The organism is Colwellia sp. TT2012, assembly GCF_001440345.1.
GTDB lineage: Bacteria > Pseudomonadota > Gammaproteobacteria > Enterobacterales > Alteromonadaceae > Colwellia.
Genome location: NZ_LJYX01000022.1, coordinates 57,672 through 115,342, shown reverse-complemented (window position 1 = coordinate 115,342; position 57,671 = coordinate 57,672). Strand labels below are relative to the sequence as shown.

The 57,671-nt window shown below is 40.2% G+C and carries 44 protein-coding genes (2 of these 44 cut by a window edge); 30 read left to right on the top strand and 14 right to left on the bottom strand.

Annotated elements, in window-relative coordinates; translation table 11 throughout:
- From gmk to ASU03_RS17500, 3 genes are all read right to left on the bottom strand, one after another.
- Positions 1-228 carry the start of a guanylate kinase gene (gene gmk, locus ASU03_RS17510; protein ID WP_082627336.1) on the bottom strand. It extends 429 nt beyond the left edge of the window, so 228 of the gene's 657 nt are visible here — the first part of the coding sequence; it begins with the start codon at positions 226-228; the stop codon falls past the left edge of the window.
- 245 nt (positions 229-473) lie between these two features.
- Positions 474-1,664 carry an amino acid aminotransferase gene (locus ASU03_RS17505; RefSeq protein WP_057833076.1) on the bottom strand — a complete coding sequence of 397 codons (1,191 nt, stop codon included), beginning with the start codon at positions 1,662-1,664 and terminating at the stop codon, positions 474-476.
- Between the two features lie 240 nt (positions 1,665-1,904).
- Positions 1,905-2,615, bottom strand: coding sequence for a DUF445 family protein (locus ASU03_RS17500; RefSeq protein ID WP_057833075.1), 711 nt, complete (start codon positions 2,613-2,615; stop codon positions 1,905-1,907).
- An 89-nt stretch (positions 2,616-2,704) separates the two neighbouring features.
- Here ASU03_RS17500 and ASU03_RS17495 point away from each other — a divergent pair, with 89 nt between their 5' ends.
- Both ASU03_RS17495 and ASU03_RS17490 read left to right on the top strand, forming a co-directional pair.
- Positions 2,705-3,568, top strand: coding sequence for a peptidylprolyl isomerase (locus tag ASU03_RS17495; RefSeq protein WP_057833074.1), 864 nt, complete (start codon positions 2,705-2,707; stop codon positions 3,566-3,568).
- A 442-nt stretch (positions 3,569-4,010) separates the two neighbouring features.
- Positions 4,011-7,784: a ligand-binding sensor domain-containing diguanylate cyclase gene (locus tag ASU03_RS17490; RefSeq protein WP_082627335.1), complete on the top strand. Its 3,774-nt coding sequence runs from the start codon at positions 4,011-4,013 to the stop codon at positions 7,782-7,784.
- A gap of 51 nt (positions 7,785-7,835) precedes the next feature.
- Here ASU03_RS17490 and greB read toward each other — a convergent pair whose 3' ends face one another.
- Entirely contained in the window at positions 7,836-8,318 is a 483-nt protein-coding gene (gene greB, locus ASU03_RS17485; protein ID WP_057833073.1) for a transcription elongation factor GreB, read from the bottom strand.
- Positions 8,319-8,558: 240 nt separating this feature from the next.
- Here greB and ASU03_RS17480 point away from each other — a divergent pair, with 240 nt between their 5' ends.
- Complete coding sequence (locus ASU03_RS17480) at positions 8,559-10,937, top strand: Tex family protein (RefSeq protein WP_057833072.1); 2,379 nt, start codon at positions 8,559-8,561, stop codon at positions 10,935-10,937.
- A 1,342-nt stretch (positions 10,938-12,279) separates the two neighbouring features.
- On the opposite strand, the gene ASU03_RS17475 is transcribed toward ASU03_RS17480, so the two are convergent.
- Positions 12,280-12,801, bottom strand: a complete 522-nt coding sequence (locus ASU03_RS17475; protein WP_057833071.1) for a Crp/Fnr family transcriptional regulator — start codon at positions 12,799-12,801, stop codon at positions 12,280-12,282.
- 76 nt (positions 12,802-12,877) lie between these two features.
- On the opposite strand from ASU03_RS17475, the gene ASU03_RS17470 reads away from it, so the two are divergent.
- The 3 genes from ASU03_RS17470 to ASU03_RS17460 are packed head-to-tail and all read left to right on the top strand — an operon-like array spanning position 12,878 to position 14,749.
- Entirely contained in the window at positions 12,878-13,609 is a 732-nt protein-coding gene (locus ASU03_RS17470; protein ID WP_057833070.1) for an SDR family oxidoreductase, read from the top strand.
- 1 nt (position 13,610) lies between these two features.
- A complete protein-coding gene (locus ASU03_RS17465; RefSeq protein WP_057833069.1) occupies positions 13,611-14,060 on the top strand; it encodes a DUF2141 domain-containing protein in 450 nt (149 codons plus the stop codon).
- Between the two features lie 11 nt (positions 14,061-14,071).
- Entirely contained in the window at positions 14,072-14,749 is a 678-nt protein-coding gene (locus tag ASU03_RS17460) for a TVP38/TMEM64 family protein (protein ID WP_057833068.1), read from the top strand.
- Between the two features lie 26 nt (positions 14,750-14,775).
- Here the strand turns inward: ASU03_RS17460 and ASU03_RS17455 are convergent, their stop codons facing one another.
- From ASU03_RS17455 to ASU03_RS17445, 3 genes are all read right to left on the bottom strand, one after another.
- Complete coding sequence (locus ASU03_RS17455) at positions 14,776-15,849, bottom strand: hypothetical protein (protein ID WP_057833067.1); 1,074 nt, start codon at positions 15,847-15,849, stop codon at positions 14,776-14,778.
- 516 nt (positions 15,850-16,365) lie between these two features.
- The gene (locus tag ASU03_RS17450; RefSeq protein WP_057833066.1) at positions 16,366-18,489 is read right to left on the bottom strand and encodes a TonB-dependent siderophore receptor; all 2,124 of its coding nucleotides are present in this window, start codon (positions 18,487-18,489) and stop codon (positions 16,366-16,368) included.
- A gap of 271 nt (positions 18,490-18,760) precedes the next feature.
- Positions 18,761-20,842, bottom strand: a complete 2,082-nt coding sequence (locus ASU03_RS17445) for a S9 family peptidase (protein WP_057833065.1) — start codon at positions 20,840-20,842, stop codon at positions 18,761-18,763.
- Between the two features lie 486 nt (positions 20,843-21,328).
- Here ASU03_RS17445 and ASU03_RS17440 point away from each other — a divergent pair, with 486 nt between their 5' ends.
- On the top strand, positions 21,329-22,078 hold the full coding sequence (locus ASU03_RS17440; RefSeq protein ID WP_057833091.1) for a substrate-binding periplasmic protein: 750 nt from the start codon (positions 21,329-21,331) through the stop codon (positions 22,076-22,078).
- 652 nt (positions 22,079-22,730) lie between these two features.
- On the opposite strand, the gene ASU03_RS17435 is transcribed toward ASU03_RS17440, so the two are convergent.
- From ASU03_RS17435 to ASU03_RS17425, 3 genes are all read right to left on the bottom strand, one after another.
- Entirely contained in the window at positions 22,731-24,092 is a 1,362-nt protein-coding gene (locus ASU03_RS17435) for a leucyl aminopeptidase family protein (protein WP_057833064.1), read from the bottom strand.
- A 157-nt stretch (positions 24,093-24,249) separates the two neighbouring features.
- On the bottom strand, positions 24,250-24,966 hold the full coding sequence (locus ASU03_RS17430; protein ID WP_231731630.1) for an exonuclease domain-containing protein: 717 nt from the start codon (positions 24,964-24,966) through the stop codon (positions 24,250-24,252).
- Positions 24,966-26,840 carry a putative nucleotidyltransferase substrate binding domain-containing protein gene (locus ASU03_RS17425; protein ID WP_057833063.1) on the bottom strand — a complete coding sequence of 625 codons (1,875 nt, stop codon included), beginning with the start codon at positions 26,838-26,840 and terminating at the stop codon, positions 24,966-24,968. Before ASU03_RS17425 ends, ASU03_RS17430 begins: the two co-directional genes overlap by 1 nt.
- Positions 26,841-27,276: 436 nt before the next feature.
- On the opposite strand from ASU03_RS17425, the gene ASU03_RS17420 reads away from it, so the two are divergent.
- From ASU03_RS17420 to ASU03_RS17345, 18 genes are all read left to right on the top strand, one after another.
- Positions 27,277-27,528 carry a DUF4212 domain-containing protein gene (locus ASU03_RS17420; RefSeq protein WP_057833062.1) on the top strand — a complete coding sequence of 84 codons (252 nt, stop codon included), beginning with the start codon at positions 27,277-27,279 and terminating at the stop codon, positions 27,526-27,528.
- A gap of 2 nt (positions 27,529-27,530) precedes the next feature.
- Positions 27,531-29,309 (top strand): sodium:solute symporter family protein, encoded by a 1,779-nt coding sequence (locus tag ASU03_RS17415; RefSeq protein WP_057833061.1) that lies wholly within the window; start codon positions 27,531-27,533, stop codon positions 29,307-29,309.
- 167 nt (positions 29,310-29,476) lie between these two features.
- Entirely contained in the window at positions 29,477-29,917 is a 441-nt protein-coding gene (locus ASU03_RS17410; protein ID WP_057833060.1) for a hypothetical protein, read from the top strand.
- 663 nt (positions 29,918-30,580) lie between these two features.
- The gene (locus ASU03_RS17405) at positions 30,581-33,346 is read left to right on the top strand and encodes a bifunctional diguanylate cyclase/phosphodiesterase (RefSeq protein WP_057833059.1); all 2,766 of its coding nucleotides are present in this window, start codon (positions 30,581-30,583) and stop codon (positions 33,344-33,346) included.
- 484 nt (positions 33,347-33,830) lie between these two features.
- Positions 33,831-36,419, top strand: a complete 2,589-nt coding sequence (nirB, locus tag ASU03_RS17400) for a nitrite reductase large subunit NirB (RefSeq protein ID WP_269433039.1) — start codon at positions 33,831-33,833, stop codon at positions 36,417-36,419.
- A gap of 15 nt (positions 36,420-36,434) precedes the next feature.
- Positions 36,435-36,791: a nitrite reductase small subunit NirD gene (gene nirD / locus ASU03_RS17395; RefSeq protein WP_057833057.1), complete on the top strand. Its 357-nt coding sequence runs from the start codon at positions 36,435-36,437 to the stop codon at positions 36,789-36,791.
- A 47-nt stretch (positions 36,792-36,838) separates the two neighbouring features.
- On the top strand, positions 36,839-39,556 hold the full coding sequence (locus ASU03_RS17390; protein WP_057833056.1) for a nitrate reductase: 2,718 nt from the start codon (positions 36,839-36,841) through the stop codon (positions 39,554-39,556).
- A 118-nt stretch (positions 39,557-39,674) separates the two neighbouring features.
- A complete protein-coding gene (glmU, locus tag ASU03_RS17385) occupies positions 39,675-41,063 on the top strand; it encodes a bifunctional UDP-N-acetylglucosamine diphosphorylase/glucosamine-1-phosphate N-acetyltransferase GlmU (RefSeq protein WP_057833055.1) in 1,389 nt (462 codons plus the stop codon).
- Between the two features lie 212 nt (positions 41,064-41,275).
- Entirely contained in the window at positions 41,276-42,040 is a 765-nt protein-coding gene (locus ASU03_RS17380; RefSeq protein ID WP_057833054.1) for a DeoR/GlpR family DNA-binding transcription regulator, read from the top strand.
- A 70-nt stretch (positions 42,041-42,110) separates the two neighbouring features.
- Positions 42,111-43,943 carry a glutamine--fructose-6-phosphate transaminase (isomerizing) gene (gene glmS, locus ASU03_RS17375; protein ID WP_057833053.1) on the top strand — a complete coding sequence of 611 codons (1,833 nt, stop codon included), beginning with the start codon at positions 42,111-42,113 and terminating at the stop codon, positions 43,941-43,943.
- A gap of 376 nt (positions 43,944-44,319) precedes the next feature.
- Complete coding sequence (ggt, locus tag ASU03_RS17370; protein WP_057833052.1) at positions 44,320-46,161, top strand: gamma-glutamyltransferase; 1,842 nt, start codon at positions 44,320-44,322, stop codon at positions 46,159-46,161.
- 38 nt (positions 46,162-46,199) lie between these two features.
- Positions 46,200-46,337: a hypothetical protein gene (locus ASU03_RS20905; RefSeq protein WP_157465950.1), complete on the top strand. Its 138-nt coding sequence runs from the start codon at positions 46,200-46,202 to the stop codon at positions 46,335-46,337.
- A 135-nt stretch (positions 46,338-46,472) separates the two neighbouring features.
- A complete protein-coding gene (locus ASU03_RS17365) occupies positions 46,473-47,447 on the top strand; it encodes a transposase (protein WP_057833051.1) in 975 nt (324 codons plus the stop codon).
- Positions 47,448-47,835: 388 nt separating this feature from the next.
- Positions 47,836-48,684, top strand: coding sequence for a VOC family protein (locus tag ASU03_RS17360; protein ID WP_057833050.1), 849 nt, complete (start codon positions 47,836-47,838; stop codon positions 48,682-48,684).
- The gene (locus ASU03_RS17355; protein ID WP_057833049.1) at positions 48,684-48,908 is read left to right on the top strand and encodes a hypothetical protein; all 225 of its coding nucleotides are present in this window, start codon (positions 48,684-48,686) and stop codon (positions 48,906-48,908) included. The genes ASU03_RS17360 and ASU03_RS17355 overlap by 1 nt, the downstream gene beginning before the upstream one ends.
- A gap of 239 nt (positions 48,909-49,147) precedes the next feature.
- Positions 49,148-49,378, top strand: a complete 231-nt coding sequence (locus tag ASU03_RS20050) for a helix-turn-helix domain-containing protein (protein ID WP_442855148.1) — start codon at positions 49,148-49,150, stop codon at positions 49,376-49,378.
- A 141-nt stretch (positions 49,379-49,519) separates the two neighbouring features.
- The gene (locus ASU03_RS21850; protein ID WP_269433037.1) at positions 49,520-49,642 is read left to right on the top strand and encodes a hypothetical protein; all 123 of its coding nucleotides are present in this window, start codon (positions 49,520-49,522) and stop codon (positions 49,640-49,642) included.
- Between the two features lie 231 nt (positions 49,643-49,873).
- A complete protein-coding gene (locus ASU03_RS17345) occupies positions 49,874-50,122 on the top strand; it encodes a hypothetical protein (RefSeq protein WP_057833048.1) in 249 nt (82 codons plus the stop codon).
- Between the two features lie 131 nt (positions 50,123-50,253).
- Here the strand turns inward: ASU03_RS17345 and ASU03_RS17340 are convergent, their stop codons facing one another.
- Positions 50,254-50,745: a redoxin domain-containing protein gene (locus tag ASU03_RS17340; RefSeq protein WP_057833047.1), complete on the bottom strand. Its 492-nt coding sequence runs from the start codon at positions 50,743-50,745 to the stop codon at positions 50,254-50,256.
- A gap of 287 nt (positions 50,746-51,032) precedes the next feature.
- Here ASU03_RS17340 and ASU03_RS17335 point away from each other — a divergent pair, with 287 nt between their 5' ends.
- Complete coding sequence (locus ASU03_RS17335) at positions 51,033-51,428, top strand: VOC family protein (protein ID WP_057833046.1); 396 nt, start codon at positions 51,033-51,035, stop codon at positions 51,426-51,428.
- Positions 51,429-51,828: 400 nt separating this feature from the next.
- Entirely contained in the window at positions 51,829-52,656 is an 828-nt protein-coding gene (gene blaOXA, locus ASU03_RS17330) for a class D beta-lactamase (RefSeq protein WP_057833045.1), read from the top strand.
- 143 nt (positions 52,657-52,799) lie between these two features.
- On the opposite strand, the gene ASU03_RS17325 is transcribed toward blaOXA, so the two are convergent.
- Complete coding sequence (locus ASU03_RS17325; RefSeq protein ID WP_057833044.1) at positions 52,800-53,231, bottom strand: GlcG/HbpS family heme-binding protein; 432 nt, start codon at positions 53,229-53,231, stop codon at positions 52,800-52,802.
- Between the two features lie 111 nt (positions 53,232-53,342).
- Complete coding sequence (locus tag ASU03_RS17320; RefSeq protein WP_057833043.1) at positions 53,343-54,131, bottom strand: IclR family transcriptional regulator; 789 nt, start codon at positions 54,129-54,131, stop codon at positions 53,343-53,345.
- Positions 54,132-54,582: 451 nt separating this feature from the next.
- Between ASU03_RS17320 and bhcB the strand changes: the two genes are divergently transcribed.
- The 3 genes from bhcB to bhcD form a co-directional block, all read left to right on the top strand.
- A complete protein-coding gene (gene bhcB, locus ASU03_RS17315; RefSeq protein WP_057833042.1) occupies positions 54,583-55,560 on the top strand; it encodes a beta-hydroxyaspartate dehydratase BhcB in 978 nt (325 codons plus the stop codon).
- 136 nt (positions 55,561-55,696) lie between these two features.
- A complete protein-coding gene (gene bhcC, locus ASU03_RS17310) occupies positions 55,697-56,845 on the top strand; it encodes a 3-hydroxy-D-aspartate aldolase BhcC (protein WP_057833041.1) in 1,149 nt (382 codons plus the stop codon).
- Positions 56,846-56,918: 73 nt separating this feature from the next.
- On the top strand, positions 56,919-57,671 hold the 5' portion of the coding sequence (gene bhcD / locus ASU03_RS17305) for an iminosuccinate reductase BhcD (RefSeq protein ID WP_057833040.1). 270 nt of this gene lie beyond the right edge of the window; the window shows 753 of its 1,023 coding nt (coding positions 1-753); the start codon lies at positions 56,919-56,921; its stop codon lies beyond the right edge, outside the window.

The following is a 57,671-nucleotide window of genomic DNA, read 5'->3' as shown; positions in this document are numbered from 1 at the left end:
ATAAAAGGCATGGTTACTTATTTGTTTTTTAAACTCAGCTACGCTAACAAAATGATAATGTTCGCCATTATTTTCACCAGGACGAGCATCTCGCGTGGTATGAGAAACTGATACCTGCATAGCTCTGGCTGATGCTTGCTTATCTTGCTTTAGTAAAGCCTTAATAAGGCTTGATTTTCCGGCACCACTTGGCGCAGAAAGAATAAATAAATTACCGGGAACAATCACAGTGCTTTCCTTTAAAACAAACTTGCATCACATATTAAGTAGTAACCAGTGGCGTTGTTAATTCGTCTACTGGTTATAAATTTTTGCCAATAAAAAAGGCTGGGCATTATTTTACTCTATTAGAATAAAAAAAGCTCAGCCTGTCTGACGGTAAGTAATATTAATTTTTGACTTTGTGCGATTACTTTTCTTAAAAATAAGCCGCCTACCGTTATTGCTAGTAGGCGGGAACTTGTTCGCGCTCTTTACAATATTTTAGCAATGGATTTTGCTAAGTAATCAACATTACTATTGGCAATGCCAGCGATACTCATGCGGCTAGAACCGACCATATAAATGCTGTACTCATCTTGTAACTGTTGCACTTGCTCAGGGGTAATACCTAAGAAAGAGAACATACCACTTTGACGTTGAATAAAGCTAAAGTCGCGAGTTACGCCATTTTCTACAAGCTTATCAACGATTAATTTGCGGTTGCCATTAATGCGATCACGCATTTCTTTTAATTCGCCATACCATTCATTACGTAATTCATCTGAACTTAGGATCGTTTCTACAATAGCCGCGCCATGTGCTGGTGGCATAGAATAAATAACACGTACCACATAAAGTAAGACCGACTTAGCGATATCAACCGCTGTGCTTGATTCACCAATGATGGTACAAGCACCAATACGGTCACGGTATAGACCGAAGTTTTTAGAACATGAACTACAGACGATCATTTCTTTCACGGTTTCCGCCATTAAGCGTAAACCGTAAGCATCTTCGTCTAAACCAGCGCCAAAACCTTGGTAAGCCATATCAATTAATGGCATAAAACCAACGTTTTTAGCGACTTCAGCCACTTGTTGCCATTGTTCTTTGTTTAAATCCATACCACTTGGGTTATGGCAACAAGCGTGTAATAACACTACGTCATCACTGCTAACTTCTTTAAGCGCAGTTAACATGCCATCAAAGTCTAAGCTTTTGTTTTCATAATCGTAATAAGGATACGTTTTAACGTTTAAACCCGCAGCTTTAAATAAACCGGTGTGATTTGCCCAGGTTGGATTACTTACCCAAATGGTCGCGCCGGCTTTACAAGATTTGATAAATTCAGCAGCAACACGTAAAGCACCAGTACCACCAGGGGTAGATACGGTACGAGCACGATTTTGGTTTAATACTTTATGTTCAGCGGTAAAAATAAGCTTAGCCATTTCATCGTTGAATAACTCTGAGCCAGTAGGACCAATATAAACCTTGGTGTCTTCTGTCTTTAGGCGATGTTGTTCGGCTTTTTTTACACAATTAAGTATGGCAGTGTGACCTGCTTCATTTTTGTATACGCCAACACCTAAATCGATTTTATTTGGGTTGTTATCTTTTCTATATTTAGCTAATAATCCAAGAATTGGATCGGCAGGCAAAGCCTTTAAACTACCAAACATGACAGAAGTTTACCTTATGTTAGAGGAGAGTTACCTCAATAAGGCATCATCGCACTTATGAGTCTAAACTCTCTAATTTTTAATCACTCAAGCATAACGTAAAGTTAGGGCGCAATTAAAGAGATTTCTCTGCCATATAGTGACAAAACTAAGATTAATTTGTATGGATTTTGGCTTTATTTTATAAGTGCCATCGAGTTATTCAATAAAACCCTGAATAGCTATCAGGGTAAATAATAATTAGAAACTATTAGTAAGTGCTGCAACTAGGCCAATAACACCACCAAATATACCGCCCCAGACCACTAACCAACCTAAGTGTTTTTTGATCATTTTTTGAATGATCTCTTTGACTAACAGCGGTGTTAATTCATCGAGACGTTTTTCAATAATATCGCTGACTTTATCTCGCATGCCAGAAATGATATCAGGCTGCTCTAATTCTTCTCTAAGTAGAGTATTAAATTGCTCACTTTGCACTATGTCTTGTATGGCGAGTTTCATTTTTTCAATAAAGGGTTCTTTCATTGGTTGAATTGCTTCACTGCCGCCAACCATGGCAAGCATTGGGCCAAATGACGATTCTTCAATTACCTCCACTAAACTCTTGAACGCAGGGCTAAGGTCTACTTTATCAATAACGGGGGCTAAGTTAATAGTGCTGGCTTTACCTGAACTATCAGACAAAAAGCGATCAATGTTTTCTTCGGTGAAAAATTCTTCCATCATCAATTGACCAATAGCCACTTTGAATTCTTCAAAACGCGCGGGGATCACGCCTGAACCATAAAGTAGCGGTACTTTCTCAAAGAGCATATGTACGGCAAGCCAGTTAGTTATCGCGCCAGATAAAGCGAAAAGACCTAACGTAAAAAGAAGATGTTGTTCGCTAAAATAGCCCCCTAAAGTCAAGGTTAATGCAATAAGGTTGGTGATAAGGCTTTTGTTCACGAAATACTCCAAGGTGGATATAGTTAAATTTTACCGGTGGCTATGATAGCATTTAATTTACTTGCCTTAAAAATAGATGTAATTGTGCCATGAAAGTTACCTTAAAAACTGTGCTGACGTTAGCAACGTTATTTTTTATTAGTGTTTGCGGTGCAGATGATTCTCCGTGGCGAAAATTGTCACTGAACAATACTGTGTTATTAACCTTACCCCATGGCCAAGTGGTGATCGAATTGGCGCCACAATTCTCGCCAAAAAATGCCGCCCAATTTAGTGATTTAACGCAACAAGGTTTTTATGATGGTACCAAGTTCTATCGTGTTATCGACGGATTTGTTGCGCAAGCTGGACCAAAAGATGGTAGTAAAAAAGACAAGTCAGTACCGCTATTGGCAATGGAATCAGAATGGCACACGGATAGTAAATGGACCTATACGCCAGTACAGCAACACGATTTATTTGCCCCGCAAACTGGCTTTAAACAGGGTTTTGCTTTGGCTTATCAAGCAGGTGAAAATGATAGCCTAGGTAAAGCGTGGTTAACACATTGCCCAGGTACTATAGCAATGGCTAGAAACAATACTGCGGATTCTGCCTCGAGTCATTTTTACTTTGTTATTGGCCAAGCGCCGCGTTATTTAGACCGAATTATGACCATATTTGGTCGCGTGGTTTATGGTATGCAACATATTCAAGCAATACAGCGCACTGCAGTTATTGAAGGCGATGCTGCGGTTGAGCCGCGCCACTTTACTAAAATAGTCAGTATGCAGTTAATGAGTGATGTAGCAAAAGCTGAGCAAATACATCTTGAAGTCGAAAATACCGAATCAACGGCATTTGCCGAGCGCTTGGTGCAACGCCGTACACGCGACAGTGCCTTTTTCTATAAAAAACCACCGCCAGTACTCGATGTTTGCCAAATTCCAATTAGAAGTAGGCTAATTAAGTAAATATTAAGCCGAATTTTTCATTAAACTTATTAAAAAATAGTGACCTAGCCATCATAGCGAAGCACAATGCTCTAGCTTTTCATTTAAATTAATAAGATAAAACATTCATCTATCGCCTGTTACTTAGGCTTTTAGGTAGACTAAAATGATCACTTTGGTGCGCTATAGACGACATTAGCAGGTAGTTGCATATTCTCTACCGTCTGCTGCAAGCATCAAAGCGGCTGTTAACTTTCCATCACTTGCTGTTAAGCCTAAAACAGATCTTTTATTTCTATGGATAGGCTGACTCTGACGGGCAATTTCTTGCCTACAAGTTTTTTATTCTTATTCTTATTCTTATTTTTATCATAAAAAATCAAACTGTAGGTTGATAAATGCAACTTTCTATATCCATAAATTAAACTAGACTTAAGGAATATTCATTTTTAAGTAAAATCAATTGTCTAAAAAAATAAAAATACAATTAACCTTACCTTTTATAACGTTGCTTTTTGTAACGATATTCTTTTCTTCAATTGCTTTTTCTTTTGATGGAAAACCGTCTATTCGCTTTAAGCACATAACCATTGAAGATGGCTTACCCCAAAATTCCGTACATACAATACTGCAAGATAGCACAGGTTTTTTATGGATTGGCACAGAAGAAGGGCTGGTTCGATATGATGGCTATAGCCTAAAAGTATTTAAACATGAGCCTAATAATAGTCACTCACTGTCTGATAATGACATTCTTAGCCTTATTGAAGACAGCCGAGGGAATCTTTGGGTGGGAACTCGTGGCGGCGGTCTTAATTATTTTAATCCCAAAACACAGCAGTTTACCCAGTATCGTCATCAGGCAGGTGATTTAAATAGTTTAAGTCATGACACTGTCTATAGTCTTCTAGAAGATAGCCAAGGCAACCTTTGGGTGGGAACTCGTGGTGGCGGTCTTAATCATTTTAATCCCAAAACTCAGCAGTTTACCCATTACCGTCATCAGACAGATGATGCAAATAGTTTAAGTGATGACGATGTCTTTAGTCTTCTTGAGGATAGCCAAGGCAACCTTTGGGTGGGAACTCGTGGTGGCGGTCTTAATCATTTTAATCCCAAAACACAGCAGTTTAGCCATTACCGTCATCAGGCAGGTGATGCAAATAGTTTAAGTGATGACGATGTCTATAGTCTTGTTGAGGATAGCCAAGGCAATCTTTGGGTGGGAACTCATGGTGGCGGTCTTAATTATTTTAATCCCAAAACCCAGCAGTTTACCCAGTACCGTCATCAGGCAGGTGATGCAAATAGTTTAAGTGATGACGATGTCTTTAGTCTTCTAGAGGATAGCCAAGGCAATCTTTGGGTGGGAACTCGTGGTGGCCTCAATCATTTTAATCCCAAAACCCAGCAGTTTACCCATTACCGTCATCAGGCAGGTGATGCAAATAGTTTAAGTCATGACGATGTCTATAGTCTTGTTGAGGATAGCCAAGGCAATCTTTGGGTGGGAACTCTTGGTGGCGGTCTTAATCATTTTAATCCCAAAATCCAGCAGTTTAGCCATTACCGTCATCAGTCAGATGATGCAAACAGTTTAAGTGATGACACTGTCTATAGTCTTCTAGATGATAGCCAAGGCAACCTTTGGGTGGGAACTCTTGGTGGCGGTCTTAATTGTTTTAATCCCAAAACCCAGCAGTTTAGCCAGTACCGTCATCAGGCAGGTGATGCAAATAGTTTAAGTAATGACGATGTCTTTAGTCTTCTAGAGGATAGCCAAGGCAATCTTTGGGTGGGAACTCGTGGTGGCCTCAATCATTTTAATCCCAAAACCCAGCAGTTTACCCATTACCGTCATCAGGCAGGTGATGCAAATAGTTTAAGTCATGACGATGTCTATAGTCTTGTTGAGGATAGCCAAGGCAATCTTTGGGTGGGAACTCTTGGTGGCGGTCTTAATCATTTTAATCCCAAAATCCAGCAGTTTAGCCATTACCGTCATCAGTCAGATGATGCAAACAGTTTAAGTGATGACACTGTCTATAGTCTTCTAGATGATAGCCAAGGCAACCTTTGGGTGGGAACTCTTGGTGGCGGTCTTAATTGTTTTAATCCCAAAACCCAGCAGTTTAGCCAGTACCGTCATCAGGCAGGTGATGCAAATAGTTTAAGTAATGACGATGTCTTTAGTCTTCTAGAGGATAGCCAAGGCAATCTTTGGGTGGGAACTCGTGGTGGCCTCAATCATTTTAATCCCAAAACCCAGCAGTTTACCCATTACCGTCATCAGGCAGGTGATGCAAATAGTTTAAGTCATGACACTGTCTATAGTCTTCTAGAGGATAGCCAAGGCAACCTTTGGGTGGGAACTCTTGGTGGCGGTCTTAATCATTTTAATCCCAAAACACAGCAGTTTACCCAGTACCGTCATCAGGCAGGTGATGCAAATAGTTTAAGTGATGATTATGTCTGGAGTCTTCTAGAGGATAGCCAAGGCAACCTTTGGGTGGGAACTTATGGTGGTGGTCTCAATCATTTTAATCCCAAAACCCAGCAGTTTACCCATTACCGTCATCAGTCAGATGATGCAAACAGTTTAAGTCATGACAGTGTCTATAGTCTTCTAGAGGATAACCAAGGCAATCTTTGGGTGGGCACACCTGGTGGGCTTAACCTTTTTAATAACAAAACAGCAAAGTTTAAGCGGTTCACAACAGAAAATGGCCTAGCCAATAATGTTATTTACCGTATTGAAGAAGATAAACAAGGGAATATCTGGTTAAGTACCAATCAAGGGTTGTCACGGATGACGCTAAAAGCTAAAACGTTTAGAAATTATGATGTTGGCGATGGCCTGCAAAGTAATGAATTTAACAGTGGAGCTTCTTTTAAAAGCAAAAATGGAGAACTATTTTTTGGCGGCATTAATGGGTTTAATCGTTTTTATCCAGAAAATATTATCGATGATAAGCAAGTACCCATTGTGCTGATAACTGATATGTTTTTATTAAATGAATCTGTGCCAATAGTGCCATTAGTATTAAGCAACAGTCCAACCTTGGAGCAAAACAGTGAGACAAAATCATTAACGGTCTCTTCATCCAGCAATGCCGTTGATGAGGTGGCAGGTTTTAGTCTCAATCAGGCAATTTACCAAACTAAAGCGATAACATTAACCTATAAAGACAATATTGTTGCCTTTGAATTTGCCGCGTTACATTTCTCTAATCCGACAAAAAATAAATTTGCTTATCAATTGGTCGGTTGGGATAAAGATTGGGTAAGTACCGACTACAAAAACCGAAGAGCTACCTATACTAATCTGCCTAACGGAGATTATACCTTCAGAGTAAAAGCGAGCAATGCTGACGGTTATTGGAATGAAGATGGAGCATCATTAAATATTACTGTTTTACCTCCACCTTGGAAAACATGGTGGGCATATACTTTCTATGGCTTGTTTTTATTGAGCTTAGTTTTTGCGTTCATTGATTCTCAAAGAAAGAAAGTGATTGTTGTACAGGCAATTAATGAGCAATTGGAGCGTAAAGTTGCCGAGAGAACGGCAGAATTGGAGAAAGTTAGTCTTACAGATCAATTAACGGGTGCCCATAATCGCCGTTTTTTTCATAAATACATAGGCAAAGAGATTGCACAAATAAAAAGAGCTTATTTTAAACCCAAAGAAGGTACACCACCTAAAATAGGTTTCATCATGCTTGATATGGATCATTTTAAGCAAGTAAACGATGTTCATGGACACGATGCAGGCGATAGAGTTTTAGTACAGTTAGTTAAAGTAATCACTGATACATGTAGAGAATCTGATTGGGTTGTTCGCTGGGGCGGAGAAGAGTTTGTTGTGATTGCAAATACTGTTAATTTGCAAGAGATACAAAACTTAGCAGAAAGAATAAGAATTAATATAGAGGCATACTCATTTGATATTGGTAACGGAAAAACGTTAAATAAAACATGTTCTATTGGTATTTCTAGTTATCCATTTATTGAACAAAAACCAGAAGCTCTTAGTTGGGAGCAAACCTTGAGTTTGGCAGATATAGCCCTTTATGCTGTTAAAAATAATGGTAGAAATGCATGGATTAGTTTGTTTGAAAAAGATATCACTAATGTTGACCTGCTTATTGAAGTAACTAACTCAATGGAGACTCTAATAAAAAACGCCCACTTATCTTATGGGACCTCATTACAGAAAGAAGTAGATTGGAGCTGAAATAATTAAAAGGCTAGTTGGGTAGCACGATAGTGCTTTTATAATTTAGCTTTATAGTGCTGCTTTATAGCTAATCTTAATAATATCAAAAACACGCTCACCTTCAGGGGCTTGTACTATCACTTCATCATCCACAGCTTTGCCTAATAAAGCGCGGGCCATAGGCGAATCGATACTGATTTCTCCGCGTTTAACGTCCCATTCATCTGGGCCAACCAGACGATAAACCACTTCACTATCATCTTTAGTAACTAAGGTCACCCAAGCACCAAAAAATACTCGCCCTTCTTGTTGCGGAACAGGATAAACAATATTGAGGTCTTCAGTACGTTTCATTAAAAATCGAACACGGCGATCAATTTCACGTAAACGTTTCTTACCGTATTGATACTCAGCATTTTCACTGCGATCGCCTTGCGCTGCTGCTTCACTGACGGAACGAGTAACTTTAGGGCGTTCATCTTTCCAAAGAAACTTTAACTCTTTATCTAAACGATCCCAGCCTGCGCGGGTAATGTAATTTGATCTTTTCATGGCAATATATCTTTTATTGTTTTCGCTTCTTCTCACATAATATCAAAAATAATCGGTCCATTGGTATTAATGCCTTTTTATATGCTTTATCTCATCGCGAGCGAAAACACGTGCAGTAAGTAGCGAACAGAGTACGCTTGGCAGTGAGTAATCTCATTACCTTAGCCTAGGTAATTTTCGTCAGAATAGTTTTCTGTTATCATGTCTATCTACTCTTAATGCTGTTGGAATTTCAATTTAATGTTAACTATTGCCGAGCAAATTGCTCAAGAACTCAATGTTAACGCGGTACAAATTAATGCCGCTATTACCTTACTTGATGATGGCTCTACCGTGCCATTTATTGCCCGTTACCGTAAAGAAGTCACCCAAGGGTTAGACGATAATCATTTGCGTCATTTAGCGCAGCGTTTAAGTTATTTACGGGAACTAGAGGATCGCCGTCAGGTGATTTTAACCAGTATCAAGCAGCAAGAAAAGTTAACGCCAGCACTGGCTCAGCTGCTCCAACAAGCCGATAATAAAACTCGTTTAGAAGATTTATATTTACCCTTTAAACCTAAACGCCGCACCAAAGGTAAAATAGCCTGTGAAGCGGGTATAGAGCCGCTAGCGAATAAGCTTTTTAATAATTGGCAGTTATCACCAGAACAAGAAGCAAATGCTTTTATTAATGCAAAGGCAGGTTTTGCTGATGTTAAAGCGGTACTTGATGGCGCTAGCTATATTTTAGCGGAACGTTTTAGTGAAGATGCTAATTTATTAGCAAAATTGCGTCGTCACTTATTAAAACAAGCGCACTTAACCAGCAAGCTTGTTAAGGGCCAAGATAAAGCCGCCGCAAAATTTCGTGATTACTTTGAGCATAGTGAGAAACTGAGAACGGTACCCTCACATCGAATGTTGGCTATGTTACGCGGTAGAAATGAAGGTTTTTTACAACTTAGTATTGATGTCGATCCTGGACAAGAGAGCGGAACTTGTTCGAGCGCAGAACAAATTATTAGTGAGCACTTAACATTGCGGTTAACGAAACAAGCAGGTGCTGAATTCTTAACCAAGGTAGTGCAATTAACTTGGAAAGCTAAATTGGGAGTCAGCTTAACCACTGAACTCATTACCAGTTTACGTGAACAAGCAGAAACACAAGCAATAGAAGTATTCTCAAATAACCTTGCTGATTTGTTAATGGCTGCACCAGCTGGACCACAAGTGACTCTTGGCTTAGATCCGGGTTTAAGAACCGGTTGTAAAATTGCCATTGTTGATGGCACCGGAAAATTATTATACACCACCACTATATTCCCGCATGTGCCACAAAAGCACTGGGATAAATCCGTGCGAACTCTAGTCAATATTTGCCGCCAACATAAAGTAGAGCTAGTAGCTATTGGCAATGGCACTGGTTCACGTGAAAGTGACAAATTAGTTGCCGAGGTTATACAAACCTTTAAAGACGATGAAAGTAAATTAACACTCACTAAAATGATTGTTAGTGAGGCCGGCGCCTCTGTCTATTCAGCCTCTGAATTTGCCGCCAATGAATTTCCAGACCTAGATGTATCAATACGTGGTGCAGTTTCTATTGCCCGACGATTACAAGATCCCTTGGCTGAATTGGTGAAAATTGACCCAAAAGCAATAGGGGTTGGCCAATATCAGCATGATGTCAGTCAGAGCCAGTTGAGTAAAACCCTTGACGATGTCGTTGAAGATTGTGTCAATGCGGTTGGTGTTGACTTAAACAGTGCGTCAGCAGCGTTATTAATGCGGGTCTCTGGTTTAAATAAAACTATGGCTAATAATATTGTCGCCTTTCGCGATAAAGAAGGACGCTTTACTAATAGAAAACAATTGAAAAAAGTTGCCCGCTTAGGGCCAAAAGCTTATGAGCAAGCAGCCGGTTTTTTACGTATTACTGACGGAGATAACCCGTTAGATCAGTCGGCCTTACATCCGGAAAGTTATGCATTGGTAGAGAAAATCATTAAACAATTACAGCTTGATGTTAACCAGGTACTTAACAATGCTGAACAGTTAAAAGCGCTAGACATTAGCCAGTTAACTAACGATGAATTTGGTGAAGTTACCGTTAAAGATGTTATCAATGAATTGGCTAAGCCAAGTAGGGATCCACGGCCTGACTTTAAAACGGCTAGTTTTGCCGAAGGTGTAACTACCATGGCAGATTTATCCGTAGGCATGATACTTGAGGGGGTAGTCTCTAATGTGGCTAACTTCGGTGCTTTTGTTGATATTGGTGTACACCAAGATGGTTTAGTGCATATTTCATCAATAACCAATAAGTTTATCAGTGACCCGCGTGAAATTGTCAAAGCAGGAGATATTGTTAAGGTGAAAGTCTTAGAGATTGATGTAGCGAGAAAACGTATTAGTTTAACCATGCGATTAGATGAGCAAGCTAATACACAAGCGAACAAGCCTTATCAGCCTAAAGATAGCGGCAAGCGTGATAACAATAAAGCGAAAAATCACCAAAACAGTAGCAAGAACCAAGGAAAAACACCGGTAAAGCAAAATACATCGAAAGGTAAAAAAATTGATAACGTCGCTATGGGTAACGCTTTCGCCGATGCTTTTGCTAAGTTGAATAAATAAAAACAGCAATTTCAATTTAATTGTAAAAATAATGTTGACTATCTTAATGAGAATGATTATCATTTGTTTTGTTGCTTAGGCAGTGAATGCTCTCTCACTAAATAGGTAATAGCAAAGCACGGAACTTAGTGGTTATGCTTCAGGACACATAACCACTAAGTGACCACTTTGGGATTCTACCGAGTTCTACTCTGTTCAATTCGACTTTAAAATTTTTGATGGTTTAGCCAGTAATATTATCTTAATCGATAGGTATTACTGGCTTTTTTATGCCTGTTATACCAATGTGAGTATTATATCAATTTCATTTAATTATCACTCACTTGTGCTGGTTAAAATACTGCATGTCAGCGTTGCTCTCAATCCCAATAGCTCGCTATTGCTCAATCGAGCGTCTTGCCCTGATTTATTTTTCCTATGCACAACAAGATCACAAACTTAATAAAAGTGGTATTACTTAATAAAGTTAACAAATAGTGTTGACTAATGTAATGAGAATGATTATCATTTGTTTTGTTGCTTGGGCAGTGAATGCTCTCTCACTAAGTAAGTAACAGTAAAGCATGGAACTTAGTGGTTATGATCCAGGACACATAATCACTAAGTAACCACTTTAGAATTCTACGGAGTTCACTTCGACTTTAAAATTTTGATGGTTTAGCCAGTAATATTATCTTAATCGATAGGTATTACTGGTTTTTTTATGCCATTTTAAAATGAGCGACAACCTCTGCCATAGCATTAAATTTCGCCTCATTGGCAACTTGTGCAAATATACTTAATACCCCTGAGTTAATCATATAACAAAGCCATAGGCAGCCAATAAGCATAGCTATTAATAACCGACAGGAATAAAGTCGGCAATACTGGTGAGTGAAACGATGATCTGGTCAATAAGTTTTATGAGGTTACCAATATTAATAAATGGCAAGGTCATCGACTATTAGCTGTTGATGGCTCTGTCACGCAACTCCTAGTTTCTGACGATCTGCTTCAACGCTTCGGTAAAGCTCATTCACAGACTAAAAAGCCTTGTGTGCAGGCTTTCTCAGTTATACGATGTTAAAAAGAATATAACGCTGGATTTCGCTATAGCAATAGCCAAAGTATTCAACATAGGGCTGCCAAACTTGCCATTATAGTATTTTCCCTGTTAATATTTATGCCGCTTTTCTAGCTGTTGGCTCAGGTGGACATCAATGGGGATCGATTTACTTACTCTTTCGAGCACCTTTACAGATTACTTTAATCGCATAGCCGTATTTTCTTTGCTGCACAGCTAATATCATTGGTGCGCATAAAGCGTAAAAGGAACTATGCGGCGTTAAATTTACCCTTTTAATTATCTTGGTTTATGTTTGATCCGGCTTAATGCAACAGGGGTAATACCCAGGTATCTAGCAATATCATTTTGGGTTATTTGCTCAGATATATTTGGTGATTTAGTCAATAATTTTTTATATCTTTGTTCCGCGCTTAGACATAACAGTTCAAATTCCCGCTGCTCTTTTTTCATGGCGAAAGACATTAATAAATCAATAATAGAACTGGCGAATTCAAGGTTGGTATCTGCGGCCTGCCGAACTTGCTGGTAGGACAATTTTAATAATTTTGCTTCTTTTAAACAGCACAAGCTAAAACTACAAGAGCCACCACTTAAAGCCTGAGAACTGGCGATGCTATCACCAGAAAAAAGAAAAGATTTAATATATTCTTTACCGTCTTTATCGTAATAACAGGCTTTAAGCACCCCCTCTAGCACCAGATAAATATAACTATCTTTATCTCCTTGTGAAAATACATAAGACTTTTTTTTATAACATTGGCTGCTGCCAAACTGCTTTACCAAACTAATAAAGTTCATTTTTTTAACCTAGGTTAACGATTATACATGTCGCCTTAATTACACTAGTCGGCAACTAATCAATTTAAGGATAATCATGAAATTAATTAATAAAAAAATTCTTATTACTGGAGCCACATCAGGGATTGGATTAAAACTGGTGGAAAAGCTATACCCAAAAAATAAGCTATTTATCATTGCAAGAAATCAAAATAAAATCAACGAATTAAAAATTAACTTTCCAGGCGTTGTTGCCTTTAAAACCGATTTTAAAAATATCGCTGAATTACCAGCCGTGGTGAAACAGCTCCAGTTGGCAACACCAAGTTTGGATGTGTTAATCAATAATGCTGCGGTTCAATATACCCCTACCTTCATTGACAGTGACTTTAAGTACGAGTCCATAAACGATGAAATTACTACTAATTTCACTGCCTTATGCAGCCTATGTTATTTATTGCTGCCGATGTTAAGTCACCAGCATAACGCCGTTATTCTTAATGTGAATTCCGGTTTGGCTTTAGTACCCAAAACCTCATCCGCTATTTATTGTGCAAGTAAAGGGGCGTTAAATATTTTTTCACAAAGTCTTAGGTACCAGCTTAAAAATACTCAAGTGCAAGTATTACAGGCCTTTCTTCCTTTAGTTGATACACCGATGACCGAAGGCAGAGGTAAGTCTAAAATGACGACAGAAAAAGTAAGCACAGAAATTATTAAAGGAATAGAAAATACCATCTTGGATCATGATATTGGCAAAGTAAAACGCCTTCGTTTACTTAATCGCTTGTTGCCGAATTTGGCGCAAGCAATAATGAGGAAATCCTAACATGAAACACATTTTTAATCGGGTGGTTAAAGTCTTTTTTATCATGGCAGCGGTGAGTTTAATGAGCCAACAAGTTAATGCTAAAGATATAGTTGTATACATCGATAATATAGCAACAGAGAAGCCTGGTAATATTATGGTGATGCTTTACGGCTATGACGGATTTCCAAAAGATCATGCTAAAGCTATTAGTGTCGAAGTGAGGCTGGCAGTCATTGATAAAATGACGATCACATTTTCATCTGTGCCAGCAGAGTTTGCTATTAAGGTACTGCACGATGAAGATGAAACGGGGCAAGTCACTAAAAACTGGACAGGCATAATACCCGCAGAAGGTTTAGGTTTCTCAAATGGTGCCAAATTAAGTTTTGGTCCACCCAACTTTGATCGCGCCAAAGTAAAACTCGCTGATATTAACAGCCCAATTTCAATCAAAATAATTTACCCATAGGAGATTATATTATGCGTGCTTTAATTAAATTGATATTAGTGTTGGCGACTCTTTTTGCAACAACTTTTATACTGGTAAAATTCACTGGTGTTATCAGTGTCGAAAAAATAGAGCTTTGGTTAACAGCGGCAAAGAGTGTCGATATTTTCTATTTAGCCTTAATCATTGTCTTATTGTTGTTTGCCGACCTATTTATTGCTGTGCCTACCCTCACAGTAATGATATTGAGCGGCTATTTTCTTGGTCATTTATATGGTGCTATAACAGCAATAATAGGCGTAATGCTAGCGGGGAACACCGGTTATCTGCTTAGTTATTTTTATGGTGAAAGGTTAGAAAAGCTAATCATTAAAGATCATCAACAAAGGTTGGCATTAAGAGAGCAGTTTGACCAGTACGGCATCTTGATGATTGTATTTTCCAGAGCCATGCCTATTTTACCTGAGATAACAGCCTGTCTGTCAGGGTTGACAAAAATGCCTTTTGTCAGATTCATTACTGCTTGGTCTGTCAGCTCAGTACCTTATGCCATTATTGCCACCTATGCAGGCTCCATTAGTAGCCTAAATAATCCTAAACCGGCCATTATTACAGCCATTGTATTAACCACACTTTGTTGGACTGCTTGGTTTATAGCCCAGCGGCTAAGTAAACGTAAAAAGCAGCGACATGCCGTTAACAAAGGGTAGTGCTCTATCTGGTTTAAATGCTAAAACTATAGTACAAATTTAGTTGAGAATTGTACGTAATTTGAATCAGCATTTGATTCCGCCATCTCAAAGTTACCCACTTCTAAAGCAAAAGATAATTGTTTAGTTACGTTTTTAAATATATTCACACCCCAGTGAGAGCGATCTGTATCACGAAGATCAGTTGTGGTATTACCATAGAATACTGAACTACGCATATCCTTTGTCCAGAAATGACGGTAAGCGACCATGATAGAGGTGGTATCTTCTGCTTCCCAATTCCCCATACTATTTTTAGCTACGTCAGTAGAGGCGGTAACACCCACGTAACGGCCGACATTACCACCGTGTAGTTGAAAGCGAAAATCATCTTTACCAAAGGTATTAATACGACCAGCAACACCAAAACCTACTGCAGATTCAGAGCCATCAAGGGTTTGTAATTGTCGAGCTAAACCAGAAACAGAAACATTACCCCAGTCGCCTGTGAAAGTATATTTACCAATAAAGTCTGGAATGGAATCATTGCCATGAACACCTTTGTAGGTTTCAGGGTTTTCAATAGAAAGCTGTAAACCGCCATTTGTATAACGAACCTGACCTTGACGAATAAAGGCTGAGGCTACTAACGGACCTCCAAAATCAGCTGCTTCAGCCAGTGAGAGCACGTTTTGGAAGGTAGTCCATGTTTGGCCCACTAAAATGTTTTTATATTTGATAAAAGCGTGACGTAAACGTGGCTTAGAGGAGTTAGAAATTATCTCGTTACCGCCACCTGACACGGCATCACCGTAAAAATCCATTTCTATAAAACCAGTGACATTACCATGGACATATTTAGTGTTAAAACGGGTTTCATTGACAGCAATGCCAAAGTTAGAAATATCACTGTCTAGCACAGTACCACCACCGTACCAGTAGTCGTTTGCAGCAATATTACCACTGGTATAACGCGCATCAACTTTAATGTAACCGCCAAAGGTTATGCTATCACCATCGTCTAATTTGATGGTGTAACCGGCATTCGCTGTATTGGTTACTGCTAATAAACTGGTTGCCAGTACTAATTTTTTAACCTTAAATAATGAATTCTTAAACATGCTATTCCCCATTTTTTATTTTTACTTATTGTAGTGTGACTTATTGTAATGTCTTTTTTTTAATTTTCTATGTGCTTTTATAGCCAAGTTACTTGAGGTATTTTGGCTATAAATGCTGCTTGTTATTTTATCGTATTGTTGCTTTTTGTTATCTAATAATAATTTAGAGTGTAAAGTGCACAAAAGGAATTAGACCTAAGTCTACATTGCCAGAAAAATTACTTAGACTTTAGTCGGTTTTTATTGGAAAGCTTCATTATTTGAAATTTATTGAGCTTTGAGCCAATGCTAAAACCACCCCAATGTTTACCTTGAATAAAAATGGCCGTTGAGGCATCTAGGTTATTATGGATCTTAAATACTTAATTTATCGACTCAAAAATAGCGATGAAGCTGGTCAATAGGTTAATGAAGGTGATAGGTAGAAAAAAGCCCAGCATAAAAGCAGCATTACATTGCTTTATATCCTAGGCTTATATTGCTGTTATTTTACCTTAACTTTTACTCGCTCGCTCATTAGAAAGCAAGCTGCACAGCAAGGCGGTAGCTAATGCCATCACCAACGGTCACATTAGAAGTACCACCACCTGCTAGGTAGCCGGTATCAAATAAGTTTTTCACATTTAAACGTAAGTTAATGTCGGTATTATTTAAGGTGATTTTATAAGTGGCACCCAGATCAATACGGGTATAAGCATCTTTTACGATAGTGTTGTCTTGATCAGCAAAACGCTCACCTTGATAAAAAGCACCGGCATTAATGGCAAGGTTTTCGGTTAATTCGTAGCGAGACCAAATTGACGCGGACCACTCTGGCGCATCAATAGGTGTTTTACCTGTGTATTTTTCATCACTTTCATAGCTTGCATCTAAATTTATCATAGAGGCCATAACAAAAAGTTTATCGGTGACTGCGCCTTGAGCCGCCATTTCAAAGCCTTTGTGCCTCTGTTCACCTACTTGCGAAGTACGGTAGCTATCATCTTGATAATATTCGGTTACCAGTACACCCGTCTTGGTAATATCAAATAAAGCCGAGGTCAGTAATAAGCGATCATCGAATAGCTGCCATTTTGCCCCTAGCTCATACTGCTGTGAGGTCATAGCATCTATTTCCATGCCATAGTTTAAGTCTTCATCATCATTGATAGTTTCACTGCTTTGTGGTTCAAAACCCTCACTATAGCTAGCGTAGAAGGTAGTACTGTCACTTGGGTGATAAAGCACACCGGCTTTAGGCAGTAATGATTCATTATCAGCACCTTCTTTGCTTTGCTTGTCGTAACGACCACCAATCATTACTTGCCACTCTTGGTTAATGGTGATCAAGTCTTGAATATAAATACCGTAATAGTTGTATTCGCTAGTATATAGGCTGTCATCAGTGGTATAGCTAATATCCGGACGGGTTGGCTCGGCTTGACCGGCACTATAGGCAAAGCTCTCGCCTTTCACTTTAAGTTGTCCGTAATAATAATCAAGGTAGTTAGCGCCAATGAGTAGTTGATGCTCAACGCCAGTAAGTGAAAACTCGCCGGTAAAATCAATAAAACTGGTAGTGAACTGCCAATCATCAAAACGGTCATAAGGTTTTGAGGTATAGACGTCACCCTGGACAAAGCCGCTAGGCTTTTTAGGCGCTGATTCAAAGCGCTGGCGCTCAAAAGTCTGGCTATTGTAACCAAGCTTTACTTGCCATGAATCCGTTAAAATATAGTTAACATCAACACCATAGTTTTCTACGGTAATGTCGGTAAAGGCCCATGACATATCACGAATAGTTTTATCATCGCCAATAATATTGCCTTTATCATCAAGCCAAGCGCCGGTATCTAAGCCTGCTTTATCATTGGTTTTGTCATAATGAAAACGCACTAGTAAGTCCTCATTGACATCATAATCAATAACAAGTGCACCAAGGAAGCGTTCACGCTCTCTTTGCTCGCCATTTTGATATTCACGTTGATAAGTGACATCTTGCTTAACTAAGTTTGCGCGGTAACGTAGCGATTCATCTTCAGTTATTGCGCCACCAGCATCCAATGTCAGGCGAGATGAACCTTCTTGATCAACATCTAAGCCTAGATTGAAGATAGAGTTAGCGGTTGGTTTTTTAGTAACCATATTCACTAAACCACCAGGGCCTGATTGACCATACAAAATACTTGAAGGCCCTTTGATGACTTCGATGCTCGCTAGCGTTTCAATCGGTTGTTGGTAATGAGACCAGTGTTGATGACCATCACGTAAGTAGCCATTGGAAGAGCTTAAGGTAAAACCACGTAAATTAAATACTTCACGGTTACGCTGCTTTGAGCCAGCGGTTAAGCTGGCATCATTAGCGAGCACCTCACCTAAGGTAGTGGCTAATTGTTCGTTAATCACAGTATCTGGAATAACGGTGACCGATTGTGCTGTTTCTAATAAGGAAATATTACCGCGCAGGGCACCGTTAGCATTATCTACTTTATAGCTATTAAAATAGCTACCCTTAACTTGAATCACTTCGATTTCTTTAAGTGAGCTATGTTCTGACGAATGGTTTGCTAAATTGTCTGTGGCATTAGCCGCAGTATTAGCAGAAACGGTTGTTGCAGAAAGTACCGCGCTTACGGCTAAAAAGAGGGGAGAAAACTTCATAAATAACTCAAACCTTTAATAATATTAGAGTAACACTAAGTAACTATGCGAATTCTAATGATAATCATTACTATTTACAAAGGTTTGTATTGTAATTATTTGTAATCCTCTGGTTTGTAGATTTAAATAAACTAATTTTTCAGCTTTACTGGTCTATCTTTGGGGAATTGACTCGCTATTTGTATGAAGGGGGCGGCTTCTGAAAAGGTAAAGACAAAAAAGGCCAAGCACAGCAGTACTTGGCCTTAGGCTAATATTTATAATGCTTTACTTAGCTTTTTTCCGTTTCTTTTTTCGCCGTTAAGTTCGCTGCATGAGGTAAATCATGTGCTGGCATTGGCTGGTTATCATGTTTTAAGTAGTTATCCATCCAACGCATTAAACGTAAGCTGTAATCGTACTTGGCAGCGGCACGTTTATTACCATGGCCTTCACCTGGGTAATAGACTAAACGCACGGTTTTGCCCCGTACTTTCATGTAACGGTACATTTCCATAGATTGTGCTGGATGCACGCGTGGATCGGCTTTACCGTGCATAATGAGTAATGGTGTTTCAGATTGCTCTACCCAATAAATCGGACTGCGCTCTAAATACCATTGCCATTTGTCCCATGGGTATGAGCGAGCATGGACCAAATTCATTTCGTTGGAAATATCGGTAGTACCAAATTTAGATAATTGGTTAGCAATGCCAACAAACATGACACTAGCGGCAAAATGCTTAGTGAGTTTAGTTGCACCCCAAGCGGAAGCATAACCACCGTATGAGCCGCCAGTGATACCCACTTTTTTCTCATTCACTAAACCAATATTAACCAGGTGGTTTTTAAGGTCGACCAAGTCATCAAATTCTTTACCGGCGTAATCATTTTGCCCCAGTTTAGAATAGTCTACGCCTTTACCTGTGCTACCACGGTAGTTAGGGTGAAATACCACGTAACCTTGTGCTGCCGCTAATTGGCCAGGACGAGAGTAAGCGGTTAACCAGCCATCTTTATCATGGCTTTCTGGGCCACCGTGTACTGACATGATTAATGGATAACGCTGACCTTTTTTGTAATCAAGAGGATAAATTAACACACCACCAATTTCAACACCGTCACGGGCTTTAATAGTAAGGCTTTCTTGTTTCGCTAATGAAACATCATTTAACCAAGTATTTGAGTCAGTTAAACGCGTTTGTTTTTTTCCGCGCAGCATAAATACTTCGTTAGGATGCTGAGCACTGTTGGCTTTTACCACAAGGGTTTTGTCTGAGTCAGAAATACTCAAGTTAGCGGCGATGAATTGTCCACCAGCAACGATTGTTTGGTATTTGTTAGCGCCAGGCTTTATCTTGGCAACAACAGACTGGGTGCCTATATTGGCGATAAAATATAATTCATTGTGCTTATTAGACCATTCAAAATCACTGACGTGACCGTTAAAATCTGGTAACCAGTTAGCTACTTTTCCTGAGCTAACATTCGCTATAAATAAGCGACCTGTTGCTGGGTCATGCTGGTCTTGAGCACCAAGTAAGGCAACATATTTACCATCATAGGAAAATTCTGCAGCGCCTAATTTTCCTGCGGTAGCAAAAGAAGTCTTAACCGATTTTTTAGCGATATCAACAATGTGCCATTGTGACTTCATGTATTTGTCATCAATTAAGGCAGTAGGTTGAGTTTTTACTAATAACTCTTTACCTGTTGGCGAAAAATGAACATCAGCAACATAACCCTTGATGTCCCATGCTTCAGGCGTGAGCGCTTTATCAGACTGAGTAAGGTCGATTAGGTATAAAAGTTGATTGCTTAGCTCTTCTTCGAAAACTTCCGCTTTAAAGCCTAAATCGTGTAGTTTTTTAACTGATTTATCTTTGGCTTTTTTTGCCAAGATAGCAATTTTTTTATTATCATTGCTCAGCGCATAATGAGCAATGTTGGTGTCTTTTAAGTGCACGGATTTTTGTGCTTGGCCACCATTGACCGGGATTTGATAAAGAGCAGTGAATTTATCATCATGCATTTTGGCTAAGAAGTAAATTAATGCACCATCAGCAGACCACTGAATACTTCTAACATTTACTTTGCCAGTAATAAAAGCACGCTCTACGCCTTTATCATTCACTAGATATAACTCAGTCCAATTTTTACCGTCTTTTTCAACATAGATTTCCCGAGGAACTGAGCGAGTATAGGCAATATATTCACCACTTGGGCTTACTTGTGCTTGGCTAACGGATTGCAAGGTGGCCAGGTTTTCAGCGGTAATAACTTTGCTTGTTTGTTCAGCTGTGGCGACTGAGCAAGTAAGCAAGCCAAAACTGAGCGCTAAGGCTTGTTTTAACGAGTTTATTTTTAGTTTCATTTCTAGTCCTAGAGGTCTATTTGAAAAATTTCAACGTCCTGAGTTTATGTTTTTTTGAGCGTGAAACCAATGGGAAATGTATTAAATTCGATGAAAAGAGTAAAAATCGAGATTAAATAGAGGTTACTCGTGGGTATTTTGTCAAATTTATTAATTAGCACAAATTGACAATAAATTAAGGTAATAATATGTAGCGACTAAGTAAAATAACAAGGAGAAGAAGAAAAATTATGACAACTGACGCAAGTACCGAGATGAAAAAAAACGTTACTTTATGGCGAGGTTTTAAAAATATTTTTGGCTATCTCATGGCGTAGCGTTACTGGAGTGAGCAAACTATTAAGTGCTTATTGCCTGAAGAAAAGGAACTTTCTACTCATGAAGTTTGGCAAGCGACGGCCGTTAGTGACCTTTAAATTTAGTTGTTTAAATTTAGTTAACACTTGGTTTATACTGTTTACGGCATTATCAACAATTTGTTCGTTTATGTTTAAAATATACCCGCAGGTGTTAATTGTTTTTTTACTGTTTTTTCCTTCTTTGTTACTTGCCAAACACGAGCTGCGTGTTGGTGTCGGTAATTTCCCGCCATTTTTTATCGAAGCGGAAAACAAGGGTTTGTTTCTTGATATAACCCGAGAAATATTTAAGCAATTGCCTGAATATGAAGTTCAATTCATTTTTATGAGTAATCATAGATTGCTACATGAAATTAACAGCGGCAAGATTATTGACGTCGCTTGTAATATATTTTCTGCTGCAAAAGTGAATGGTTATTTATCTGCGGCGCTTTTCCGTTATACCGATGTGGCTGTGTCTAAGAAGGAGCATGGTCTTGAAATCGAAAGTATCGACGACTTACAGGCATTTTCTATCGCCGCTTATCAAGGGGCAACCGATCTCTTGGGTGAGCAGTATAAAAAAATGGCATTGGCTAATGTTAATTACTCAGAGCACTCCCACCCTAAAGAGACTACTTATTTAATGGCCGCGGGCCAGAAAGATATTCGAGTAGGTGATATTCATATATTCTTTCATGACTTAGAGCATAAATATTACCAAGGAAAGACACAGATAAAGAAAAGTGACTTTAACATTCATCACTTATGGCCAGATGTGTATTCGCATATGGCCTTTAAAGATGCCGACTTAAGGGATGCGGTCAATAAAGTGATAAAACAGCTTAAGCACGATGGCACTATTGAAAAAATCTATGCTAAATATCAAATACACTAAGTGTGCGCATAAAGAGTAAAGCATAAAAAAGTCAGCCTACATAAGTTATGACAGGATGACTTTATAAAAGTAAATTAGCCTAAGATATTAGGCTGATTTTTTACGGAAAATAAGCAATAAAATTAAAAGCTAGCTATTTAAACCTAGCTTGTAAATAGTCGCATACTCGCGGTAAATAACGCACGGATACCAAAAGCCTCACCACCTAAGGGGCGACCAGGATAACTATGCAGCGGCGAACATCTACTGTACCTAATCCGCCTAGCCTATTTAAACCTAGCTTGTAAATAGTCGAACACAGCACGGATAGCAAAAGCCTCGCCACCTAAGGGGCGACCAGGATAACTATGCAGCGGCGAACATCTATTGTACCTAATCCGCCTAGCCTATTTAAACCTAGCTGGTAAATAGTCGCATACTAGCGATAAATAACGCACGGATAGCAAAAGCCTCGCCACCTAAGGGGCGACCAGGATAACTATGCAGCGGCGAACATCTACTGTACCTAATCCGCCTAGCCTATTTAAACCTAGCTGGTAAATAGTCGCATACTAGCGATAAATAACGCACGGATAGCAAAAGCCTCGCCACCTAAGGGGCGACCAGGATAACTATGCAGCGGCGAACATCTATTGTACCTAATCCGCCTAGCCTATTTAAACCTAGCTTGTAAATAGTCGAACACAGCACGGATACCAAAAGCCTCACCACCTAAGGGGCGACCAGGCAAATGACGAACATTAAAAGCCATAACATCAAAGTGTACCCAATCGGTCTTTTCAACAAACCGCTGTAAATATAATGCGGCAGTAATAGCACCGCCAAAAGGCTGGGTTGGGCAGTTAGTCATATCAGCTATAGTGCTTTGGAATAAATCATCATAAGGCTTATGTAACGGCATACGCCATACCGGATCGCTAATTTTACTGCCGGCAGAAGTGATCTCGGCAGCAATTTGATCATTATTGGAGAAAAATCCCGCTATTTCAGTGCCTAAAGCAACACGCATAGCACCGGTTAAGGTGGCAAAATCTATGATCAATTCAGGCTCATCGTTTTCTGCCTCTGCTAAGGCATCACATAGCACCAAACGACCTTCGGCATCGGTATTATGAATTTCAACAGAAAGACCTTTACGCGTAGTAACCACATCGCCTGGACGAAGGGCATTGCTTGACACCGCATTTTCTACCGCTGGAATTAATACTCGTAAATAAATGGGTAAGTTATGTGCCATGATCAGCTGCGCTAAACCTAAAACATGAGCAGCTCCGCCCATATCTTTTTTCATATTACGCATGCCAGCAGCGGGTTTCATATCTAAACCACCACTGTCAAAACAGACACCTTTACCAATAAGTGTTACTTGTGGATGACTTTTATCACCCCAAGTTAAATCGATTAAACGCGGGGTATTAATACTGGCGCGACCTACCGCATGAATAGTGGGGTAATTATGAACTAATAGCTCGTCACCAATAATTTGTGTAACTGCACCATTAAATGTCTCAGCAAGCTCTAACGTAGCTTGGGCTATATCTACTGGCATCATATCGGCAGCAGGAGTATTGACGAGATCACGTGTTAAGGCGGTTGCTTGGGCAAATTTAATGGCGCTGGCAACTATCTCCGCATTGTTAATCGCTAAACTAGCTAATGTTTTATCTGACTTGTCGGTGATATATCTATCATATTGATAAGCACCAACTAACCAACCAAAACTGATCGCGGTAACGTGTTCGGCTTGTGCTTGCAATAAATATTGACCTTGGGGTAACTGCTTGATTAAGTCGCCACAAGCAAAATAATCATGCGCATCAGTAACCACGAATAAAGCTTGGCTTAGCTTACCTTGGTTATTAGGGATAAGGGCTAAACCATCACCTTTGTACTGGGTGTTTTCTAACCAGTTCTGACAACGTTTATCTTGCTTTTCAAGCCATGCTGGATAGGCTGTTTTTTCAAGGATTATTAACGCTGTACCGTTGTTTTCTGCATTCAGTAAATTATTCATGAGCATCCTTTGTCTGGCATTTTTATGCATGGCTTGATTGTAACCTAAGCACAGTAAAGCGGAAGCGTTAGCGCTCAAAAGAGAGCACTATTTGACAAAATAGAGGTGAAATTGATATTGCAGCAGAAGCTTTATCCGGGATGTTTTTTATACAGTCCTAGAGTAAGACATCTTTCAGCGTAATCTTGCCATCTTTATTGACTTTACTCATTTGAGCCATAAATAATTCGGCGGTAGCAATAGCATCGTTGAGGGCATTATGGCCATGGTGCTCGGGTAATTGTATTTTATGACGTAGGCTGGCAAGGCGTAATTCCGAGGGATCATAAGCAACATCGCGTTTATCTAAACGGCGCTTAGCCAGTGCCAGGGTATCTATCATAGGGAAACTGGGTGCCATGCCATAAAGCTCATAACAAGCTTCAGTCAAAAATTGTTTTTCAATGCGAGCAAAATGTACCAGCATAACTTTACCCGCCAGTGCTTGCAGTAAAGATGCCACCACAGTTGCTAAGGCTTGCCCTTGCTCTTTTTGGCTATCAGTAATGTGATGAATAATGACATTACTTTCTTCAAGTTGTGCTTTGCTTTTGATAATTTGATGGTAGCTGGACTTGAGTGAAATTTGTTGCTGTTGAAGGGTGATATAACCGACACTCAGTAATTTATCTTGTTTGGCATTAAGGCCCGTTGTTTCAAAATCCACCGCCAAAATAGCGACTTTATCAATGGGAGTATTTATATTGGGTAAAGGCACAGATAAAAAATCATGTAACACGCCAGCCGGTGCTTTTTTTAATAACAGTTTACGCTTGGCTTCATAACCCAGCAGCCAAGAGAACATCGGTGAATTAATTAAGGTTGTACTGGGCATTAGTAGCTCGATTGTCTAGCATCTTGTAGATTTTTAATCACCTTAAAGGCATCTTTAAGGTGCCCCTGCTCTAACTTAGAGATTTCTTTCGGTGACAAATAGTTATTAGCACTCTTGCCACGCATTAACTCTTTCGCTTGATGCTCTACTCTGAGCATACCTAAAAACTCATAAGCATCAATTAGGTTTTCCGCTGATTCTTTACTTAGCGAAGGTGTGCCCGCTGCCTGTTGAATTCGCTCAATGGTATTTACCGCACTAATACCTTCAGATAAAGCATAAATTCTCGCCAAATCGACCACTGGCGCTATGCCATTATGTTTCAAATCGAGAGTGGCTCTATGTTTACCATTGTGCTTTAAAACAAAGTCGCGAAAAAAGCCCAGTGGCGGGCGTAAGTTTAAGGCGTTTTTAGTTAAATGAGCGATAAATAGCGTGTTGCTTTGGGTTTTATGGAGTAGTTTTTTTCTTACCTGGTTAAGTAAAGACGCATCACCATAAACGGTCTCTAAATCAAAGAAGATAGTACTGTTTAATAGTGCTTTTGGGCTAGGTGTCTCAACCCAATCGGTAAAGTATTTATGCCACATTTTTTGTGGCTGGCGCCATTTAGGATTAGTGGCCATAATATCGCCGGGACAATAGATAAAACCACACTCAGCTAAACCATCACAGACAAAAGTAGCGAGACTTTCAAACCAAGCATCATCATAAGGCTTCATGGAGTTGCAAATAATAATGGCATTATCTTGATCTGAATGCGCTAACTGCTCTTGTCTAGCTTGCGATCCCGCAGCAAGCCAAGCATAGGGTACCGGCGCTTGGCCATACTTATATTCGGCCATCGCAATTAAGCGCTTAGTAAATGCCATGGTAATAGCGCTGATACTCTTACCAACGTGGTCGGCACTGCTGCCTAGTTTTGCTAGGCGAATTTGCAATTTAGGTAATAACTGACTGATTTCTTTTAGCTCAGCAATGGTACGTGCTTTGTGGATAATGCTCGACAAATTAATGGCATTATGGCCTTCGTTATTAATCAAATCCGTGACAGTAACCATACCAACTAGCTGGTCATGTCGGGTGACGGGCAGGTGATGGATATGTTTAGCCGTCATCATCATTAACGCATCATAAGCGTTGCTTTTCACATCAATAGTATACATATCGCGGGTCATAATTTCGCTAATGGCTGCACTGGTTGCTAATCCGGTAGCGACACAACGGCGACGGATATCTTTATCAGTGACGATGCCAACGGGATTTTCTTTGTCAATCACAACTAAACAGGAATAGCCCTCTTCATTCATTTGCATAGCTGCTTGCTGAATGGTTTTTTCAGCATTAATCGAGGCGATAGGACTTTGGTAGAAATTACTGACGGCAGTATTCATCAAGGAGGAAGATAGAATGGCTTCTTCATTTACTTGAGTCATTTTATTTTTTAAACGCTGGGCGGAGTTTTGGCTAAAATAATCGCTAATACTAGGGAAACGTGCTCCTATTTCATCTAAGACAGCGGCCTTGACGCTGTAGAGCAAACAATCTTCATCGGTTTGAACTTGTAGCGGGCTTTCGGAGGTGATTTTACTATTACTTAGTGTCTGCTCATCGTGATGATAAAAAGCGTCACACAAGTCGCCTTCACCCAAGCGGCTGACTAATTTACCGTCAGAGGAAAGGCAGCTGATAGCCCCTTTGCGCAATATATATAATCTCGGCTCGTTAACGCCTTTTGGCGGCAGATAGTCACCTTTTCGCACATAATTGATCGTTAATTCCCGCACCAGCTGCGCCAATACCTGCTTAGGCAAGCTATCAAAAGGCGGAATGCTGTGAATAAACGTGCTAATTTCTGAAAGTTCAGTAGCCATGTTTTGCCCCGTCATCTAGCCAGTAATGATCAAATATCAAGTAATGGCGTTAATTTAGAGTTTTGTTGCGGTATAGACAAGAATTATCGCGCAAACCTAGACTAAAGTTTTATTTTAGAAAAACCCACAAGTATCAGCTGATGAGTAAAAATAGACTAATTACTCAGTTGGGCTCAGGCTTATGCCTTTTGTTTCGATCTAGACTAAAGGCTAATATCCCGTCAAAAAAAAGCTTGCTAGATTAATTAACAGTAAAAGTTGCATATGGATTTTTGCCACTGTCATCTAAATTTTTTGTTGGCAAGTGACTGAAATCTATAGCCACACTTTCACTAGAACTATTACAACTTTTTATAACGCTTTATAAAAAAAGGCGTCAAAGCGCAATAAAACTATAAAACGCTAATTAACGTTATACATTCGCTAGGAGAACATCGTGGAAGAAAATAAAGAAACCTATTGGTCGGAGAATCTTCGTCTGATCTTTATCTGTCTCACCATCTGGTTTGTAGTTTCATTTGGTTTAGGTTTACTGTTAGTTGAACCATTAAATGAATTTCGTCTAGGTGGCTACAAACTTGGTTTTTGGTTTGCCCAACAAGGCTCTATTTACGCATTTTTAGGTTTGATCTTTTGGTATGGTGCCAAAATGAACAAGCTTGATAAAAAATATCACTCGGAGGACTAAGCATGGAAGAGTTAAAACTATATACTTACATTGCCGTGTTCGGCACATTCGCCTTATATTTCGCTATTGCTTGGTGGGCTCGTGCGGATTCAACCAGTGATTTTTATGTTGCTGGTGGTGGTATTACGCCATTACAAAATGGTATGGCTATTGGCGCCGATTGGATGTCGGCAGCGTCGTTTATTTCAATGGCTGGCATGATTTCCTTTATGGGCTACGGCGGCTCAGTATTTTTAATGGGTTGGACTGGTGGTTATGTCTTATTGGCTTTGCTGTTAGCGCCATATATGCGTAAACACGGTAAATTTACCGTACCTGAATTTATCTTCGATAGATACTATTCTAAAACTGCCCGTGTTGTTGCGGTTGCTTGTTTAATCATCGCTTCATTAACTTACATCATTGGTCAAATGAAAGGTGTCGGTGTTGCTTTCTCTCGTTTCTTAGAAATTGACTATGATAACGGTTTATACATTGGTATGTTCGTTGTTTGGGTATACGCAGTACTTGGTGGTATGAAAGGTATTACTTATACACAAATAGCCCAATACGTGGTGATGATTTTTGCTTATACTATTCCAGCGGTATTCATTTCATTACAGCTTACCGGTAACCCAATTCCACAGCTTGGTTTAGGTTCAACCTTAGCTGACGGTAGTGGCATGTACTTACTTGATAAACTTGATTTAGTAGTAACTGATTTAGGCTTTAAAGAGTACACCACAGCTAACTTAGGTAGCACAGTGAACATGTTCGCTTACACCTTATCTCTGATGATAGGTACTGCCGGTCTTCCTCATGTAATTATGCGCTTCTTCACTGTACCTTCAGTACAAGCAGCACGTGCTTCAGCGGGTTACGCTTTAGTATGTATCGCTTTACTTTATACCGTAGCTCCGGCAGTTGGTGCTATGGCTCGTTTGAATTTAATGAATACTATTGAACCAGTAGCCGGTCAAAACCTTGTTTATGACGAGCGTCCACAATGGTTTAAAGATTGGGAAAAAACCGGTCTGTTAAAGTATGAAGATAAAAATGGTGATGGTAAAATTCAATATACGGCTAATAATACCGATAAAATCATAATTGATGAAAAAACGGGTAAAGAAATACTTATTAATGAAATGGTTAAAGTTGACCGTGACATTATGGTACTTGCTAACCCGGCTATTGCTAACTTACCTAACTGGGTTATCGCCTTAGTTGCCGCGGGTGGTTTAGCCGCCGCACTGTCAACCGCTGCTGGTTTGTTATTGGCGATATCCTCCTCCATCTCGCATGATTTAATGAAGGGTATATTAACACCAGACATGTCCGAGAAAAATGAGCTGTTATCGAGTCGAGTGGTGATGACCATCGCAATAATCGTCTCGGGATACTTAGGGCTGAATCCGCCTGGATTTGCCGCAGGTACGGTCGCCTTAGCCTTTGGTTTAGCGGCATCCAGTATCTTCCCGGCACTAATGATGGGTATTTTCTGTAAGAAAATGAGTGGCCCAGCGGCAGTGGCAGGTATGTGTTCAGGTATTGGTATCACTATGTTATACGTGTTCCAACATAAGGGTATTATGTTTATCCCAGGTACTTCGTTCCTAGGTGGCATGGAACCTAACTGGTTCTTCGGTATTTCACCTAATGCCTTTGGTGTCATTGGTGCGATAGTTAACTTTAGTGTTGCCTTTGTGGTATTACAAGTGACTGGTCCTGCGCCTAAGCATATTCAAGAGATGGTTGAAAACATGCGTATACCATCAGGTGCTGGTGCCGCACACGATCACTAGAGTTTAGTAGTGATTAGATGTGACTTAGCTCACGCCAAGTTAAAATACAAAGGCTAGACGACTGTTTCTCCTAAAGTCGGCTAGCCTTTCTTTTTCTAGCGTTATTTGTTTTAATGTCTTTAGAGAACTAAATGTTTTTTTAAAGAAAAAATATAAGAAGATACCCTATGAATAAACACACAAGGATTGCCTTTATCGTGGCCCCTTTCCTAGCTGTTTTTGGTTTTGTTGGCGCTGATTATTATGAAGAGGCGGTTGCAAACGACAGTAAACTTATCACCTTATCTCCAGATGGGCACTGCGATATTATCAATCAAAGTTGTGTACTGAAATCGGGTGAGTTTAAAGTTAACATTTCAGATGATGCTGGCGTGACTGAAGTGAACGCTACTTTTCCGCTTGATAGCGTGACACTATTTTTAGTCGATAAACACGATAAAGTGACACCTTACCCTTTAGGCATGCAAAAAAGTCCTTATTATTGGCGCAGTCATACTGAGTTGCGTAACTTAATCAGCAATAAAGGTGATAGTTATAAATTACGTTTAATTGCCAATATTAAAGGTGGTCAGTACATTAGCGAGTTTTACACGCAAACAGTGAAGTAAGCCCATAACTCTGCTGGTAAGTGGCCAAAAAAATACAGTCGTAGATGAACTAGTAACAGTGACTCATTTTCTCAAGCTATGCCTGACTTATGAGATACAAAAGGGCTTTGTTGTCACCATTTTATCCGGTGATATTCAGTTTTTTTCCTGCAACTTAATGGCAAGCTTAGTGAGTAGGCTGCCTCGATAAAATGATAGATGCTGATGAAATCTTGCCTGAATTTACCGCCAAGATGAGTTTACCTAGCGTAAGCTCCATCTTATCTCACCTATATTACTATTTAATACCTTGGCACTGTCTAGCTGCTTTAACCACGCGTAACTATTAGCTGTTATTGCTGATAGTTTAGGTTAGCGCAGCAATGAAATAAACCCCCTGTTAATCTTAAATGTCGCCTTGATCATAGCTGCAATAAGCACTTCCTTGCTAGTCTCCAGCGCGCAAGTGATATTACACAGCATTACAACCTATTGATATTCTATTGAATATGCGTAAGCTAAATGGGAATGCCATTAGTGAATGATAGTGGTAACCATGAAATTAATTACACTTATCTGTTTGATAAATAAGGTAATTTAAATCATGTTTATACAGTGAATAGCTGTATGTTTACCATGTGATTCAGTTTGTATTATTACTATACCTAGTTTTTAGGAAAAGGAGTGTCTTCAATTCGACCAAGAATAAAACCCAAACAGACCATTTTATTTAAGTTTTCTTTTGGTTTAAGTCTGCTGTTTTTAGTGATGATCGTGGCAACTTATATGGTGGTTGATCTCGTCGTTAAAGAATACCTAGTCAATAAAAACAAGGAGTTGATTGACGAGACAGGTGCGCGTATCGTGTCCGAAATATCATTACGTATTAGTGTTGCGGAAACTTTAGCTCGAAATTTGGCCGCCGTAGGGGAAACATTACCTAAAGATCCGCAACTATTCCGCCAAGTTATTCCTCAGATGCTTGATATGCAAGAAAACCAAGACTTTATTGTCGGTGGTGGCGTGTGGCCTGAGCCTGAACAGTTCACCACTGGCGTAACGCGACGTAGCTTCTTTTGGGGTCGAGATAGCTTGGGTAAATTGCAATACTTCGACCAATATAATGATGCCGAGAGTACTGGTTACCATTATGAAGATTGGTATGTGCCAGGTCGTTATAGCAAACCAGGGGAGTGCCTCTGGTCCAAGTCCTATATGGACCCATATACATTGGCGCCGATGGTAACTTGCACCGTGGCGATGTTCGAACAGCAAAATTTTTCCGGCAATGCCACGGTTGATGTTAGTTTACAACAACTCAATAGGATATTGCGCGAGGGTAGCGCTAAACTTGACGGTTACGCTTATGCCGTCGATCGTAATAATAAGTTTTTGGCCTTTCCCGATGAGCAGTTAACTAAAATAAGCAATCGAGATAATCATAATTTAACCCAAGAATATATTACGGTAAATCAACTAGCCGATAAGGTCGATTTTTTTCAGCCTATTGCTGATATATTGACTGAGATAAATCAATCTTTCATTCAGTCTTTAACAGAAAAAAATAGACTACTGGCTGAGGACATTGCTGAACAAAGTAAGCAGATATCACTCTCAGAAGCACAGTTAATTGTCGCCAATATGTTGCTGCTACGAAATCAGGGTGATGAGAGTCATGCTAAGACGATTTCGATGATAAGTAAGCAGGATTTTTTACTCGGTGAACCAGTGAACGTGTCGGTATTTATCATTCCAAAAACCCTGTGGAAGGTTATTGTGGTCACACCGCAGCAGGTGGCGATAAACAGCGCGAGTAAGGTGGCAAACCTGATCTTAATATTACTCACCGCAATCATGATTATCGCGGCTTTTTTCGGCTTTATTTATTGCCGACGTAGTTTAATCGTGCCTATGTATCAAATGGTCAACCAACTGCAGCAATCGGTACCAGAAGGGGATCATACTCACACAGAATTGCTTGATGACAGCAGACAGGATGAATTTGGTTTACTGGCTTATCATTTTAACCAAGCAAAAATGGCGTTAGATAGGAACAACCGAGATCTTACACTACAGATAAATGAACGTAAGCAGGCAGAACAGCAATTAAAACATTTGGCACTGCATGACCCTCTGACGGGTTTGCCTAATCGGTTATTATTTCAAGATAGGCTACAGCAAGCGATAGCGCTGGCTAAACGTCATGGGCATAAATTTGCTGTATTTTTTATGGATTTAGATAACTTCAAGATAATCAATGACACCATGGGTCATGAAGTCGGCGATGAATTACTTAAAGAAGTGGCACTGAGGCTCTCTGAAACCGGGCGAGACATGGATACGGTTGCGCGGTTAGGTGGAGATGAATTTGCTTTCATTATTAATAAGATTGATACCATTGCAGACGCGGTGAACTTTGCTCAGCGATTCAATAAATTATTGAAAACACCAATAGAGGTGAATGGCAACAATATAAATATTGGCAGTAGCATCGGGGTAACTATTTATCCTGACGATGCCGATAATAGTGAGGAATTGCTACGCAATGCCGATATTGCCATGTATCAGGCGAAGGATGATGGTCGTAATACCACCCGTTTCTTTACTCGTGAAATGAATGCTAAATTGCAACAAAACAAGGAGATTTTGACTGATCTAGCGGAGTCTTTGACTCAAGGCCATTTTGAACTTTATTATCAACCGATTTTTACGATCGATCATAAAACACTGGTAGGCGCCGAAGCGCTGATGCGCTGGCATCACCCTGAGAAAGGCATGATCCCACCGGATACATTTATTGCCGTTGCTGAGCAGAGTGGCTTGATCAATGAATTGGGTGATTGGGTTTTGGCACAGGCATGTCGTGACATAAAAACCTTTGTCAATGCGGGAATATCAGCGATTAAGGTAGCGATTAACATTTCACCGGTACAGTTTAGACGTAAAGATTTTTTACAACAAATGCTGCTGATCCTAGAACAACATGATGTTAGCGCCAATTGTATCGAACTTGAAATCACCGAAGGCGCAGTGATGGATAATGTAGCCCAAGCCATCGATATGATGCAAACCTTGCACGATGCAGGCTTTCAGTTGGCAATGGATGATTTTGGTACCGGTTATTCTTCGCTGAGTTATTTAAAGCGATTTCCGATTCAAAAGGTGAAAATAGATCGTAGTTTTATTTCAGATCTTGAAAATGATGAGGATAATAAATCCATTACCACGGCGATTATTCAGATGAGCCACTCGTTAGGATTAGATGTACTTGCCGAAGGCGTAGAAACAGCGGCGCAACTGCAATATTTACAGGGCGAAAAATGTGATTTTGTGCAGGGATATTATACCGGCAGACCTATGCCAGCCAGCCAATTTATCGAAACATTTAAGCGAGCCAAGGACACTAGCTTAGCGAACAGAGCAGGGATTGTCTCTTCTATAACAACGTGAGCAAAGTAGCGCTATTCAGGGCTTTGTAGCGAAAAGTCATGTAACGGATATTAGAGCCTTAATGTGTTGGAGTCGATATAGGCGCTATATCCATCCTTTGTTCGGCTAAAGCTCATAGCGACTAAAATTAGCAGTCGCTAACATAATGCCAGCGAGATAATATCGCCTTTTTAGTAGCAAAACATTCATCATTAGACCCTGAAATTTACCGAGTGCAGCCCTCAATTGCCATTTATTGAGCCAGGTTCAGCTTGTTTAAGTTTTTGTCAGCACTTGCACCGTAGCAGTGCTCAATAGTCATCACCCTAGTGCATCAACTAACAGATATAGAGATGTAAACCATATAACTACTTGTTATATAACTATTAATTTAGTTGGCACTTAGCTTGCTCTACTTATACCATGTTGAATAGAACCTTGGTGGCAACTAAGCCTTTGCTAAAGCGTTTTATTCTATTCTCGCACTATGAGTAGGATTGTCCTTATGAATACAAATAAACAGCTGTTGAGCAAAGCTAAAATTGTTGTGGTTGGTAATGGCATGGTTGGCCATCACTTTGTTGAAGAAATGGCTAAAAATTCAGATTATCAAATAACAGTGCTCTCGGCAGAATCACGTTTAGCTTATGATAGAGTGCACTTATCCGAATACTTTGGTGGCAAAACTGCCGAAGACTTGGCGATGACCACGCCAGAACATTATGACGAACTTGGTGTTACTTTTAAAACCAATGCCAAAGTGATCAAGATTGATAAAGTCGCTAAATGTGTCACGACCGAAAGCGGTGCCACATATCACTACGACAAGTTGATTTTAGCAACAGGCTCTTATCCATTTGTGCCTCCTATTCCCGGTAAAGATCAAGATCACTGCCTAGTTTATCGTACCATTGATGATTTAGAAGACATAGCAAATAGCGCTAAAGTGAGTAAAGTCGGTGTCGTTATTGGTGGTGGTTTATTAGGTCTAGAAGCGGCAAATGCTATCAAACAATTAGGCCTACAAACACACGTTGTTGAATTTGCTCCGCAGTTAATGGGCGTGCAAATTGATGGCGGCGGTGGTCGTTTATTAAAAAGTAAAATTGAAGAGCTGGGCGTGCAAGTGCACACATCCAAAGCCACTAACGTCATTGAAAAAGGTGATAGCTGTCGTTATAAACTTTGTTTTAACGATGGCAGTGAATTAGAAACCGATCTAATTTTATTCTCCGCCGGTATTCGTCCTTATGACAACCTTGCCCGTGAATTTGATTTAGCTATTGGTGAGCGTGGCGGTATTGTGGTCAACAATCAATGTCAAACCTCAGATGTCGATATCTATGCCATTGGTGAGTGTGCCTTATGGAATAACTTTATTTTTGGTTTAGTTGCGCCGGGTTATGCCATGGCGAAAGTGGCAGCAAAACACATTGGCGGCGTAACGGGTACTAACGGAGAGTTGGCTGAATTTACTGGTGCCGATATGAGCACCAAATTAAAGCTAATGGGCGTAGAAGTTGGCTCTATTGGTGATGCTCACGGTAAAACAGAGGGTTCATTAACTTATACCTATGAAAACCAACCTGAAGGCGTTTATAAGAAAATTGTGGTATCGAGCGATAAAAAAACCTTACTGGGAGCTGTGCTTATTGGGGATACCAGTGACTACGATACCTTGTTGCAATATATGCTTAATGCCATTGAATTACCTGAAGCGCCAGAAGGTCTTATTCTACCAATGGCGGCAGATAAGCCAACCTTAGGTGTGGATGCCTTACCTGATACTGCCACCATTTGTTCATGTCATAACGTTACTAAAGGCGACATCATAGCCGCGATTGATTGTGGCGCCGTTGATGTTGGTCAAGTGAAAAGCGACACTAAAGCCGGTTCTGGTTGTGGTGGTTGTGCCGCCCTAGTTAAAAGTGTTGCCGATAACGAGTTTGAAAAACGCGGTCTTGTTGTTAAAAAAGACATTTGTGAGCATTTTGCTTATTCACGTAAAGAGCTGTTTGACATTGTCAGTGTTGAAAAAATTAAAACCTTTGATGAACTCCTTAGCTCGCACGGTCGTGGTTTAGGTTGTGAGATTTGTAAACCGGTAGCGGCTTCAGTGCTGGCGTCAGTGTGGAATGACTACATTCTTAAAAAACCACATTTATCATTACAAGACACCAATGATACTTACCTAGGCAATATGCAAAAAGATGGTACTTATTCAGTGGTACCACGTATTGCTGGTGGCGAAATTACTCCAGATAAACTTATCGTTTTAGGGCAAGTTGCTAAAAAATATAATCTCTATACCAAGATTACTGGTGGTGCACGGGTTGATTTATTCGGCGCCCGTGTTGAACAGTTACCCCCCATTTGGCAAGAGTTGATTGATGCTGGTTTTGAAACCGGCCATGCCTACGGTAAATCATTACGTACCGTTAAATCTTGTGTTGGTTCTACTTGGTGTCGTTACGGCGTGCAAGATAGTATGAGCATGGCCATCGATTTAGAACACAGATACAAAGGTTTACGTGCACCACATAAGATTAAATTTGGTGTTTCGGGTTGTACCCGCGAATGTGCTGAAGCACAAGGTAAAGACATAGGTATTATTGCCACCGAAAATGGTTGGAACCTTTTTGTCGGCGGTAACGGTGGTATGAAACCACGTCACGGTGATTTATTTGCCACCGATTTAGATGATGAAACCTTAGTGAAATATATTGATCGCATTTTAATGTTCTATGTACAAACGGGTGACAGGTTACAACGTACTTCAGTTTGGCTGGAAAACTTAGCAGGCGGTTTAGCTTACTTACAAGACGTTATCATGAAAGACAGTCTAGGTATTACCGATGCGCTAGAAGAGCAAATGGCGACAATTGTTGGTAGTTATCAATGTGAATGGCAGACGACCTTGGCAGATCCTGAAGCATTAAAACGTTTCCAACCTTTTGTTAACTCAGATAAAGGTGATAGCAATATTCAGTTTGTTACTGAACGAGAGCAAATTCGTCCAGCACGTGATGAAGAAAAAATTGCGGTAACCATCATTGACGCTACAGAAAAAGAAGCAGTAGCTGAAGACGCTTAAGAGGAGCACAAAAAAATGACTACAACTACCAATAAAACATGGCGCACAATTTGTGACTCAAGTGACTTAGTAAAAGATTCAGGTATCTGCGCGTTACTTGCTGATGAAGCCGGTAATGAAGAACAAATTGCCATTTTTCACCTACCTAACAGTGAAGAAAAAATATATGCCGTTGGCAACTACGACCCTATAGGTAAAGCTAATGTTTTATATCGCGGTATTGTTGGCTGTATTGCCGATGAACCTGTGGTTGCTTCGCCCTTATATAAGCAACATTTTTCGTTAAAAACAGGGCGTTGTTTACAGGAAGAGCAGAGTATTGCTGTCTACGATATACGTATTGAAAACGAACAAGTGCAAGTTTTTTATTAACTTGTTCTTTCATATCGTTTTATTAATACCTTGTTTAGGAGCTCAGTATGAGTTTATTAATCGCTGATTCACCACATGTTTCACCTAGTAGTGAAAAAAAGATGCCATCACTTATTCAGAGTACCTGCGCCTATTGTGGTGTTGGTTGTGGTGTTGATATTGCGGTCGCCGATGGCAAAGCTACATCCTTAACTGGCTCAGCTGATCATCCGGCAAACTATGGCAAGTTATGTGTTAAAGGCAGTAACTTACTCAATACCATAGATTTAACGAATCGCTTGTTGGCGCCTGAAATCGGTGGCAAAAAAGTTAGCTGGCAACAAGCTACGAATTACGTAGCGGAAAAATTCAGCGATATTATTAAAGAGCACGGTAAAGATGCCGTTGCTTTTTATGTCTCCGGTCAACTCTTGACCGAAGACTATTATCTGGCCAACAAATTGATGAAGGGTTATATCGGCTCAGGCAATATCGATACTAATTCCAGATTGTGCATGTCGTCGGCAGTTTCTGCTTATAAGCGTGCCTTTGGTGAAGACGTTGTGCCTTGTACTTATCAAGATCTTGAGCAAACAGACTTGTTATTACTGACCGGCTCGAACGCCGCGTGGACACATCCGGTTTTGTATCAACGTATTGAGCGTGCAAAAAAAATCAATCCCTTGATGAAAGTGGTAGTGCTTGATCCCAGAAAAACAGCTTCCTGTGAACTAGCCGATAATTTTATTCAATTAAAACCAGGCAGTGATGGTGCATTTTTTAATGGCTTGTTGAACTATTTAAGTGAAAATGGCGGTTTAGACGCTGACTATATAGCGAAAAACACCGAAGGTTTTGCTGAAACACTGGCACAAGCCACAACGTGGTCAGTGGCGAAAGTGGCGGAATATTGCCACGTTAGCGAGCAAGAATTAACCGCGGTTTATCAGTTGTTTTGCCAGAGTAAAAAGGCGCTAACCTTCTATTCTATGGGTATTAATCAATCATCTTCTGGCGTCGATAAGTGCCAAAGTATTATTAACTGTCATTTAGCCAGCGGAAAAATGGCTAAAATCGGCTGTGGCCCTTTTTCAATTACCGGGCAACCTAATGCCATGGGCGGTAGGGAAGTCGGTGGCTTAGCTAATCAACTGGCGGCCCATATGGATATTGATAACCCAGCACATCAAGATAAAGTGCAGCGTTTTTGGCAATCACCGACCATAGCCACTAAGCAAGGCGCTAAAGCCATAGATATGTTTGATAAAATTGCTAGCGGTGAAATTAAAGCAGTGTGGATAATGGCCACCAATCCTCTGGTGAGTTTGCCCGATCGCGACAAAATTGCCGCAGCGTTGAAAAAGTGTCCATTAGTGGTGGTATCTGATTGTGTTGACGAAAATGATACCTTGGCTTTTGCCGACGTGAAACTGCCAGCGACACCTTGGTTAGAAAAAAATGGCACAGTGACTAATTCTGAACGACGTATTTCTCGTCAACGTAATGCGGTTTTACCCGCAGGACAAGCCAAGCATGATTGGCAAATTATCCGTGATGTTGCCCAAGCCATGGGTTTTTCGGGCTTTGATTTTGCAGACGTTAGCGATGTTTTTAAAGAACATGCACAATTAACTCACTTTGAAAATAATGGTGAGCGCTTGCTTGATTTAAGTGGCTTAAGCCAATTAACGGCGCAAGAATACCATGAGTTGACACCGATACAATGGCCGGTTAACCAGCAATACCCGCAAGGTTGTGATCGCGTTTATGCCGATGGACAATTCAATACCGCTTCCGGTAAAGCGCAATTTATTGCGGTGAGTCCTCAGCTGCCAAAACAAAGAACTTCCGAGCAGTTTCCTTTTGTGCTTAACAGTGGTCGTATTCGTGATCAATGGCATACCATGACCCGCACGGGTAAAACCAGTAAGCTGGTCGCACATACCGACAAACCTTATCTTTATCTGCACCCCAGTGATGCGAAGAAGTTAGCGGTCGTTGATGACGATATGCTTAACATTATCGCCAGTACGGGTCACGCGATTGCCCACGTCAAGGTAGATGATAAACAGCGCGCGGGTGAATGTTTTATGCCAATACATTGGAATAAAAGTTTTGCTTCCCATGCTAATGTCAGCGCTTTATATCAAAGTATTGTTGACCCCATTTCAGGCCAAGCCGAGTGTAAGCAAGGCGCGGTGGCGTTAACGAAAAAAAGTTATAGTCAATATTTAAGCTTGCACACAGTGAGTGATGTTGAATTAACTGCAGATTTTTGGCTGAAAAATACCACGGCTTACGGTGATGCTTATCAAGCCGCGTTTGATGAACCTATTGTCGATGCCATGTTGTGGTGCCAAGAAACGACCGGTTTATCTGGAGAATGGTTGCAATTTAATCAAGACAGTCAATCCTATATTGTCTGCTTGCAAGCGGGAAAATTAGTCGCCTTAGCGTACTTCTCTCAGCAATGGCCAGTGTTAGATGTTAGCTGGCTTGAGCATGTTTTCAGTGAAGAAACATTGGAGTTTGCCACCATACAATCGCTATTGTTGGGCATTGCCAGTAATGAGTTTAATCAAGGTAAACAAGTGTGTAGTTGTTTCAATATTGGTGAAAAAACTATTGTTAATGCCATAGCGCAAGGTTGTACTAGTGTCGATAAATTGGGCGAACAGCTGCAATGTGGTACTAAGTGTGGATCATGTAAGCCGGAATTGGCTAGCATGATTAGTTTGCATATAGCTTCAGAACCCTTGGCTGTAAATGAACTCGGTGCGGGTTGATGGCATGATGCGGCTTAAAAAACACCGTAAATCGATCACTCTAAACAATCCCTAGCAAAGTAAGGGGTAACTTGGTTACAATACGCGCTCTTAAAAATGCTCAATGAATGGATTTATCATGTCACTTTCTGTTGTTATTCTTGCTGCGGGTAAAGGTACTCGCATGCGCTCTTCTTTACCAAAAGTACTCCATAATATTGCTGACAAACCTATGGTGGCTCATGTTATTGATAGTGCTCGTCAACTAGGCGCCAGTAATATCTACCTAGTGTACGGCTTTGGTGGTGAGGTGTTAAAAGCGACACTCACTAAAGACAATACCGGTGACGACCTAAGGTTTATTGAGCAAAAAGAACAACTAGGTACAGGACATGCGGTTGATCAAGCTTCGCCTTTTCTAAGTGATGATGAAAACGTCTTAGTGCTTTACGGGGATGTACCTTTAACAAAAGTATCTACCTTGGAACGTTTGCTGGCGGCTAAACCAGAAAATGGCATGGCGTTGTTAACGGTACATCTAGCTAACCCTATGGGTTATGGCCGTATTGTTCGTGAAGAAATAGCTGGCCAACAGCAAGTGGTTGGTATTATTGAGCAAAAAGATGCCAGCGCAGAGCAGTTAAAAATTAATGAAGCCAATACCGGTATTTTACTTGCCAACGGTGCTGATTTAAAGCGTTGGTTAAGTAACTTATCCAGTGATAATGCCCAAGGCGAGTATTATTTAACGGATATCATTGCTGCTGCCCATGCTGAAGGTAAAACCATTGCCACCGCCCACCCTGATACTGAAATTGAAGTGGAAGGCGCGAATAACCGCGTACAATTAGCCACGTTAGAGCGCGCTTACCAAGCTCGCATAGCCGAAGAGTTAATGATTGCTGGCGCCAGTTTACGTGACCCCGCTCGCATTGATGTTCGTGGCAAGTTAACCACAGGCATGGAAGTAAGTATCGATATTAACTGTATCTTTGCCGGCGACGTCACTTTAGGTGATAACGTACTTATCGGCGCTAACTGCATTATTACTAACAGCACTATTGGTGAAAATGTTGAAATTAAGCCCAACAGTATTATTGAAGACGCTGTTATAGAAGCAGACTGCTCTGTTGGTCCTTTTGCGCGTATTCGTCCGGGCTCAGTAATGAAACAAGATTCTCATATTGGCAACTTTGTTGAAATGAAGAAAACCACCTTAGGTGCTGGCAGTAAAGCCGGTCATTTAAGTTACTTGGGTAATGCCCAAATTGGTAGCAAGGTAAATATTGGTGCTGGTACTATTACCTGTAACTATGATGGCGTTAATAAGTCGATCACAGAAATTGGTGATAATGTTTTTATCGGCTCTAATAGCTCATTGGTAGCACCAGTAATTATTGGCAAGTCAGCCACCATAGGTGCGGGTTCTGTGATCACTAAAAATGTAGCAGAAAATGACTTAGCCCTGGGTCGAGCTAAACAACGCAATGTAACCGGCTGGCAACGACCGGTAAAGAATAGCAGTTAACGTGGACTAGCTTAATTAAAGAATACTTTACAAAAGCGCTATTTTTAGCGCTTTTTTTGTGACAATTTTTTAAGATAAGTGAGGGCAAGAACAAAGGAAAAAATTGCTTTATCTTTCGGTATGAAACATAATAGCCGTTATAGCGAAACTAAGTTGCGCACTTCGAAACTTTTCTAAAAAACTAATCAGAGCAGTTAACAATAAAAAAGCCTATGTCTAAACGAAATACTCAACAACGTCGTCATAATATTATTGCTGACTTAAATGCTCAGGGTGAAGTGAGCGTAGACAGCTTAGCTAAGCAATTTAATACGTCAGAAGTGACCATCAGAAAAGATCTGGCCGCCCTTGAAACCAGCGGCTTGCTGTTAAGGCGCTACGGTGGCGCGGTGGCCTTGCCGAGTGAAATTACCGAAGTAAAGACCGAGCAACTGTCGCAACAAAAATTACTGATTGCCAAAACAGCAGCCATGCTTATTCGTGATCACAATCGTATCATTATCGATAGCGGTCAAACCACTTCGGCTTTAGTGAGTGAATTAGCCCATAAAAAAGGCTTAGTGGTGATGACCAATGCTCTTAGTATAGCTAACGAAATTCACGCATTAGAAAACGAACCGACATTATTGATGACCGGTGGTACTTGGGATGCCAATTCAGAGGCGTTTCAAGGGCAAGTTGCCGAGCAAGTATTACGCTCTTACGACTTTGACCAGTTATTTATTGGTGCCGATGGTATTGATATTAACCGTGGTACCACCACTTTTAATGAATTAATTGGCTTAAGCCGGGTTATGGCAGAAGTCTCTCGTGAAGTCATTGTCATGGTTGAGTCGGCCAAAATAAGTAAGAAAATCCCAAATTTAGAGCTCACTTGGCAACAAATACATACCCTGATCACCGATGATGGTCTCTCGGATGAAATGCAAACTGCGCTAAGTGAACAAGGCGTAAAACTAATAATAGCCAAAGCTTAACTTATTTAAGTTACTTCAATAAATTAAGCTTTCTATAAACAAATAACGTAAAAAATAAGGAATCAATATTATGTGTGGCATAGTCGGCGCAGTAGCCCAACGCGATGTAACAGATATTTTAGTAGAAGGTTTAAAGCGATTAGAATATCGCGGTTACGATTCTGCCGGTGTCGCAGTGATCAATAATGATAACGAACTATTTACCACAAAACGTTTAGGTAAAGTTCAAGAGCTGGCGCAAGCGTTAGAGCAACAACCTTTATCTGGTGGCACAGGTATTGCCCACACACGCTGGGCTACTCATGGAGCACCAAGCGAAGTGAATGCTCACCCGCATATATCAAATAATACTATTGCGGTAGTACATAATGGCATTATCGAAAACCACCAAGCCTTGCGTACGCAACTACAAGGTTTGGGTTACGAATTTTTATCGCAAACCGATACCGAAGTGATTACCCACTTGGTTCATCATGAACTAAAAACCAGCGATAACTTACTTGCAGCCGTACAAAAAACCGTTAAGCAGCTTGAAGGTGCTTACGGCACTGTGGTGATGGATAGTCGCGATAAAGACAATCTTATTGTGGCGCGTTCTGGTAGCCCATTAGTGATAGGTTATGGTTTAGGTGAAAACTTTATTGCCTCAGATATCATGGCGTTACTGCCGGTAACCCGTAAATTCTCCTACCTTGAAGAAGGCGACGTGGCGCAAATTAGTCGTTTTGAGGTGAAAATCTTTGATATGGATGGCAAGCCTGTAGAGCGTGCAGCGAAAGAAGTCAGTGTTTCCCACGATAGTGGTGACAAAGGTGAATACCGCCATTACATGTTAAAAGAAACTTTCGAGCAACCGACTGCTATTCGTAACGCCTTAGAAGGTCGAATAGTTGCGGGTGCATTGGATATTAATGCTTTTGGTGAAGGTGCTGACGAGATCTTTAAGCAAGTAGAACATATCCAAATTGTTGCCTGTGGTACCAGCTACCACTCAGGCATGGTGGCAAGGTACTGGTTAGAAGAGTTGGCCGGTATTTCTTGTAATATTGAAATTGCCAGTGAATTTAGATACCGTAAATCTTTTGTACCAAAAAATTCATTATTGGTCACTATTTCACAATCGGGTGAAACCGCAGATACTTTAGCCGCGTTGCGTTTAGCCAAAGAGATTGGCTACAAATCAAGTTTGGTCATTTGTAATGTGCCGGGTTCATCGTTAGTGCGTGAGTCTGATATAGCCTTTATGACTAAAGCGGGCGCTGAAATTGGCGTAGCGTCAACTAAAGCCTTTACTACGCAACTTGTTGGCTTATTAATGATGACTGTAGCCATCGGCCAACATAATGGTATGACCAAAGAAAAACAAGGCGAAATTTGCCAATCATTAATGTCATTACCGGCAAAACTCGATGAAGTATTAGCCCTTGCCTCTTCCATTGAAGAGCTAGCGGAAGATTTTGCTGATAAAAATCATGCGTTATTTTTAGGTCGTGGTGACCAATACCCAATAGCGATGGAAGGTGCATTGAAGCTGAAAGAAATTTCATATATTCATGCGGAAGCCTATGCTGCGGGTGAACTTAAACATGGCCCATTAGCACTTATAGACGCGGAAATGCCGGTAATTGTTGTGGCACCAAAAAATGATTTAATTGAAAAACTTAAATCGAATGTTGAAGAAGTACGTGCTCGTGGCGGTCTAATGTATGTCTTTGCCGATAGCGATGCTAACTTTGCTAGCGATGACACCATGAAAGTGATTGACGTGCCTGTGTGTGATGACATTATCGCGCCCATTGTTTACACCTTACCGTTACAGTTACTTTCTTATTATGTAGCGATAATCAAAGGTACCGACGTTGACCAACCGCGTAACTTAGCAAAATCAGTTACTGTAGAATAATCCGGTTAAAATGAAGTGCTGACCGTGTAGTTAATAGCGTTGTCGAGGTTAAACTAAAACTCGGCTTACATTCATAAAATAGCTGCTACCTGAAGATAGGTAGTGGCTATTTTTTTGCTTGAAAAAGGTTCACTTAGTGCAATTATGGGCTATTCGCTTAATAAAAATGAGTAAATGAAGCAAGACTAATTCAATAGCGAATGTTACCAAGCAGAGATACTTAATTTGATAAAAATGTTTTACAATCTTAAAAGCTACATTTACAGTCAGGGGTACTGACACGGCTAAATTTGAATTAGTAACTGTCTAGTGCACGTTAGGAAGTTAATTTAACCATTTTTCCTTGGTAAAAATCATCGACAATAAATAAGTAACCATGCAAAAAAAATTCATTACCCATATCCAGAAGCATATATTCTCCAGATTTTTTCGGCTAACAAAACCACGATATTCGGCAATAAAATTAACCTGTTGCAGTTTAGTTTTGATCGCGACCAGTAGTGTTTCCAGTACACCCAGCCAGCCAGTTAAAAAAATTGAGCCGCCGCGTTTATCGCAATTGGTTGATTATTATGATGTATCACATCCTGTTATCGGCAGAAAAGGCATGGTGGTTAGTCAAAAACGTATCGCCAGTGAAGTGGGTGCTGATATTCTCCGACAAGGCGGCAATGCTATTGATGCCGCGGTAGCTGTTGGTTTTGCCTTAGGCGTGGTTTTACCACGAGCAGGTAATTTAGCAGGTGGTGGTTTTATGTTGGTGCATTTAGCCGAGCAAAATAAAACCATCGCCATTGATTATCGTGAAACCGCACCGGCTTTAGCCTATAAAGATCTTTTTCTTGATAAATATGGCACGCCGATAGTGAACAAATCACTGAAATCATTATCCGCTTCAGGCGTACCCGGTACAGTAGCTGGTTTACATTATGCCCTGGAAAATTATGGCTCAATGTCTTGGGCTGAGGTAATAAAACCGGCAGAAAAACTGGCTCGAAATGGCGTCGTTGTTGATGATGATATGGCGAGATTTTTTTATAAAGAGCAAATTTTTTTAGCGAATAGCGCAGAAACTTGTCGAGTCTATTTGAAAGCTAATTGTCAGCCTTACTTAGCCGGAGAGCTCTTTATTCAAGAAGATCTGGCTGATAGCTTAGTGTATTTACAAAAGCAGGGTAAAGCGGGCTTTTACCAAGGTGACATCGCAAAAAAAATTGTCGCGATAATGGAGCAGGGTGGAGGCCTTATTACCGCAAAAGACTTAGCAGATTATACCGTGAAAGAAGTGGCACCGATTCGTGGCACCTTCCACGGCTATGAAATTTTAACTATGCCGCCACCAAGCTCTGGTGGCGTGCACCTTATTCAAATGTTAAATATGTTTGAATCTCTAGACTTAGACGGTATTCAGCAAGGCTCTGCAGCCATGATACATTTGCAAACTGAAATCTTTAAGCGTGCTTTTGCCGATAGAAGTACCTTTCTAGGCGATCCTGACTTTGTGCAAGTACCCAGTGAAGGCTTAACCAGTAAAAAATACGCGCAAGCGTTAAGTAAAAATATTAAGCGCAATAAAATTACCCCCTCAAGCGATATCAAAGCAGGGCAGCCACATAAATATGAAAGCCCCGATACCACGCATTTTTCTGTTATGGATGCTGCGGGTAATGTGGTCAGTAGTACTTATACCTTAAATCACAATTATGGCAGTGGCATTACTATTCCCGGCACAGGTATTTTATTGAATAACACCATGGATGATTTTTCGGTAAAACCCGGTAACCCAAATAGTTATGGTTTAATTGGTGGCACCGCCAATGCTATTGCAGCAAACAAACGGCCGTTAAGTTCAATGACACCAACCATAGTCTTAAAAGATGGCACACCTTACCTTGCTACAGGCACACCGGGTGGCAGCAAAATAATCACGTCGGTATTTCAGCAATTGGTCAATGTTTTATATTTCAAAATGAATATTGCTGAGGCCACCATCGCACCAAGGGTTCATCATCAATGGCAACCCGATATTCTATATGTGGAAAGAAATATTCCTGCCGATACCGTCGATAACTTAAAAACCATGGGTTATACCGTAAAAGTCTCTAGTTCGCTGGGTAGTTTACAAACTATCATGAAACATAATGGCGTATTTTTAGGTGCAGCCGATCCTCGCAGGCCCGGTGCCGCGGCTATTGCCATAGATACCTTAGAAAAATAACGATACAATAAATTTTCGACTTTATCGGAGCCTGACCATTGTCTAAATTAAAAGCAAAACTTCATAGTATCAGTGAGTTAAAGGATATTAATGAGCTAATCATGCCTTTGAAAGCACTAGCCGATCGAGATCGAGCCGCTATTTATGGTTTGACAACAAAATATAACAAAATATAACAAAATATCAAAATATAACAGACACCCACTCAAATGGAAATAATAAAATATAACAGACACCCACTCAAATGGAAATAATGAGTGGTATCAACTATGCTCAAATAACCATCAATTGGATTTACATTGAGAGTTATTATGGCAACGGCAAGAAAACAGCAAATAAGCTTAGTTGATACACCTTATTATCATTGTGTTTCTCGTTGTGTTCGCCGAGCATATCTATGTGGTGAAGATAAATTCACCGGACAAAGTTATGAGCATAGGCGTGCTTGGGTAGCAGATAAACTACAGGCATTAAGTGAAGTTTTTGCGATTGATGTCTGTGCGTATGCGGTCATGAGTAATCACACCCATTTGGTGTTGTTCATTGATGAGCAGCAAGCTAAATCATGGTCAATGCATGAAGTGATTAACCGTTGGCATCAGTTATTTAAAGGAACCTTGCTAACGCAACAATATTTACGGGGTGAGCCACTCATTGACACGCTTCAACAAGTTGTAGACGAAACAGCCAGGGTTTATCGTCAGAGATTGATGGATATCAGTTGGTTTATGCGTATTTTAAATGAAACTATCGCTAAACAAGCCAATCGAGAAGATAAGTGTACCGGCAGGTTTTGGGAAGGGCGTTTTAAATCTCAAGCCTTGCTTGATGACGCCGCGTTAATAGCCTGTATGGCTTATGTCGATTTAAACCCAATTAGAGCTAAGGTAGCTAAAACCCCAGAAACATCCAAGTACACCAGCATTCAACGACGAATAAAAGCGGAGATTAAGGGGGAACAAGCCCCACAACTACTGCCATTTATCGGTAACCCAAGAAAGAACATGCCTACAGGTTTACCGTTTGCATTAAGTGACTATATCCAATTGCTTGATTTAACCGGCCGTTGTATTCGAGCCGATAAACGCGGTTATATAGACAAAGCCCAACCTGAAATATTAAGCCGCTTAGGCATTAGTACCCAAAACTGGTTAGTATTAACCACCCAGTTTAGACAATGTTTTCATGGCGCTGTGGGTAGAGCGCAAGCTCTCACGGATTTTTGCGAACATCAACACTTAAAAAAACGAGCCACGGTGTCAATTTGCCAAAAGTTACTTGCTTAATAATCCATATAACTCATCTAGATACATCAATCATTTAAGGCTAGTTGTGCCTTAAATTGGGTGAAACCTCTGTTTTACTAAATTAATTTGAAGACCTTCTTCGTCACCATAATACCCAAAGTTAAACTCTGCCCAATGTAAATCAGTAACGATGATTTATTGATATTATGTATTAATTATTTTAAGTGGGTGTCTGGTGTTTTACTTTTTAATTATTTTAAGTGGGTGTCTGGTGTTTTATTCTGGTGTTTTGGGTGTTTTGGGTGTTTTGGTGTTTTAGGAAAGATTGAACAAAAGCGACAAACTGTACTTTGGTTGATGGCTGAAATATAGACTTGTCGATAAAATCACGTACAATCAAGTAACTTTTTTAAAGGGAAATAATATAATGAAAACAATAAGTAAGTATGGACTGCTTTTGCTTTTTCCAATGCTGCTGTCTACTACTTTTGTAGCTGCTGAACCAGCACAGCCTACGGAGCAGGTATCAAAAACAGCACAACTCGGCAGCCTTGTGTGGGCCGACTTATACACCAGTGATGTTAAGGCTTCACTAGATTTTTATACCAAGACTTTTGCTTGGACAGTAAAGAAGTTTGGTAAAGATAGCGCTAAATATCACATACTTTATGATGGCGAACAGCCAATTGCCGGTGTTTTAGGCCGCTCAGCAGAACGCAATAAAACCGATAATGCCCTTTGGATTGGTAGTATTGCCACAGATGATGTGCAAGCTAATGTCGACAGAGCTAGTCAAAATAAAGCGACTATTCTTATGCAAGCACATGATTTTGCACTTTATGGCAAACGTGCAGTAATCGCCGATCCACAAGGCGGCGTAATTGCGCTGCTCGATTTAAATGAAAACAATAAAGCTCATCAAAAAATCAGTAATAAGTGGGATTGGGCGCAACTATTTAGTGTCGATATCCAAAAGGCCGCCACTTTCTATCAAAGCAGTTTTAATTACAGTATTGAAAAAGTAGCACCAGAACAAAGCAGCCTTTATTTAATACAACAAGATGAGATAAAAGCCAGCATAGTTAAGTTACCTGCTGCTTTTGAGCAACGTGATCGCTGGGTTAACTTTATAGAAGTCGCAAACTTAGCCAATACCTTAGCTGCAGCGGTAAAAAATGGTGCTGAAATTATTCATCAACCCGACGGTGATGCTTTAGCCATTATTATTGATCCAAACGGGGCCTTTTTAGGGTTAACTGAGCAGGAGAGTGAATAATGAAATTAATTAAAATTACTGTTATCGCGCTTAGTATTTTTCTGGCTGGCATAACGTTATCAGGTTGTGAAAACACCCACGTTAGCGGTTCAATGAGTTATGGCATGAGTATGGGCGGTGGTTACCCCATGTATTATGGTGCGGGTTATCCTCGACATACCCGTGTGGTAGTTGTTAGGCCACCAAGACAACACAGATCAAGATCATCGCGCGCAAGAAGATAAGCTAAAACCAGCTGGTCAATTAGCAATAAAATAGCCTCATCACTGAGGCTTTTTTTTTGCTAGTTATTGTGTAATTAAATTTTGGCGGCACATATACATTACCAAATACTTCAGAATGCTTTTATTAATAATATCTTATGGATTTTGGTGCACTGTCAGGTGAATGTCGTGTTAAATTCGTAACCGATACTAAGAAAACCAATGAATACTTGTGATTCTTAAGTACAGAGGTAAATTTAATGATGCTCAAAGAATTGCGTATTAGTCGCCATTTTTCACAAGAGCAATTAGCTCAAATGTCTGGATTAAATGTTAGAACAATTCAACGAATTGAAAGTGGACAAAATGCTAGCTTGGAGTCTCTTAAATGCCTTGCTTCTGTACTTGATGTTGATATACCAACTTTGAATCAGGAGAAATTGGTGATAGATAAAAACTCGGATAATTGGAAAAACTTACCATTTTTATGAAAAATTTGGTTTGAATTAAATATTTTGTAAACAAGACCCACTAGAAAATCAACCATTCGAATTGAAACTATGTTGCATATAGGTGGTTTTATGGGTTGTTGTTTAGCTCTAATAAGTGAAGTTGTGCTCCCAGGAGGGTTAATGATGCTTGGTACTGCTTATTTAGTTCACTTCGTAAAATGGCAAGGAGATAAATATGGTATTTGGTCTGATGATGCATCAGCGAAAGGCAGCATACAAGTTACTCCAACTGAAAAAACATAGCATGCATTCAGGCTGAAACACCGAATTCTTGCCTCGAGAACAGCCCTAAAAGACGAAAGCCAGTAAAAACTCCCGCCAGTATTTAAACCCCATTGATGAAAAAATAAAAACAATCAAAAACGTCAACGTTTTTGATTGTTAAAAGAAAATAATCCAGTTAGAGTATTTCGATTATAAATAAAGTTAAAAAACGAGTTGTTCTACTGGCTCGTTTTATTCACAAAGGCAGTCATGGCATTTTTCAATTTATTTAAAGGTGAAGAGGTTGGCGATTTAGGACAAGTTGAAGCATTACAGAAGTCTTTTGTTAAAACTAAAATGAATGTTCATAAGCTTTGCCTAGAAGATGGCGCTACAGGAGTTGGCCTTAACATAGTGAGTAAAGGTTTTTTGTCTTCTTCATCTTTCCCTATATCTCTTGATGAGGCTCAAGCTAGGGATTTAGTTAACAAAATTAATGAAGCTTTAGGTGTTAAGTAAATATAAGCCAATCAAGGTGGACAAATAACAGCTTGGTTTTTTGTTTGTGCCTCACTTATTTTTGCCAAATTTAGTTGACCACTACAATATCTATTACGCTATATATCCGATAATTTTAAGTATGGTAATACTTACCAACTAGCCCAAGCAATCCGCCACCATAAACCAAATAAACTGACATAACCTGTGGTGTAATTTACTAATTCACCTTGGTCAATCACCATCACTAAAGGCGTTACTTGCACCCCCAGCGCTCTCGCTATGCGATTATCCTTGTCGTTGATGACCTTAAATTGATAATCTTCAGTGCTCATATAAATTTTTAGTGTCTCATTATCACCAGATTGCATGGCAATGCTGTAAACAGGGTAATACTGCGAAATAGTATCGACCGAAGAACTCACTACGGAACAAACCGGACACCAGGTGCCCCAAAAGTACACTAAAACGGGCTGCTCAAAGCTTAACGCCTTTAAATCAATTACTGCGTTATTAATCGTCAGCCCTTGTAACTCGGGCAGCGCTTGTCGATCCATATCCTTAGTTCGCCATGTATCTACGGCAAAGCTCATCATCATAAAAATCACACCAAAAATAGCGATTTGTTTTAACCAAGACTTCATTTTTTCGTTCCTCTGGAACCTTTTAATACTCATTTTCGTAGAATAGCTTCGCTAGGTCATTCAGATCTGGACTAAATTCCTAGTACCGATGCTTAGTAAGCTATCTTAAACAAATGAAATAATAAGGAATATGACAATTTGTAATCTATAAGTAGTTTAAAGGCACTATTGCGGCCAAGCTTTATTAAACTGAAGATGGCAACAATAATGGTACTGTCAGGGTATTCATCTTATTTGATATATTGATTAAACTGTTAATCAGCAGCACAACAACTTAAAGGTCTACTATGCAGCAAATCACCCGGGTAAATCATCTTGGCATTCGCGTTTTTAGCTTAGCTAGCTCGAGAGCTTTTTACGAAAAACTGGGTTTTAAATTTATTGTCGGGCCGGTAGGACCTGAGCCTGTTGCCATTATGGAGCATGCCTGTGGTGTTAATATCAACTTTATTTTAAATGCGGCAGCGCCAACAGAGACGAATGTGTTGATGGATGAACCGGTGAAAAAAGCAGGTTATACCCATGTTGCTTTGGAAGTAAATGATATGGATGCTGTAGTTGCCCAGCTTAAACAATTGGCTATTGATATTACTGAAGGGCCGGTAGTTTTCCCTACCGGAACATCGGTTTTCATTCGCGATCCCGACTGTAATGTTATCGAGTTTCACCAGCCTAAAAAATAGCCGCTTAATTGATGATAGCGACATTGCCGATATTGAAAAAATACGACAAGATTTAGCACAAGAGCGGCAAGGTGAGTAACTATGGCTGAGCAATATCTTTCGGGCAGTGCCTTTTTCTCTTGGCTTTTTCACTATACAGCTTAATACTGACGGTATCTTACCTGTGAGTAGTGGTCGAATTTCTTCTGGTTATGATGATATTAGTGATTTTCGCGCTAATATCATCATCAGGGCATTGATTTCGCCGCGCCACTAGGCACCGAGGTAGTTGCCAGTTTTTCAGGTTGGGTAATCATTATTTTGTTACCAATTAGGGGCTGTTGCAGCTCTAATTTAGCCGCTACTATTGGCTACTAGTATTATTTATCCAAAATAAAAAAAAGTACTTTAGGGACGATTTATGAAGAACTCAACAATATTGCAAGTCGTTGCTATAACAGCGATTATATTAATGTCGATCTTAGTTATAAGCTCCAGCAGTCAGGTAAAAGCAGCAGGCATTCAGGGGGCTGAGTGGGGCAAGTATTTTAAGAAGTATAATGCCAAAGGCACCATAGTTGTGCTTGATAAACGTGCTCAACAAGAGCAAACCTGGGTGTTTGATCAGACTAGAGCTCAGCAACGTTATTCTCCTGCCTCTACTTACAAGATCCCGCACACGCTGTTTGCCCTGGATGCTGGCTTGGTCAAAGATGAGTGGCAAGTTTTTCTTTGGGATGGGGTAAAAAGAGCTTACTCACCTCATAATCAAGATCAAAACTTACGCTCGGCCATGCGTAACTCTGCGGTCTGGGTGTATGATATTTTTGCTAAACAGCTTGGTAAGCAAAAGTCTGGCAATTATTTGAAGAAAATAGCTTATGGTAATGCCGACTCAAGTACCGCACAAGGTAGTTATTGGATTGACGGTAAACTTGCCATTTCAGCATTTGAACAAATAGAGTTTCTTCAGCGTTTTTATAAAAACGCACTGCCTTTTAAAGTCGAGCATCAGTTATTAGTGAAAGACCTTATGGTGGTTGCAGCAAAAAGAACCTGGATATTAAGAGCTAAAACTGGCTGGCAAGGTCAGCATGGCTGGTGGGTAGGTTGGGTTGAATGGCCAAGCGGGCCAGTGTTTTTTGCCTTAAATATAGATACCCCAAACGGCATGAGCGATCTCTACAAGAGGCAGGCGATAGTGCGAGACATACTAAGCTCAATTGATGCTTTGCCAAGTAACAGCTAGCAAGCCGATTCAACTAGTGCCAGTATCTTTTTTGATTATGATATCTTGCTGATTGAACAGCAGAGTACATAAAATAAAGAATGCTAAAACCTAATGGCTTTAGCGTCTTAGTGCTTTTATCGAGTTAACACCTTAACTTACCGCTAAGCATAGGTTTTACTAAAACTATCAATGCCTGCTTGCGCACAGCTTAAATCTTGCTCTGGCGAGCCTGAGCTGATGCCAATGCCACCAACTACATTGCCATTGAAGCTTATTGGTAAACCACCACCAACAATACACATACGGCCACCTAAAGCGGTATGGATACCAAATAAATTATTTTTATCGCCTGGAATACAGGCTTTATTTAATTCATGGGTACCCTTACGTGCCGATGCCGCGGTAAAGGCTTTATCTTGCGAAATGATAATACTGTGTACTTTACCGCCATCCATACGTTCAAAGGCAATTAAATTACCTGATTCATCGACAACAGCAATACACATGGGTACACCCAGTTCAGTGGCTTTTTGTACTGCGCCGTCAATGATGGTTTTTGCTTCCGTTTGGTTTAGTCTATTTATTGTCAACATAGTTGCTACTCTTCTAATTTTAAAACTGGTTCAGCTTGCTCAAGATAATTATATTGACAGTGAGTTATTATCTCGGCTGATGTAATCTACTTAACGATTACAAAATGTTTTTTAACTGGCTTTTTTAATGGCTGGTTCGGTTTTAACATAACCCAGCTCAATGGAAATTGACTTACCCGCTTTAACCAAGTCTTTAATCCACTCATCTTTACGGCGTTCAATCGGTGCTGACACCGATAATCCGGCAACAACTTCGCCATATCTGTCATATAAAAGTACACCAATACAACCTACGCCTATTTCGGCTTCTTCGTTGTCATAGGCAAAACCTTGTTCGACACAGCGCATACATTCGCGCTCTAAGCTTTCTATCTGTGAAAATGTTTTACGGGTATAGGTAGGTAAGTTTGTCCGCTGCGCATAGCCACTAATACCTTCGCTGCCTTCCATACCTAACATCATTTTGCCAACACCGGTGACATGTAAAGGCGCGCGGCTACCTATAATTTGTTGTACATGCATCATTCTATTGGGTACGGCTTTTTCTACATAAATAACGACATCACCTTCACGAGCGGTAAGGTTGATGGTTTCACCAAATTTATCACGCAGTTTCTCCATATAAGGTAGTGCCACTTTACGAAAATCAACATTTTGATATTGATAATTACTTAACCTAATGAGTCGACCGCTTAACTGATACTTACCTGAATTGCAACGATCAACAAAATGATTGTCGATAAGGGAATGTAAGATACGAAAAGCAGTAGATGGCGCCAAGTTAGTATCTGCACTGAGCGCTTTTAATGTTACCGGCATGGTATAGCGTGATATCGCATCGAGTAATGTTGCTGCTCTATCGAGCACTTGAATGCGAGATTCTGGTTTAGTTTTGTTCATAATGTTACCGCTTATTTTACAGTCCTAATTTTATCATCCATCTAACATTACCCTTCTTGACTCTTGTGTCAACTTTTGATTTAAATATAGAACTAAAAGCGTCAAAAACCATAACTAATTTCAGTTTGCTTATTTCATATGATGAAATATTAATTTTAGCTTGAATTTAGTGGTTGATAAGTTTAATAAAATCAATTGTTTATTATTTTTAATTCGGTGGCTGCGAGGTTGGATTTCATATGGTGAAACCCCTCTTATTTGCCTGCTTTGGCTATTTTTCATAAGGTGAAATTGAAGCGATAAAAACAAAATATTCTACTAATTAACACTCACATTGAGACTAATTATTGAAAAATACTACTAATAGCGCGACTAAGCACGCGAGAAATATCACGGCTAAAACCGCGACTAATACCACGGTTAATAGCCAAGAAAAGATTAAGAGGAAGCTATGAGCAGTTCGACCAAACCGACTATGATCATTCCAAGCTACGAAGATGTACTCGTTGCCCATGAACGCATTCAACCTTATATCCATAAAACGCCAGTGCTAACGTCAACGCGTTTGAACGAAATGACCGGGGCTGAGTTATTCTTCAAATGTGAAAACTTACAAAAAGCAGCGGCATTTAAAGTTCGTGGCGCCTGTAATGCTGTCTTTGGATTAACCGACGAAGCAGCAAAGATTGGTGTTGCCACGCATTCTTCAGGAAACCATGCTTTATCACTTGCATATGCAGCGGGACGACGCGGTATTCCCGTTACCGTAGTCATGCCTCGTACCGCACCACAAGCGAAGAAAGATGCGGTGATCGGCTATGGTGGCAAAATCGTAGAATGTGAACCGTCAACCTCTTCTCGTGAAGCAGTATTTGCTGATGTTGTTGCCCAATCAGGTGCTGATTTTGTCCATCCATACAACGATCCTCGTGTTATTGCCGGTCAAGCGACTTGTGCCAAAGAATTGCTTGAGCAAGTTAACAACCTTGACGCTGTAATAGCCCCTATCGGTGGTGGCGGTATGATCTCAGGGACCTGTTTAACACTTTCGCATGTTGCGCCTGACGTTAAAATTTACGCGGCTGAACCTTTAAATGCTGATGATGCCGCGCGCTCTTTTAGAGCCGGACACATTATTGCTGATGATGCGCCAAACACAGTGGCCGACGGCCTTAAGGTGCCTTTAAAAGATCTAACTTGGCACTTTGTTAGCAAGTACGTAACCGATATTTTTACTTGTAGCGAAGAAGAAATCGTTGCTGCGATGAAACTTGTCTGGAAAACAATGAAAATTATTATTGAACCAAGTTCCGCGGTAGCTCTAGCCTGTATTTTGAATAACCCCGACGTTTTCAAGGGCAAGCGTGTTGGCGTAATTATAACCGGAGGCAATGTCGATTTAGACAAACTGCCGTGGATGAATAAATAAAAAAATAAAGCCCATGTTATCCACCGAGGGCTTTACCAGCCTACCAGGGTATTTTTCTCAGAGCAGTGCGTAGCACCTCGGTGGTGAAAAATATTACGTTAAATAAATATAAATAATTAAAATTTTGGAGAATAAAATGACAAAAATAAATGATTTAGCCGTAGGTTATGACGTGCCCGCAATTCCGGGTATGGATGAAGCCGATATTCAAACACCCTGTTTAATCGTTGATTTAGACGCGTTAGAGCGCAACATCGTTAAAATGGGTCAATACGCGAAAGACATGGGCGTGCGCCATCGTGTCCATGGCAAGATGCATAAATCGGTAGATATTGCTCTTTTACAAGAGAAGCTTGGTGATAGCTGTGGTGTATGTTGTCAGAAAGTATCAGAAGCCGAAGTATTTGCGCGTGGCGGTATTAAAGACATTTTAGTGTCTAATCAAGTTCGTGATCCAGCAAAAATTGACCGTTTAGCCCGTTTACCTTTATTAGGTGCCCGTACTATCGTTTGTGTTGATGATATTGATAACGTTGCTGAATTAGCGGCTGCCGTTGCTAAACATGATACACAAATTGAATGTCTAGTAGAGATTGATTGTGGTGCTGGCCGTTGTGGTGTTACTGAAGGCCAACCGGTCGTTGATATTGCTAAAGCGATAGCGGCAACGCCAGGCTTAACTTTCTCAGGTATTCAAGCTTACCAAGGTGCTATGCAGCATATGGAAAGTTTCCAGGCACGTAAAGAAAAAATCGATATTGCTATCGGTATGGTTGCCCGCACAGTTGAAATGCTTAAAGCCGAAGGCCTTGAGTGTGACATCGTTGGTGGTGGTGGTACAGGTTCATACTACTTTGAAGGTAACTCAGGTGTTTTCAATGAATTACAGTGTGGTTCTTACGCATTTATGGATGCTGATTACCAACGTATTCATGATGAAAATGGCGAGAAAATTTCAGAATTCGAAAACTCACTATTTATTTTAACCTCTGTTATGAGCCATACCAAAGCCGACAAAGCTATTTGTGATGCCGGTCTTAAAGCACAATCAGTCGATAGTGGTTTACCCTATATCTTTGGTCGTGATGATGTTGAATACATCAAGTGTTCTGATGAACATGGTGTTATTTCAGATCCGAACGGCGTATTAAAAATTAATGAAAAATTAAAGTTGGTACCAGGTCATTGTGATCCTACTTGTAACGTGCACGATTACTACGTTGGTGTGCGTAACGGTAAGGTTGAAACCTTATGGCCAGTTTCTGCACGTGGTAAAGCGTACTAATAGCCGCTGATTTAATAGCAGCCCCCAATCCTCGGTATTAACCGAGGGTATTCCCCTTTTGAGGATATAAATTATGAGTGATACACAAGAAAACAACTCACCAGAAAACGCTTTACCCGTTAACAAGGGCGTATCAGTAATTTCTGAAGAGGTTTGCCAACAAGTTATGGGTAGAGCCAATGCCTTTACTGCGGTAGAAAACGTCTTTTCTGCTATGGCTAAAAAAACCGCCTACAACTTTCCGGTAATTCGTGAAGCCATTGGTCATGCCGATGCTTTATATGGTTTTAAGTCAGGTTTCGATCGTGACGGTATGGTATTAGGTTTAAAATCTGGTGGTTACTGGCCGAGTAACATGGCAAAAGGTCTAACTAACCATCAATCAACAGTGATTTTATTTGATCCGGATACCGGCAAATTAAAATCTCTAGTGGGTGGTAACTATTTAACGGCGGTACGTACGGCCGCTTCTTCTGCTATCTCTATCGCGTATTTAGCCCGAAAAGATGCCAAAGTGTTAGGCATGATAGGTGCTGGCCATCAATCTACCTTCCAATTACGTGCTGCGGTTGAGCAACGTGATTTTGAAAAAGTAGTGTGTTGGAACTTACACCCAGAGCAAATTTCTAACCTTGCCGCTGTCGCTGAAGAATTAGGTTTACCGTTTGAGTCGGTAACACGTGAAGAGCTTTGTGCCCAAGCAGACGTCATTATTACCATTACTTCTGCTTTTGAAGCACTTATTGAAAAAGATTGGATCAAGCCTGGTACTCATATCGCTTGTATGGGTACTGATACTAAAGGTAAGCAAGAAGTTGATGCTAAA

Bases quoted from the DNA above. Each gene is read 5' to 3' on its own strand.
- ASU03_RS17505 (WP_057833076.1), bottom strand. From the start codon at position 1,664: ATGTTTGGTAGTTTAAAGGCTTTGCCTGCCGATCCAATTCTTGGATTA.
- ASU03_RS17495 (WP_057833074.1), top strand. From the start codon at position 2,705: ATGAAAGTTACCTTAAAAACTGTGCTGACGTTAGCAACGTTATTTTTT.
- greB (WP_057833073.1), bottom strand. From the start codon at position 8,318: ATGAAAAGATCAAATTACATTACCCGCGCAGGCTGGGATCGTTTAGAT.
- ASU03_RS17480 (WP_057833072.1), top strand. From the start codon at position 8,559: ATGTTAACTATTGCCGAGCAAATTGCTCAAGAACTCAATGTTAACGCG.
- ASU03_RS17475 (WP_057833071.1), bottom strand. From the start codon at position 12,801: ATGAACTTTATTAGTTTGGTAAAGCAGTTTGGCAGCAGCCAATGTTAT.
- ASU03_RS17470 (WP_057833070.1), top strand. From the start codon at position 12,878: ATGAAATTAATTAATAAAAAAATTCTTATTACTGGAGCCACATCAGGG.
- ASU03_RS17465 (WP_057833069.1), top strand. From the start codon at position 13,611: ATGAAACACATTTTTAATCGGGTGGTTAAAGTCTTTTTTATCATGGCA.
- ASU03_RS17460 (WP_057833068.1), top strand. From the start codon at position 14,072: ATGCGTGCTTTAATTAAATTGATATTAGTGTTGGCGACTCTTTTTGCA.
- ASU03_RS17455 (WP_057833067.1), bottom strand. From the start codon at position 15,849: ATGTTTAAGAATTCATTATTTAAGGTTAAAAAATTAGTACTGGCAACC.
- ASU03_RS17450 (WP_057833066.1), bottom strand. From the start codon at position 18,489: ATGAAGTTTTCTCCCCTCTTTTTAGCCGTAAGCGCGGTACTTTCTGCA.
- ASU03_RS17445 (WP_057833065.1), bottom strand. From the start codon at position 20,842: ATGAAACTAAAAATAAACTCGTTAAAACAAGCCTTAGCGCTCAGTTTT.
- ASU03_RS17440 (WP_057833091.1), top strand. From the start codon at position 21,329: ATGTTTAAAATATACCCGCAGGTGTTAATTGTTTTTTTACTGTTTTTT.
- ASU03_RS17435 (WP_057833064.1), bottom strand. From the start codon at position 24,092: ATGAATAATTTACTGAATGCAGAAAACAACGGTACAGCGTTAATAATC.
- ASU03_RS17430 (WP_231731630.1), bottom strand. From the start codon at position 24,966: ATGCCCAGTACAACCTTAATTAATTCACCGATGTTCTCTTGGCTGCTG.
- ASU03_RS17425 (WP_057833063.1), bottom strand. From the start codon at position 26,840: ATGGCTACTGAACTTTCAGAAATTAGCACGTTTATTCACAGCATTCCG.
- ASU03_RS17415 (WP_057833061.1), top strand. From the start codon at position 27,531: ATGGAAGAGTTAAAACTATATACTTACATTGCCGTGTTCGGCACATTC.
- ASU03_RS17410 (WP_057833060.1), top strand. From the start codon at position 29,477: ATGAATAAACACACAAGGATTGCCTTTATCGTGGCCCCTTTCCTAGCT.
- nirB (WP_269433039.1), top strand. From the start codon at position 33,831: ATGAATACAAATAAACAGCTGTTGAGCAAAGCTAAAATTGTTGTGGTT.
- nirD (WP_057833057.1), top strand. From the start codon at position 36,435: ATGACTACAACTACCAATAAAACATGGCGCACAATTTGTGACTCAAGT.
- ASU03_RS17390 (WP_057833056.1), top strand. From the start codon at position 36,839: ATGAGTTTATTAATCGCTGATTCACCACATGTTTCACCTAGTAGTGAA.
- glmU (WP_057833055.1), top strand. From the start codon at position 39,675: ATGTCACTTTCTGTTGTTATTCTTGCTGCGGGTAAAGGTACTCGCATG.
- ASU03_RS17380 (WP_057833054.1), top strand. From the start codon at position 41,276: ATGTCTAAACGAAATACTCAACAACGTCGTCATAATATTATTGCTGAC.
- glmS (WP_057833053.1), top strand. From the start codon at position 42,111: ATGTGTGGCATAGTCGGCGCAGTAGCCCAACGCGATGTAACAGATATT.
- ggt (WP_057833052.1), top strand. From the start codon at position 44,320: ATGCAAAAAAAATTCATTACCCATATCCAGAAGCATATATTCTCCAGA.
- ASU03_RS17365 (WP_057833051.1), top strand. From the start codon at position 46,473: ATGGCAACGGCAAGAAAACAGCAAATAAGCTTAGTTGATACACCTTAT.
- ASU03_RS17360 (WP_057833050.1), top strand. From the start codon at position 47,836: ATGAAAACAATAAGTAAGTATGGACTGCTTTTGCTTTTTCCAATGCTG.
- ASU03_RS17355 (WP_057833049.1), top strand. From the start codon at position 48,684: ATGAAATTAATTAAAATTACTGTTATCGCGCTTAGTATTTTTCTGGCT.
- ASU03_RS20050 (WP_442855148.1), top strand. From the start codon at position 49,148: ATGATGCTCAAAGAATTGCGTATTAGTCGCCATTTTTCACAAGAGCAA.
- ASU03_RS21850 (WP_269433037.1), top strand. From the start codon at position 49,520: ATGATGCTTGGTACTGCTTATTTAGTTCACTTCGTAAAATGGCAAGGA.
- ASU03_RS17345 (WP_057833048.1), top strand. From the start codon at position 49,874: ATGGCATTTTTCAATTTATTTAAAGGTGAAGAGGTTGGCGATTTAGGA.
- ASU03_RS17340 (WP_057833047.1), bottom strand. From the start codon at position 50,745: ATGAAGTCTTGGTTAAAACAAATCGCTATTTTTGGTGTGATTTTTATG.
- ASU03_RS17335 (WP_057833046.1), top strand. From the start codon at position 51,033: ATGCAGCAAATCACCCGGGTAAATCATCTTGGCATTCGCGTTTTTAGC.
- blaOXA (WP_057833045.1), top strand. From the start codon at position 51,829: ATGAAGAACTCAACAATATTGCAAGTCGTTGCTATAACAGCGATTATA.
- ASU03_RS17325 (WP_057833044.1), bottom strand. From the start codon at position 53,231: ATGTTGACAATAAATAGACTAAACCAAACGGAAGCAAAAACCATCATT.
- ASU03_RS17320 (WP_057833043.1), bottom strand. From the start codon at position 54,131: ATGAACAAAACTAAACCAGAATCTCGCATTCAAGTGCTCGATAGAGCA.
- bhcB (WP_057833042.1), top strand. From the start codon at position 54,583: ATGAGCAGTTCGACCAAACCGACTATGATCATTCCAAGCTACGAAGAT.
- bhcC (WP_057833041.1), top strand. From the start codon at position 55,697: ATGACAAAAATAAATGATTTAGCCGTAGGTTATGACGTGCCCGCAATT.